Source organism: Leifsonia sp. AG29, assembly GCF_009765225.1.
In the GTDB taxonomy this organism is placed as follows: Bacteria; Actinomycetota; Actinomycetes; order Actinomycetales; family Microbacteriaceae; genus Leifsonia.
Genome location: NZ_VMSF01000001.1, coordinates 388,911 through 444,864 on the forward strand (window position 1 = coordinate 388,911; position 55,954 = coordinate 444,864).

Consider the following 55,954-nt stretch of genomic DNA (forward strand, 5'->3'; position numbering starts at 1 on the left):
AGCTGCTCGGCATTAAAGCGCTTTAATGAAACGATGCATTTGACGTCGGGCCGGGGGCGACGTGCCCTCGCAACTCAATGAGGAGGAACGCAAATGACGTTGTCGAACCGACGCAGGCTGGGCGGTGCGTTCGCGCTCAGCACGGTCGTCGCCCTGGCTTTGGCTGGTCTGTCCACCGTGCCGGCACAGGCGGCAGCCGCCGATCGCGGGGGGTCGATTCCGGCCGACTGCCCGTGGATGAACACCCATCAACCCCCCACGCAGCGCGCGAATGAACTGCTCGCGGCGAGCACGCTCGACCAGAAGATCCGCTGGCTGGATGAACAAGCGGCGAACAACCCGACACAGACGGTCTTCCCGGGTGGCTTCTTCGGAGGCGGGGCCACATACCCTGCGCAGGTTCCGTGCACGCCCAAGGTCGTGTACACGGACGGTCCGGACTATGTGCGCGGCAGCGCGGGCGTGACCGTCTTCCCCTCCCAGATCGCGTTGGGCGCGTCGTTCGACAGCACGCTCGCCTACGACAAGGGAAAGGCTGAAGCGGATGAGGCGTTCCGGTCGGGCAAGAATGTGGTGCTCGGCCCGGGCGTATCGAGTTCGCGCACCCCACTCGCCGGTCGCACCCCGGAGTACCTGGGTGAGGACAGCCTCCTGAGCGGCACCTTGGCCGGAGCGACGATCAACGGCATTCAGACCGGCAACCCGACTGAGCCGGTCGGCGCGGAGATCAAGCACTTCATCGCCAACGAGCAGGAACTCGATCGGACGACGAGCTCCTCCAACCTGGACGAGCGGACCCTGCGCGAGGTGTACAACCAGCCGTTCGCGATCGCGATCGACAAGGGCAACCCCTCGAGCGCGATGTGCTCCTTCAACCAGGTGAACGGGGTCTACGCGTGTGAGAACCCGATCCTGAACAACGTCCTGAAAGACAGCGATCAGCTCTCGGGCTATGTGGTCTCCGACTTCGGTGCCGTCCACTCGACGGTCGAATCGCTGAAAGCGGGTCTCGATCAGGAGCTCAACGCGCCGAACTACTACGCCCCGGCGAAGATCCACGCTGCGATCGACAACGGGTCCATCACTGTCGACCTGGTAAACCAGGCGGCTTTCCGAGTGGTCAAGTCGTACATCGAGCACGGACTGTTCGACCACCCGCTGCCGACGACGCCATCGACGTCAGCGTCCAACGACGAGAACAAGGCGGTATCCGAACGGATCGCGGAAGAGGGCTCCGTGCTCTTGAAGAACGATGGCAGTGTGCTGCCCCTCGGCAAGTCGACGACCTCGATCGCCGTGATCGGCCCGACAGTCTCGAACACGCCCACGAACGGGGTCAGCGCGAAGACCGTGTGCAATGAGGGTCGAGGTGGCGCCTGCCCCAACCCTGTTGCTCCGCTTGACGCGATCACGAGCCGCGCGGCTCAGGCCGGTGCGACGGTGACGTTCAACAACGGGGCCGACCTGACGGCTGCAGCCGCGGCCGCCGCGTCCGCGAAGGTCGCTGTCGTCTTCGGCTACGCCATGCAGGGTGAGTTCTCCGACCGCACGACGCTCGCGCTCGACAACAACGGAGATGCACTCATCTCGGCCGTGGCGGCGGCGAACCCGAACACGGTCGTCGTCCTGGAGACGGGTTCCGCGACCACGATGCCCTGGCTCAACCAGGTCAAGAGCGTCATCGAAGCGTGGTATCCGGGGGATCAGCAGGGCACTGCGCTCGCCAAGCTGATCTACGGCGACGTGAATTTCACCGGCAAGCTCCCGATGACGTTCCCGAAGTCGCTCGCGGACACGCCGACCAGCACGCCGGCGCAATACCCGGGTACTTTCGCGGACGGCTCCACCACCCGTGCGGCAGGAGACAAGTCGATTCGACAGGTTTCCTACAGCGAGGGCCTTGCAGTGGGTTACAAGTGGTACCAGGCGAAGGGGATCCAGCCGCTGTTCCCGTTCGGCTACGGCCTCTCGTACACCTCGTTCGCCTACAGCGACCTGGCGGTCACCCCCTCGGTCGACGTTCACTCGGCCAAGAAGCTCACCGTGAGCTTCACGATCACCAACACGGGAACAACCGCCGGTCAGGCCACACCGCAGGTCTACTTGACGCTTCCCGGCAGCACTGGTGAGCCCGGCAAGCGACTCGTCGCATTCGACAAGGTCTCGCTCAACCCGGGCCAGACCACGCGAGTGACAGAGACGATCAGGCGCACGGACGTGAGCCAGCCCCTGTCCTACTGGAGCGTCGACAGTCACAGCTGGGCAACCGACGCGGGTGTCTACGGAGTGCATGTCGGCAACGACAGCACGACTGCGTCGCTGTCCGGCAGCTTCACGGTGACCCCGGGAGACTAGGAGCACGCTCGACGATGGAGGGGTGAGCCGCGCGCTCACCCCTCCATCCGTCGCCTACCGACCGATGGTGCTCTCTCGGCGAACGAGTTCCGGCTCCAGGACGATCGTCCGGTGCTCATGCGCGCCGTTTCGATCACGCAGCTCCCTCACCATCAGTTCCACACCGGCCCGCCCCATCTCACGACCGCGCATCGCGACGGATGTCATCGGCATCGCCCCGCCCCACGCGACCGAGTTGTGGTCGCACCCCATAACCGCAACCTGCTGCGGAACCGTGATCCCACCAGTCATGAGCTCGCCGATGATCGCTGAGCCCAAGAGATCCGTGACCGCGAGGACGCCATCCGGCCGTTCTCGCGGGCTCATGGCGGCGAAGCGTGCGCCGACCGCGGCGCCACTGCCGCCGTTCAGATCCGCCGTGGGTACGTCAAGCAGTTCGACCGCGCCGTTCGTCTCGTTCAGTGCGCGCAGGACTCCCTTCCTGCGTTGTTGCACCGGTTGGACCGGCGTCTGGCCGCCGACGAACGCGATTCTGCGCCGTCCGAGCTCGATGAGATGTCGCGCCGCCATATAGCCGGCCTTCTCGTTGTCGATCAGCACCGTGCAACACGCGTCCGCTTCGGAGAAATGATTGACGAGGACGACAGGGACGTCGTGGGCGCGGAGAAACTCCACGCTCGCGTGCGTTTCGTGGACCGGAGCCAGAAGCACTCCCGCGACGCCGGCGCTCTCGAAGAACTGCAGATGAGATCCCTGCTGCGATTCGTCATTGTCGCTGTCCGCCAACTGCAGGTCGAATCCACTCATCCGAGCGGTCTCCTGGGCGCCGCGCGTGATGTCGACGAAGAGCGAGTTCATCAGGTCGATCACGACCAGTCCCAGGACGGTGCTCTTGCCCGATGCCAGCGTGCTCGCCGCGCTGTTGCGTCGGAACCCCAGCTCGCCGATCGCTGACTGGATTCGTTCCATCGTCTCCGGAGCGACCTTCTCCGGGTGGTTGAGCGCGTTCGAAACGGTGCCGGGGGACACCCCGGCCAGAGCGGCGACATCCTGCAGCTTGGGTCTGACCAGGCCGACCGCACCTGAGGCTCGTGGCACCGGTGTAGTTTAGGTGCAGCTCAGCAGCCTCCACAACGGCGAACGAGCCGTCCAGAGGCCAGTCCTGAGCGGCGGTTCGCTCACTCCCCGCAGCCGCTCACACCTGCCGCTCACCCCTCCAGCCGCCGCGGCAACCCCAGCCACGCGCCGGCACCCGGTTCGAAGTGAGTGACCTCGCTCACCCGCCCGTCGGCGACCCCGATCACCAGCACGCCGACCAGGTGGAGGTGCCCCGACACCCCGTCGCGGATGTACTCGCCCCACGCGGGCTGACCGTTGGCGCCCGTCGGCACCATCCGTTCGATCGTGCGCCGGTGCGCCGTCACCGTGCCGAAGAACGCGGTCGCGGCGGTGCGGCCGTGGTACTCGAACGGCAGCGGGGGCATGCGCACCCACACGTCGTCCGTCATCAGCGCGACCAGGTCGTCGACCGCGCCGGAGGTGAAGGCGGTGACGAAGCGGTCCAGGAGCTCCGGGTCCGGGTCGATCGGGTCGACGGAGCGCGGGGCGCGGGCGAGCGCGCCGCGGGCGCGTTTCAACGAGCTGTTCAGGGAGTCGACCGTCACGTCGAGCAGGCCGCTGGCCTCCACGGCCGTGTAGCCGAGCACGTCGCGCAGGATGAGGGCGGCTCGCTGCGAGGGTGGCAGCAGTTGCAGGGCGCGGGTGAACGCCAGCGTTATCGCCTCCCGCGACTCGTACTGCGCCTCGGGTCCCGGGGCGTCGTCCGCGAGGCCGTCGAGGAGCGAGTCGGGGTACGGCTCCAGCCACGACACCTCGCCGAGCGCGCTCGGGCGGGCGGGGGGAGGGTCGACCTCCTGGGGCCGGCGGCGACCGGCCCGAAGGAGGTTGAGGCAGCGGTTCGTCGCGATGCGGTAGAGCCAGGTCCGCAGGGAGGAGCGGCCCTCGAAGCCGGGGAGGCCCAGCCAGGCGCTCAGCAGGGTGTCCTGCACGGCGTCCTCGGCATCCTGCACGGATCCGAGCATCCGGTAGCAGTGCACGTGGAGCTCGTGGCGGTGAGGGTCGACGAGCGCGTCGAATGCGGCGCGATCGCCCCCGAGCGCCTCCTGAAGCAGATCGTGTTGCATCGTCCCTCGCTCTCCGGCGATCCGATTCTGGTCGTCCGCCTCACCTGTGTCGACACCGGAGGCGTCCAGAACCGGTCGCGCCCGGAGCGACCAGTTTCGGAGCCGCTCGGCGTCCATCCATGCGAATCGACAACCGCGCGGATCCCGGATCCGCGAAACGAACGGAGAGCATCATGACGACAGCCAAGGCACCCGACTACACGGCCACGATCGAACTCGGCCGCAGCCCCGACGATGTCTTCGCCGCCATCGCGGACGTCGGCGACTGGTGGCTGGGCGAGGTGACCGGCCAGGCGGACCGGGTCGGTGCCGAGTTCACGTACCGGTACCAGGACATCCACGCGAGTACGCAACGCGTCACCGAGTTCCTGCCGGGCCGCCGCATCGTGTGGGACGTGGTCGACAGCGACCTCAGCTTCGTCTCCGAGCCCGACCCCTGGACCGGCACCCGGATCGTTTTCGACCTCCAGCCGTCCGGCGGCGGGACCCGTCTGACCTTCACTCACCAAGGGTTGACGCCCGCGAAGGAGTGCTATGGCGCGTGCTCGGCCGGGTGGGACCACTTCGTGATCGGGAGCCTCCGGCAGTTCGTGGAGGCGGGGGTCGGGGTGCCGCTGTGAAGCGTATTTGGTCATTGCCTTAATTAAGCGTTTGCTGTAGCGTCAAGGGCGTGAGCACAAGCCCCGCCTCCGCGTTCGCCGCCCTGGCCGACCCGACCCGGGCGGCCATCGTCGACCTGCTCGCCCGGAGGGGCGAGCTGGCCGCCGGTGAGATCGGCGCAGAATTCACGTCCAGCGCGTCCGCCATCTCCCAGCACCTGAAGGTGCTCCGCGAGGCGGGTCTCGTGACCGTGGAGAAGCGGGCTCAGCAGCGTGTGTATCGACTGAACGTGACCGCGCTCGCCGCGGCCGAGGCGTGGCTCTCCGACCGTGCCCGGCAGTGGAACGCCCGGGTGGACGCACTGGCTGCCTACATCGAGAAGACACGAGACGAGGGAGGACTCCGATGACGAACGACGAGAGCACGAGAGGCGAGACCAGGGACGTCGTGGTGCGGCGCATCCTGAACGCACCGGTCGCGACGGTGTGGAGGCTATGGACCGAACCGGAGCTGGTCACGGAATGGTGGGGGCCGGAGGACTACACGTCGCCGTCCGCCCGCGTCGACCTGCGCGAGGGCGGCTCCTACCTCTTCAGCATGCGGGCGCCCGAGGACCAGGGTGGCGCCGAGAGCTTCACGGGCGGCGTCTACACGGCGGTCGTGCCGCTGGAGCGGCTCGAGTTCACACAGAGCATCACTGACGCGGACGGCGTGCCGTTGCCCGCCGGGCAGCTTCCGGAAGGGTTCACGCAGGGCATCCGCACGGTCGTCGAGTTCGCCGACGTCGGTGGCCTGACCGAGTTGACCATCACCGAGACCGGGTGGACGCGGAGCCTGATGTCCGTCTTCGCCTACGCCGGCATGCACCAGTCGCTCGACAAGCTCACGACGGACGTGCTCCGCGCGCTGTAGTCAGCCCGTGCGGCGCGGTCGCCTCCGCACGATCCCCACGACGATCAGGACCGCGCCCACCACCAGGAGGGTCGCCCCGACGATCCCCCAGAACGAGGACCCGCTCATCACGGAGCCGCCGAGGACACCGACGCCCTGGAGTGTCCACACCAGGCCCGCGGCGGCGAGGAGGACGCCGGGGACCACAAACGGCCAGCTGCGCTTCATGGCGCTAACCATACGTCCGATGCGACGGACCATGAATGCTGGGTGCTGCGGGTCCGTCCGTCACCCGGCCGTCACGCGTCCGCTGACGTTGGCGAGCGCACGCCGGCTCAGGAGGCGGGTCATCGTCGCGGTCAGCGCGTTGCGCGTGCCGGAGATCACGCTCGGGCCCGGGGCGCGCTTGTCCAGGGTCGACAGGGCGAGCTCCACGACCTCGGCAGGTGTCTTCATGCCGCCGACCTGGGCGTCGCGACCGACCACATCGAAGAACTCGGTCTCGGTGGCCCCCGGGGAGAGGGCGAGCACCGAGAGGCCGCTGCCCTTCGCCTCGTACCAGAGCGCCTCCGTGAAGCTCAGCACGAACGCCTTGGTCGCTCCGTAGACGGCCATGTGCGGCACGGGCTGATATGCCGCAGTGCTGGCGATGTTCACGAGGATGCCCCGGCCCTCGGCGAGCATCCGCGGGTAGAACTGGCGGGTGAGGGCGACCAGCGCGCCGACGTTGAGGTCCACCTCCTCGGCGATGCGCTCCGCGTCCTCGTCCTTGAATGCATTGCGGGTGGCGAATCCGGCGTTGTTGATGAGGCTGTCGATCTGCACGCCCATGTCGCCGAGTTCGCGTGCCAGCGCGGTGACGGCTCCCGGCTTCGCCAGGTCTGCCGCGACGACGGTGGCACCGATGCCGTGCTTTGCCATCAGCTCGGCCGCGAGGTCCTCGAGGCGGTCGCGGCGACGTGCGACGAGCACGAGGTTCGCGCCGCGGGACGCCAGTCGGCGCGCGAACTCGGCGCCCAATCCGGAGCTGGCGCCGGTGATGAGCACGGTCGTGCCTCGATAGTCCTTCATCCTGGATGATCCTCCTGGTTCGATTGGTGAACACCCGTTCATCGACTAGGTTTACACATGTACACCGACTTTGTAAAGCAGGACGATGAAGCGCGAACCGAATGCTCGAGGTGAGGGCGACGCCCTTCGTCATCAGCTGGTCTCGGCAGCGAGCGAAATGCTGCTCCGGCCGCAGGCGATCGCCCTGCCGTCGCTCCGCGCGGTCGCCCGGGCCTGCAACGTCTCGCCGGCCGCCGTGTACCTCCACTTCGATTCGCAGCTCGCGCTGATCCAGGCTGTCGTTGATGCGCAGATCGCGAGCCTGGGTGCGGCCACTTCTGCTGCGGTCGAAGGATCAGCGACCCCGGTGGCCGCCTTCGCTGAAGCGTATGCGGTGTGGGGTCTCGAGCATCCCGGCGCGTATCAGCTCTTGTTCGAGAGCGCCGAACGCACCGGCATCCCGAACCATCAGCCGGGCGATGAAGGGGAGGCGATCATCCAGGCCGCGGTGGAGCTGATCGAGCCGCATCGGCCGGGGGAGGCCGCCCGGCACACCGCGCTGACGCTCTGGATGGCGCTGCACGGCATCGTGTCGCTGCGGCTGCACAAACCCGACCTGGACTGGGGGGTGGATCTGAAGGATCAGGTCGCCGAGGTCACGACGGCGCTGCTCGGGCCGCGCGTGTAGTCGGCTGTTCCATAGGAACGATGACGCAGCATGTCTCGGTCACCCGAAGCACGAAAAGGAACCACCCCCATGAGCTCGCTCCGCGACCACATCGAGCGCACCCTCCGCGATGTCGAGAACAGCAGCCTCGGCGCCGAGGCCGTCCTCGCGAAGACCGGGTCGATCACTCTCCCTGAGGACCAGTAGCCTCGTCACCCGAGTTGTAGCGCTCCAGCATCCGCGCGAAGACGTCCAGGTCGGCTTCGCTCCATCGCTGGAGGCGATGCTCGACCGAGGCCTGTATCGACCGCGTAGACCGCTCGAGCGCGATGCTGCCCTCCGCCGTCAACCGCAGGCCGACGCCACGGCCGCCGACGGTGCCGCCGTCGGTCGTGGCGACGTAGCCGTGCTCGAACAGGGCGCCGAGCTGGCGCGAGACCGTCGAGCGGTTGAGCTGGAAGTGGGCGGCGATGTCGATCGCGCGGCACCCGGGGTTCTCGTCGATGAAGGACAGCAGGGAGCGGTCCACCACCGAGAGCGCCTCGTTCTCCCGCCTCACCCGCGCGGTGCCGCGGCGGCCGATCGTCAGCAGTTCCCGCTGGATGCGGCCGATGGTGTCGTCGCGATCGGGGAGGCCCATCCCGCCAGGGTAGCCGCGGCGAGTTGCATTGCGCAACATAGAAGGGCTAAGTTGTGCTTTGCAACTTACGAGAGGAAACCCCGCCCTGTCCATGTCAGCGCATCGCATCACGCCCGTCCCCGTCGCGGCACGCCGCCCTTCCCCTTGGCCGCCGGCGGCCTTCTGGAAGGCGCTCGGCTCGCACCTCCTGATCCCGCTGTTCCTCGCGGCCGGGATGGCGCTCGCCTACCTCGGCGCCTTCCACGCGCCGCAGCCGAGCAACATCCCCGTGGCGATCGTGGGGCAGGGACCGGCGGCGGACGTCTTCGCGCAGACGCTCAACGACAAGGCGCCGGACAAGCTGGACGTCACGACGGTCGCAACGCTGGATGCCGCACGCGCGGCGGTGAAGGACCAGCGCATCGCGGCCGCCTACGCGACGGACCAGACGCATGCCACGATCGTCGTCTCGACGGCGGCCTCGCCGGGTGAGGCCTCTGCGGCGGAGGAGCTGCTCCTCCCGATCGCGTACCAGCAGCACCTCCCGGTCACGATCGACGACGTGAAGCCCGTGCCCGCCGATGACGCCACCGGTCAGGGACTCTTCTTCCTGATGGTCGCGCTCAGCGTGGGCGGCTATTCGTCGGCCATCGCCATCGCCGCCGTGACCGCGAAGCTCGGAGTCGCGTGGCGGATCGCCGTCTCGGCGGGCACCGCGCTCGTGGTGGCTGCCATCGGCACCGTGGTCGCCGGGCCGCTCTTCCACGTGCTCGACGGCAACGAGTGGAGCATCTGGCTGCTGGCCGCGCTCTACGTGTTCGGCATCGTGACCATCGGGGTCGGGCTGCATCCGGTGCTCGGCCGCTGGACGACGCCGGTCCTCACCCTGCTGTTCGTCATGCTCAACGTGACGACGAGCGGAGGGATCTTCCCGCAGAACATGCAGCCGCCCTTCTTCGCCGGGCTGAGCACGTTCTGGACCGGGGCGGCCTGGCTCGACGCCGCGCGGGCGCTCACCTACTTCCCCGGCGAGCAGTTCGGATTCGACGGGCTGCGGCTGGCGCTCTGGGCGGTCGCCGGCCTCGGCTTCATCGGGATCAGCCACCTCCTGACCCTCCGGCGCCGGCGGGCCGCCGACGACACGGTCGCGGCGACCGCGCTGGAAGAGGAGACGGCGGTCGCCGCGGCGTAGGGCCGCACGCACGCGGTCGGCACCGAGGAGGAGCAGGATCGCTGCGGGCGCCCTCGCGTTCTCCGCCGGACGGTGGGATTCTTGAGGGAACATCCCGAGACCCCGGATGTCGGGCACCCTCCTCGAACGTCCTCGGTCCCGAAGAGGGAGGGGGATTGTCATGGGTACATTGCTGTACGGTGCGCAAGCCCGCGAGATCGAGATCGACGACCTCCTGCTCGCTCACCTCGAAGTCGCCATGCTCTCCAAGATGCGGCGGCGCGAGCCGTTCGCGCTCACCTGGCGCGAGCCGCTGGACGACGAGCAGGGCGTGCGGCGCACGGTCTGGGTGAGCGATGCCACGGAACTCGTCTTCCTGTACACCACCGCCCGGTCGCCCGAACTGAACCGGGCGTGGATCGAGGCGCTCGCCGTGGGGGCCGAGCGGGGCAACATCCACCTCCGGCCGGAGCCGCCCGGCGAGCGCGTGCCGCACGAGGACGACCTCGTCTCCGCCTCCTGATCCGGTCCGTGAACCCCGTCAGTGGGCCCGCGGGTCCTCCCCGGCCGAGACGAGGAGGAGCGCGGTCGTCGCCTCCTCGAGCGTCGTCGCATCGACATCCCGGAGCGCCGACTCCGGTTTCCAGAAGCACTCGACGCTGTACTGTGCCCCGCGCCGGGCGATGATCCCCACCAGCGCCGACTCGTCGCCGAACTCCTCGTAGAGGCTCCAGAGCGGGTCGTCGCCGAAGGCGTAGAGGGTGTAGCTCCGACCGTCGTCATAGAAGTGGCGAGGTGTCGCAGACATGGCCGACCTCCGTCCACCGAGCGAGGTCGCGAGGGATGCGAGGAGGCGGAAAAGCGGGGTCTGGGCGGCAACCGGGTCATCATTTCTGTCTCGCGCGGTCTATCAGGTGAAAGCTAACCCCGGGCGTCCCCGAATACAACTGCCTCGGCTAGGTAAATCCGCCGCACGACGGAGGCAGCGCGCCGGTTCGCCGTGCGCGATTTGCGCGTATCGTGAGAGCAAAGGGCGCCCCAGACCTCGACGCCGAGCGAGAACGGGAGTCGCCCATGTCCGAGGTCCCGGCCGGCCGGCCGCAATCACTGCCCGTCTCGTCGGCGGGAGGCGACTACACGGCTCTCGCTTCCATGATCCGGGCCTCCGGTCTCCTCCGGCGCCGCTACGGCTACTACTGGACGAAGATCGCGCTCGTACCCGTGCTGACGGGGGCACTCGTCTTCGTCTTCGTGCTGATCGGAAACTCCTGGTGGCAGGTGTTCACGTCGGTCGCCTTCGCCTTCCTGTTCACCCAGATCGCCTTCCTCGGTCACGACAGCGCGCACCGGCAGATCTTCCGCTCGGGCCGCTGGAACGACTGGGTCAGCCTGATCGTGGGCGACCTGTTCGTGGGGATGAGCTACGGCTGGTGGCAGCACAAGCACACGCGGCACCACGCGAACCCGAACCAGGAGGGCGCCGACCCGGACATCGAGTTGCCGGTGATCGCCTTCACCCCCCGGCAGGCGTCCGATCGAGCGACCGCACTGCGGTGGCTGATGAGCCACCAGGGCTGGTTCTTCTTCCCGATCCTGCTGCTGGAGGGGCTCTCCCTCCATGCCTCGAGCGTGCGGCGGGTGCTGGCCCGCGAGCCCGTCAAGCGCCGTCCTGTCGAGATCGCCTTCCTGACCACCCGCATCTTCGGGTACCTCGGGCTCGTGTTCTGGGTGCTGTCTCCCGACAAGGCGGCGGTCTTCCTGGCGGTCCAGCTGGGTCTCTTCGGGTTCTACATGGGAATGTCGTTTGCACCGAACCATAAGGGGATGCCGATCGTGCCGCGCGGGGTGAAGCTCGACTTCCTCCAGCGGCAGGTGCTCATGAGCCGGAACATCCGCGGCAGCCGGTTCCTCGACTTCGTGATGGGCGGCCTGAACTACCAGATCGAGCACCACCTCTTCCCGTCGATGCCGCGACCCCACCTGCGCCGGGCCGCCCCCGCCATCCGGGCGTACTGCGAGGAGCACGGCGTCCCCTACACTGAGACCGGGCTGCTGAACTCCTACGCGATCGTCACCCGGCACATCAACCGGGTGGGTCTCGGAGACAAGGATCCCTTCGCCTGCCCGCTGCTCGAGCTGCGTCAGACTCCGGCCATCTCCGTGCGACCCGACTCTCAGTAGCGCACCGGCCCGAGCGCGTCAGCCGCGGCGGAGCATCCGCAACCCGGCGGGCACGGAGAGCACGGCGATCGCGGTGACGAACACGACGAGCACGGGGACCAGCGGCCAGAGGACGAGCGCTCCTCCGACGAGCAGCACGGGCAGCGCGAGGCCGATGTAGGCGATCAGGAAGATCGCGGCCAGCACCTCCCCGCGGCGGTCGGGCGCAGCCAGAGAGGCGGCGACCGCGATCGCCGAGCGGAACTGCAGACCCACCCCGGCGCCGGCGAGCACGCCGCTCACGATGAACACCGGCAGGGAGGCGGCGAGCACGCTGAAGGCGAGGCCCGCGAGCCCGAGCAGCATCAGCACGAGCGCGAGGATCAGCTGTCGGCGCGCTGCGACCCGGACGAAGACGATCTGCGACAGAGCGGATGCGGCGAACACTGCGAACGGGACAGCACCGGCCAGGAGGTGCGACGTCTGGTGCAGGGTCCCGGCCAGCACGCTCGGGGCGAGCGAGGTGAAGAGGCCGAACACCGCGAACCCGGCAAAGGCGGCTACGGCGGCGGCCGAGAACGCTCCTCGCGCCTCCATCGGGAGGGAGATGCGCTGCGGGCGGTAAGGGGGACGCTCCTCCGCGCGCTCCACCGTCTCGGGCACGAGCGCGACGGCGACCGCTGCCACGGCGAGAAGGATGAGGAAGACGGCGTAGGGGAGGAGGAGCGGCTGCGGCAGGAACTGCGCGAACGCGCCGCCGATCAGCGGCCCCAGGGCGAGGCCGCCGGTGTTGACGACGGTCGAAACCGTACCGGCCAGCCGCGGACCCTCCTCCGGTCGTGCCACCGCCCGCAGCTCGCTGAGGTGCGCGGTCGCGCTGGCGGTCAGCGCGCCGACGCCGACGCCGGAGAGCGTCCGCGCGACGACCAGGCCGGCGACGTCGTTCCACACGAGGAACAGGGCGGCCGCGACGATCTCGATCAGCACGGCGATGAGCACCATGCGGCGACGGCCGGCGAGGTCGCTCAAGTGGCCGACGAGGAACAGGCTGGCGATCACGCCGATCGCGTACGCCGCGAAGATCACGGTGATCACCCAGGTGGGGAAGCCGTCGCGCGCCTGATACAGCGCGTACAGCGGGGTCGGGATCGTCGAGAACGCCATCACCGCGAGGAACGCCCCGGCGATGACCCAGAAGCCCGCGCCATGGCGCAGGCGGAACGGCCGGGTGACGGCCCCGGCGGCCGCTCTCGTGCTGTCGTTCTCGGTGGCGAGTGTGCTGCTCATGCTGCGATCATGCTCCCGCCGAAGAATCGAGTCCAACGGAAATCACCGATGCTGAGCATCGAGCAATACGATTGACCTGTGGACACGCGTCAACTCGAGTATTTCGTGGCCGTCGCCGACGAGGCGAGCTTCACGCGGGCCGCGGAACGCGTCTACGCTGCCCAGTCGACCGTGTCCGCCGGCATCCAGAGCCTGGAGCGGGAACTGGGGGCGGCGCTGTTCGAGCGGGACGCTCATGGAGTCCGCTTGACCGAGACCGGCGAGGCACTCCTCCCGGAGGCGCGCGCAGCGCTGCGCTCGGTCGAGCGGATGCGCGAGCTCGCGGATCACGACGGGCCGCTGCGAGGCACGGTCCGGGTGGGCATCTTCACCAACCTCACGACGATCGATCTGCCGGGCGTCATGGGAGAGTTCCACTGTCGCCACCCGGAGGTCGACCTGCGGCTCGGACCCTCCCCGAGCGGTTCGACCGGTCTCGTGGAGGATGTGCGCCTGGGACGGCTCGACATCGCCTTCCACGGTCTCCCCGACCCGGTGCCCGATCTGCTGACGATCCCGCTCGCCGACTCGTCCTTCCTCGCCGTGCTCCCGGAGACGCATCCCCGCGCGGCTCAGCGGACCGTCTCGCTCGCTGAGCTGGCGGACGAACCCTGGGTGGATGCGCGTGCCGGCTTCGGCAACCGCGTCGCGCTCGGCCGGGCGTTCGCCGTCCGGGGACTGACCCGGCGCATCCCCACCGAGCTCGCCGACCTGGGCGAGATCCCGCGGTTCGTTGCAACGGGACTCGGCGTCGCGGCCCTCCCGGAACTGACCATCATCCCGGCGGACGGGGTGGTCGTCCTCCCGCTGCGCGAACCGATCGAGTGGAGGCTGAGCGCGATCGCCCGGGGCCGCCCCGGCCGGGCTGCGGAGGCGCTCCTGTCCCTGCTCGCCGAGCGCATCGGGGGCGTTGGCGCGGTCGGCTGACGCGCTAGTCGGTGTCGCCCAGGTCGCGGCGCTTGAGGTGCGCCCGCTCAGCGACGCGCCGTCGCGCGTGCACCCGCGCCGTGCGGCAGCCCGACGGCCCCGAACAGCGGCACGAGCAAAAGTGCGGCCGCGAGCCCGAACGCCCAGTGGTAGCCGGGCAGAGGCGAGCCCGTGACATCCGCTGCGACGGTGGTGGAGGCGCGCACGAAGACGGCGACGACCGCCAGGCCGAGCGCGGTGGCCACCTGCTGCAGCGCCGAGGCGAGCGTGTTCGCGTTGCTCGTGTCCGGCGCCTCCACATCGGCGAACTGCAATGTGTTGTAGGCGCTGAAGCCGATCGAACGGAACACGCCGCTGGCGACCAGCAGCACGAGCAGGAGCGGCAGCGGCACAGACGGGCCGACGGCGACGAAGGCGGCGAGCACCAGCATGCCGAGGAGGTTCGACCAGATCAGCACCGTGCGGAACCCGAGACGGCGGATCAGCGGCGTGGTGAACGGCTTGATGCCGAGATTCCCGACGAAGATCGCGATCACGACGAGGCCTGCCGCCGTCGCGCTCCAGCCGTAGGCGAGCTGGAACAGGAGCGTGAAGAGGAACGGCGCCCCGATGATGATCATCCGGTAGACGCCGCCGCTGATGTTCCCCGCCCGGAACGAGTGGAGGCGCAGCAGCCCGAAGTCGAAGAGCGCGTGCTCGCGGCCGCGTGATGCGGCGATCGCCGCCCACCCCACGGCGACGCTGATCAGGATGGCCGCGCCTCCCGCCAGCTGGAGCCGGGCGTCCTCGGCACTGAGTCCCTCGGCACCCGCCGTCAGGAGGACGAGCGCGAGCGCGATGAAGGCGTACCCGCGCCGGTCGAACGGGAGGCCGCGTTCCGGCTCGGAGCGCGGGATCAGCGCGAGCCCGGCGAGGGCCGCGGCGACGCCGAGCGGGACGTTGATCAGGAAGATCCAGCGCCAGCCGACGGTGTCAGACAGGAGGCCGCCCAGAGCCGGGGCGACGACGGGGGCGATCAGAGCGGGCCAGGTGAGGTACGCGATGGCGTCGAGGAGGTCGGCCGGATCGGCCCGGCGAAGGACCGCGAGCCGCCCCACGGGAACCATCAGAGCACCGCCGAGACCCTGCAGCACCCGTGCAGCCGTCAGCAGAGCGAGCGTCGGCGCGACGGCGCAGAGGAGGGACGCGACCGTGAACACCGCGATGGCGGTCAGGAGGACCCAGCGGATCCCGAACCGCTGGGACAGCCACCCGGTCGCCGGGATGCCGACCGCCACGGCCAGCAGGTAGGCGACCATCGCGACGCTGATGTCGGCGGGGGCGGCTCCGAAGTCGCGGGCCATCGCCGGCGCGGCGGTCTGGATGATGGTGCCGTCGAGGTTCTCCATGAAGAACGTGGCCGCGACGAGGAGAGCCAGGCCGCGGCTGAACGAGACGCCGCGCCTCACGCTCTGGTCCGCGCGTGAGGTCGGGCAGCTGTGCTCATCGCTCCATTGTCGCAGCGGCCGGGGGCCGGCCACGGGAGCGGTCAGCCGGCGGGGCGATGGGCGCGGCCCACGCCGATCGTGCTCTCGCGGGCGATGAGGTTCGGCGCGAGCATCAGCGTGACCGGGTCGGTCGCGATCGTCTCGCCGCGGATCTGAGCGTCGAGCACCTCCACGGACTGAGCCGCGAAGGCGGGGATCGGGCGCGCCACCGAGGTCAGCGGCGTGATCGCCTCCGAGGCGAACTCGATGTCGTCGAAGCCGACGATGGCGAGGTCCTCCGGCACGGCGAGCCGCCCCCACACTCCGTTGAGGACGCCGACGGCGACCAGGTCGTTGACGGCGATGACGGCCGACGGCCGGATGGCCGGGTCCATCGCGGCCAGCTCGCCCCCCACGCGGCGGCCGTTCGCGATGCTCCGGACCTCGAAGTCGAACGTCGAGAGCCGGCCGCCGGCCGCGGCGATCTCCTCGCGGATCCCGGTCAGGCGGCGCTCGATGACGCCGATCTCCGGGTCGAAGCCGACGAACGCGATGTCGCGGTGGCCGAGCTCGAGCAGGTGGGTGGCGGCCAGCCGTCCACCCAGTTCGTCGTCGTACGAGACCGAGGGGGCGGACGGGTCGAGGCTGTCGGCGAGGACCAGGTGGATGCCGTGGCCGGTCAGGCGGCGGGCCGCATCGCTGAGCTCGTCGATCGGGCTGAGGAGCACGCCGTCGACCCGCTGCCGGGCGAAGGTGTCGAGCAGCTCGTCCTCCCAAGCGTGGTCGGCGTCGCTCGAGACGTTGAGCACCGTGTAGCCGCGAGCGCGCGCCTCCCGGTCGACCGCGTGGACGTAGCCCGCCGAGTACGGGTTGGCCACCTCGAACGCGATGTGGCCGATCGTCTTGCCCTGGCGGTGGCGTAGGGACCGCGCGGCGTCGTTGGGCACGTAGCCGAGCTCATCGATCGCGAGCCTGATGCGCTCGGCGGTCTCGGGAGCCACTCGAGCCGGGTTGTGGAAGTAGTTGGAGACCGTGCCCGGCGAGACGCGCGCGTGCGCTGCGACATCGGCGACCCGGACGAACCCCATGCCTCCATTCTGCGGCCTCCACGCTGCGTCTCGGCGCCGGCCGTCACGGGGAGGCTCAGTCCAGGTGGAAGTACTCCGTCAGCGGCTGCATGGTGCTGTCGGGGGCGGCCTCCTCGGCGAAGAACTCCGCCATGCCGGCCTGCCAGCGGGCGTTCACCTCGCGCTCGTTCATCGCGGCTTGCGCGGCCTCGAAGTCGTCGGTCTCGAGGTAGCCGACCACGAGGCCGGTCGCGCGGTCGACGAACAGGGAGTAGTCGCGCCACCCCGTCTCGCGGAGCGCGTCGAGCATCTCGGGCCAGACCGTCTCGTGGGCGGCGAGGTAGTCGTCGACCCGCTCGGGCTTGAGGTGCATGGTGAAGCAGACTCGGGGCATCGTGTTCTCCTAGGTGTCGTCCGCGCCGTCGCTGATGAGCATCTCGAGCGTACGGGTGACCGGCCGGTCGGCAGCGGCGACGAGCGGATGTTCCCACGCGAGCGACGAGCCCACCCCGGGGTAGTCGCCGACGCGGACGAACCAGGGGTCATCCGCTTCGGGAGGCGCGGAGAAGCGGATGGAGGCGCGGCCGCCGTCGAACTCGGCCGACCACTCGAGCCACCGAGCCCGGCTGCCGTTCACCGCCTCCTCGCCGTCGGCATCAGGGGTGCGGACGGTCACCGCCGAGCAGGGCGCGAACCGCCAGAAGAAGCCTCCGTAGCCGGCGCCCGCACGGCCGTGCGAACCGGGGCTGCCGAGCCGGACGGGTGCCCCGGCGGCCGTGAGGGTGAACCGGAGGACGAGCCGCCAGCTGCGGTCGTCCACCGGCGTGAAGGTCCATTCGCGCCGCTCGTGGAGGAGCGGCCGATCATCGGCGCCGTGCCAGGTCAGCGACTGCACCAGCGAGCCCGCCGTCACGACATCGTCGGTGGCCGGCCGGATCGTGCCGTGGGTCCGGCGCCAGCGGTAGCCGCCCAGCTCGGGCCGGTAGTCGGGGCCGCCCCACAGGTTCGAACCGTCGACATCCGGCATGGCGAGACCGGCGCCGAGGTGCCACGGGTGGTCGAGCGCGAAGTGATCGGTCAGCGCGACACCGGCAAGGGAGGTCACCGGGTGGAGGTAGGGGCGCGGCGCGAGCACGGCGGCAACGCCGCGACCGGTCCGGGAGGCGGCTACCGGCCGCCCGGCGACCCGGAGCACGCTGAGTTCTGGTCCCTCGGCCGCGTGCGACAGGTCGTCCACCGCCCAGGGCAGCCCGAGTTCGCTGAACGTCGCCCCCGCCGCGCACGCCCGAGCCAGCGCCTCGTCGATCCCGCGGATGACGAGCCGCTCCTCCGAGCCGGTGCCGAGGCGCTCGACGTACCGTTCGGGCACCGGGCGCGGGTCCGGGGCGATGCGCACCGCCTCCAGCACGGCCATGTACGACTCGGTGCCGTCGAGCGGGCTCAGCAGCTCCGCCGTTCCGGAGCGCGCGTCGAGGAGGTTCTCGAGGAGGTCTGTCCGGCCGAAGTGCTCCGTGCTGATGCCGGCGCGTCCCTCCACCCGGACATCGTCGAGCACGTAGAAGAAGGTGGCGGTCGCGTCCGAGCCGTGCACGGTCACGAACGGCTCCGACTCCTCCGGCCCGCACAGAGTCAGCGCGCACGTGATGTCGGGCGCGTCGCCGGGGCGCCGGACCCGCACGACACTCGTATCGTCGCTCTCGGTGGGGTTGGCGCGGTGCAGGTCGACCTCGACCTCGCCGATGTCGTCCGCGCGCACCGCGCCGGCGACGGCCAGAGCCGTGATCACGGCGTGGGAGAGCGCGTTGGTCGCGACCCCGTCGACGACGTCGACGCCGTCGAGCGTACGCCGGCCGGCCCAGCGCGACCGGGAGAAGTAGGCCCGGTCGCGGGTCCACGAGCCGGTCGCGGTGACGGCGCGCACCTCCCCGAACTCACCGCCCGTGATGGCGGTGCGGAGCCGGGGGATCGCGTGCGAGCCGAGGCTTTGGAAGCCGACCTGGACGAGCCTGCCGCTCTCGCGAGCGGCGGCGCGCAGGCGCGCGAACTGAGTGAGGGAGGTGACCGGCGGCTTCTCGAGGTAGAGGTCGGCCCTGGCCCGCAGCACCTGCAGCGCGAGGTCGAAGTGCGTGTGGAGGGGCGTCGAGACGATGACGACGTCGAGGTCGTGGCCCGCCTCCAGGAGCTCCGCGAGGCCGGCATGGACGGCGACGCCCTCGGGCAGTTCGCCGGGCTCGAGCGGAGAGGGCTCGGCCACGGCGACGAGCGTCGCGCGGCCGAGCCCTCCGAGGCGGGCGAGGTTGCGGCGGTGGATCAGGCCGAACCCGTGGGCGCCGACCAGGGCCACCCGGGCAGGATCCGTCACCATCGCCGACACCGCGTCCGTCCTCCGTTCACGCGTGCTGCGTACGGGTCTCGCGCCGGGCCGGACGGGCGGCCTTCGTCGGGACCGTGTCGAGCTCTTCGAGCGCGAGCTTGGCGGTCTCGCGCGAGCGCCAGGCGGCGAGGGCGGAGATGAGCGACAGCAGCAGGGTCAGGGCGCCGATCACCAGCGGCACCGAGGGGCTGCCGGGAGGGGCGATCGCGGTGAAGATCGCTGGCAGGAAGCCGGTGAGGAACAGCGCGAGGTTCTGCGAGACCGCGAAGCCGGTCACGCGGGTCCGGGTCGGGAAGAGCTCCTGGAAGAAGCTCGCGAAGGTCGCGTTCCACATCTGGTACAGGATGCCGAAGATCAGCACGGCGAGCACGACCGTCAGCGGCACGTTGTGCGACTGGACGACGAACAGATAGGCGAACGAGAGCACCCCCGCGCTCAGCGGACCCCAGATCATGAGCGGGCGGCGGCCGATCCGGTCCGAGAGCCGTCCGAAGAGCGGGATGAGGATGATCGCGACGATGTTCGCGACCACCGGGATCCAGAGGTAGACGGAGGGGCTCATCTTGACGCCGTAGGCGGGTTGCGTCGCGTAGGCGGTCCCGAAGACGACGACCGTCACGCCGATCACGTTGGCGAGGCCCATGCAGACCGCGCGGAACACCGTCCCGCCGTTCTCGCGGAAGAGCTGGGCGACCGGGACGCGCGGGACCCGCGCCTCCTTCTCCTCCCGGCGGAACGACGGCGTCTCGTCGACGCGCGCGCGGATGATGAGGCCCGCGGCGATCACGACGACGCTGAGGAGGAACGGCACCCGCCAGCCCCAGGTCTGGAAGGCGACGGGGGAGAGGAACGTCGACAGCGGGATGAAGCTCGCCGACGCCAGGATGCTGCCCGCCTGGGTGCCCTGGAGGCTGAAGCTCGTCAGGAAGCCCCGCTTGCCGTCGGGCGAGTGCTCCACGATCATGGCGCTCGCGCCTCCGAGCTCGCCCGCGACCGCGAAGCCCTGGATGAGCCGCAGGACGACGAGGAGGATCGGGGCCCAGACGCCGACCTGCGCATAGGTCGGCAGCAGTCCGACCAGGAGGGTCGCGAGGCCCATGACCATCATCGCGAACACGAGGACGCGCTTGCGGCCGTGCTTGTCGCCCGCGTTGCCGAGCACGAAGGCCCCGATCGGCCGGGCGACGTAGCCCACGCCGTAGGTGGCGAGGGAGGCGATGAGCGCGACCGCGGGGCTCTCGCTGGGGAAGAAGACCTGCGGGAACACCAGCGCGGCAGCCGCGGCGTAGATCGAGAAGTCGTAGTACTCGAGCGCACTGCCGACCCATCCGCTCATGGCCGCGCGCCTCGGCATGCGCCGGGCCTCGGCCGAAGTGACCTCTTCGGACATCCTTGTCTCCTGTCATCGTCGACGTGTGGGTAAGCGCTTTCCGCGCTGTGTACGTCGATGGTAGCCGTGAAGCGATTCAATCGTCAAGCGCCGGATCCGTCCAGCTCGCGTCGACCCTCCGCGCCCCTGCGCTACGGTTTTCGATGTGAAGCCCAACGCCGCCCCGACGCTGTCGGACGTCGCCGCGCACGCCGGGGTGTCGCTGGCCACCGCTTCCCGGGTGCTCAACGGCAGCACCCGCGTCGTGAAGGCCGAACTGAAGGAGGTCGTCCTGGCGTCGGCCCGGACCCTCGGCTATACGGTCAACCGGCAGGCGCAGGCCGTGGCCCGTGGGACGAGCGACACCGTCGCGCTGGTCGTGGGCGACATCGCCGACCCGTATTTCGCCTCCATCGCGTCGGGCGTCGTTCGTGTCGCGGACGAGCGGGGACTCATCGTCACCATCACGGCGACGGGACCGTATGCGGGCGAGGCGTCCGTCGAGCGGGAGCGCGCGGCCCTGGTGGCTCTGCGCGAGCAGCGCCCCCGGGCCATCGTCCTCGCCGGAAGCCGCGTCGCCGGAGCGGAGCCGCCGATGAGCGAGCGGGTCGCGGTGGTGGGCGCTGGTGCTGCGGGGCTGCGGACCGTGGTGGTCGACAACCGGGGAGGCGCCGCCCAGCTCGCCCGTGAGCTGCGCCGACTCGGATACACCGACTTCGCCGTGATCGCGGGCCCGGAAGAACTGATCACCGTGCGCGACCGCGTCGACGGGTTCCGCTCGGTCGTGGGGGATGTGCGTGTGGAACACGCGGAGTTCTCGCGGGACGGCGGCCACCGTGCCATGTCGGCCCTGCTCGACTCCGGCGCGCGGCCCGAGTGCGTCTTCGCGGTCAGCGACGTGATGGCCGTCGGGGCGATGGCCGCGCTGCGCGAGGCCGGCATCCGCCCGGGGGAGGACGTCGCCGTGGCGGGCTTCGATGACATCCCGCTGGTGGCCGATGTGACGCCGGCGCTGACGTCGGTGGCGCTGCCGCTCGCGGACATCGGCGCGCGTGCCCTCCGGCTCGCCCTCGCCGACGAAGCGGACGAGCGGGACAGCGCTCCGGTCGCGGCTCAGGTCCGGCTCCGGGCGTCCACGCCCGGGCGCTGAGCGGGGGCGCGCGGGCGCTGATGCTGCCGCCCGCCGGCGCTCCCAGCTCGAGGTGCTCGTAGGTGCGCCCGACACGCCGTGGCCGAGAGCAACTACGAGCACCTCGTGCCGCGCGCGTGCGCGTCGCGCGGCCGCGTCGCGCGGCCGCGTCGCGCGGCCGCGCCTCCTCGTCGAGGTGCTCGTAGGTGCGCCTGCGCGCGGCGTGTCGACAGCACTTGCGAGCACCTCGTTGACAGCGGGCGCGAGCCGCGGCTATCCTCTGGTAAGCGCTTTCCAACGCGCGAACACCACTACAAGGGAGTACACGTGTCGTCGATCGGCATCATCATGAACGGCGTCTCCGGGCGCATGGGCTACCGTCAGCACCTGGTGCGGTCGATCCTCGCGATTCGCGACCAGGGCGGCGTGGAACTGTCGGACGGGCGGCGCGTCCAGGTCGTCCCGCTGCTGGTGGGCCGCAACGAGGAGAAGCTTGCCGAGCTGGCGAAGCGGCATGACATCGCCGACTACACGACCGACCTGGATGCGGCGCTCGCGGACGACCGCTGGCCGGTCTACGCCGACTTCCTGGTGACGAAGGCGCGGTCCGCGGCGATCAAGAAGGCGATCTCGGCAGGCAAGGCGATCTACACCGAGAAGCCCACCGCCGAGTCGTTCGGGGAGGCGCTGGAGTTGGCGCGTCTGGCGGAGGAGGCCGGGATCAAGAACGGTGTCGTGCACGACAAGCTCTACCTCCCGGGGCTGCGGAAGCTCAAGCGGCTGATCGACTCGGGCTTCTTCGGCCGGGTCCTGTCGGTGCGCGGCGAGTTCGGGTACTGGGTGTTCGAGGGGGACTGGCAGAGGGCGCAGCGTCCCAGCTGGAACTACCGCGCGGAGGACGGCGGCGGCATCGTCGTGGACATGTTCCCGCACTGGTCGTACGTGTTGGAGAACCTCTTCGGCCGGGTCGAGTCCGTCTACGCCCAGGCCGCCACCGAGATCCCGCAGCGCATCGACGAGAACGGCGACCTTTACCGGGCGACGGCCGACGACGCGGCGTACGCGATCTTCCAGTTGGAGGGCGGGATCACCGCCCAGCTCAACTCGAGCTGGACCACCCGGGTCAACCGCGACGAACTGGTCGAGTTCCAGGTCGACGGAACGCACGGCAGCGCGGTGGCCGGCCTGTTCGGCTGCAAGATCCAGCCGCGCAACGCCACGCCCAAGCCGGTCTGGAACCCTGACCTCGCCGACGAGCACGACTACGCCGCCGACTGGATCGAGTCGCCCGCCAACGAGGTGTTCGAGAACGGCTTCAAGACGCAGTGGGAGGAGTTCCTCCGTCACGTCCTGGAGGATGCACCCCACCCGTACGACTTCCTCGCGGGGGCGCGCGGTGTGCAGCTGGCCGAGCAGGGCCTCCGCTCCTCCCGGGAGGGGCGGCGCATCGCGCTCCCCGAGGTCGTCCTGCCGCAGCAGCCCGTGCTGGCCGGAGCCTCCCGATGACGACCGCGACCCTGCAGGCCGTCCCGCTCCTGGCGGCCGATGGCACCACCTCCCCGCTCGACCTGGGGGAGACGCCCGCCTTCAGCAAGCCGAGCGGCCCGCTCCAGTCACGGGTGGCGTACGCCGCCGCTCACGTGATCCCGAAGCGCTGGGCCGAGAACGTGCCGGGTGCCCCGGCCGACATCGACTGGGAGGCGACGCTCGCCTTCCGCCGCCACCTCTACTCGTGGGGGCTCGGAGTCGCCGACGCCATGGACACCGCCCAGCGGAACATGGGGCTGGACGCCGCCGCGACACGCGAGCTGATCACGCGCTCGGCCGAGCTGGCCCGGGAGGCGGGCGGCCGCGTCGTCGCCGGGGTCAACACCGACCACGTCAACGATCCGGTCATCTCGCTCGACGCCGTCGTCGACGCCTACAAGCAGCAACTGCATTTCACCGAGGACGCGGGCGCGGGCGTCGTGCTCATGGCGAGCCGCCACCTGGCGCGCGCGGCACGCTCGGCGGCCGACTACGAGCGCCTGTACCGGGAGGTGATCGCCGCGGCCGGCGCACCCGTCATCCTCCACTGGCTCGGCGAGGCGTTCGACCCGGAACTCGCGGGCTACTTCGGCGGACCCGACACGGTCCTCCGCATCATCGAGGCCGGCGGCGACAGGATCGCGGGGATCAAGATGAGCCTGCTCGACGCGGACGCCGAGATCGCGCTCCGGTCGCGCCTCCCCGAGGGGGTACGGATGTTCACCGGAGACGACTTCAACTATGTCGGGCTCATCGAGGGCGACGGCCGCGAGCACTCCGACGCCCTGCTGGGAGCGTTCGCCGCGCTGGCCCCGAACGCGTCGGCGGCGATTCAGGCCCTGGACGCGGCGGACGGGGAGCGCTATCGCGCGATCCTCGGACCGACCGAGGCACTCGCCCGGCAGATCTTCGCCGCACCGACCTACTACTACAAGACCGGTGTCGCGTTCCTCTCCTGGCTCAACGGCCACCAGGAGGCGTTCAGCATGGTCGGCGGCCTCCACGCCGCCCGCAGCCTCCCGCACCTCTCCGAGATCGTTCGGCTCGCGGCGGCGTGCGGCTCACTCGAGAGGCCGGAGCTCGCGGCGCGACGCTGGAGCGACCTCCTCCGGCTGAACGGGGTGAACGCGTGACCGCCCATCCGCGCCTGTCGATCAACCAGGCGACCATCAAGCACGCGAGCCTCGCCGACGCGCTGCGCACCACCGCCGACGCGGGCGTCGGGGCGATCGGCCTGTGGCGCGAGCCGGTCGCCGAGGCGGGTCTCGACACCGCGGCCCGGATGCTCGCGGACTCCGGCCTCCGGATGTCCTCGCTCTGCCGGGGCGGCTTCTTCACGAGCAAGGAGGGGCCGGCCCGTCGCGCCGCGCTCGACGAGAACCGCCGAGCGATCGAGGAGACCGCAGCACTCGCGGCCGCCGGCGCGCCCGGCTCGGCCGCCGTCCTCGTGCTCGTGGCAGGCGGCCTGCCGGACGGCTCGGTCGACATCGCCGGCGCCCGTACCCGCGTCGCGGAGGCGCTCGCCGAGCTCGAGCCGGAGGCGCGCGCGGCAGGGGTGACCCTGGCGATCGAGCCCCTTCATCCCATGTACGCAGCCGACCGCGCGGTGGTCTCGACGCTGCGCCAGGCGCTCGACCTCGCCGAGCCGTTCGCTCCCTCCTCCGTCGGCGTCGTCGTCGACACCTTCCACATCTGGTGGGACCCGGACGTGCTCCCGCAGATCGCCCGTGCCGGCGCGGCCGGGCGCATCGCGAGCTACCAGGTCTGCGACTTCCTCACCCCGATCCCGGCCGACGCCCTCCTCGCGCGCGGCATGATGGGCGACGGCCACGTCGACTTCGGTAGCCTGACCGCGGCGGTCCAAGCGACCGGGTATGCGGGCGATGTCGAGGTCGAGATCTTCAACGCCGAGATCTGGGCAGCGGAACCGGCCGAGGTGGTCGCCCGGACCGTGGAGGCGTTCGAGCGCACGATCGCGATCGAACCGCTGAGCACGACGGTGTGAACGCCACCGTCGTCATCGCCCCTTGCGCCCCGGTAGTGCCCCTCCTATTGTTACGTTCTGTTACGGCACGGCCCATCCGAGGCTCCTGCCTCCCGTGCCGCCGGGAGGTAGGAGAGCGCGATGGACGAGACCATGCAGATGATGTCGATGATAAGCGAGTCGGCCCAGGGGCCGATGGCGGGTATGGACATGTCGGCGATGCAGAAGTGCATCGAGGCGTGCTCGGCGTGCGAACAGGCGTGCACGATGTGCGCGGGCTCCATGTCGATGGAGGGGATGGGCGGCTCGGCGATGTGCATGAGCTGCGCCGAGATGTGCAACACCATGATGCGGATGATGCTGCGCCCCATGCCGATGAACGAGAAGGACATGTCGGCGATGATGGCGATGCTGCAGGCGACCGCCATGATGTGCCGCGCCTGCGCGGACGACTGCATGGGCATGGGCGACTCGAGCGCCGCAGCCAAGATGTGCGCTCAGGTCTGCATGAACTGCGCCGACGCGTGCGACGCCATGATGGCGTCGATGAAGCCGATGATGGCGTCCTGAGGGGCGTCAGCTGCGCGCGAAGCCGATGTTGAGGAGCTCGCCGCCCGCGGCGAGCACCCCGTAGAGCGTGTGCACGGCGACCGGGGAGCCGGGCGTCAGCACGGTGCTGAGGTCGTCGAAGTGCCACACCCGCAGCGACCCGCCGTCGAGCCCGGCGACCTCGATCCAGCCGTCGGCTCCCGCGTTCACGACCACCGCGTCGAACCAGTGCGACGGGGTGGCGAGCGCCGCGCGGCGCGCGATCGGGTGGAGGGCGTACCCGTCGTCGAACATGTCCGCGCCCTGCCCGGAAGCGGCCCGGAGCAGGGCGTCCTTCGCGGCGGGGCTGGGCTGACGGGTCACGATGTCCTTCTTCACGGGTAGCGGAACGCGCCGTTCGCGCGTCGTGCACCGAGCATAAGAAGATCGCGCCGCGCAGTCACGCGCGCTGTCACACGGTGAAACATGGAGTGGAGGCGGCGACTGCCTCGCGCAAGGCACGCACTGCCCGATCCGCGGCAAGCGCGGGGCCGTCAGCCGTGCTGTCGTCGAACCTCAGGCCCGGCTCGTCGGCCCCCAGCGGTTCGAGTGTCGCGAGCTGGCTGTCGAGCAGCGCGGGCGACATGAACTCGTGAGTCCGCTGGGCGAGCCGGCGCTTGAGTTCGGCGCGGGGAACGACGAGCTCGACGAAGCAGGCGCCGGGGGCGTCGCTCAGGATCGCCTCCCGATAAGCCCGCTTCAGTGCGGAGCACGCCACGACCACTGGTGCTGCCTCGCGCGCTGCGGCGGACACCGCCGCGAGCCACGGAGCCCGATCCGCGTCGTCGAGGGGGATCCCCGCTGCCATCTTCGCCTTGTTCTCCGCCGGGTGCAGATCGTCCGCGTCGAGGAAGGCGCGCCCGAGCGACGCGGCGAGAGCCGCACCGAAGGTCGACTTCCCGGCGCCCGAGACCCCCATCACCACGATGACGGGAGGGACTCTCACAGCAACCCCTGCGCTTCCGTTCCAGCCGGGATCGGCTCCATGGTGGTGACCGTGGTCGGCTCTGCGATGTGCGGGCCGACGGCTGCATCCAGCGCCGCGACGGCGGCCCCCGCGGCATGAGCGGCCAGGAGCTCCGCCGACGTCCACTTCTCGATCATCGTGATCGTGCCGTCCGCGGCGTCGTGGATGGCGTAGAGCAGGCAGCCCTCCTCCTCGTGCACGGCGGGGATGGCGATGCGGAGCGCGTCGACGAGCTGGGGGCGGTGCCCCTCCAGCGGGTGGAAGACGGCGGTGACGACAACAGTCAAGGCAGGTCCTTTTCGGGTGGGGATGATTCGGGCGGTCAGTGAGACCGGGCGGTCTCAAGGGCTGCGGTGCTCGAGCGGCGCACGAAGTCGGCGTCGACGTCGACTCTGCGGCGCGGTTCGGTGAGGTGGCCGCGCGCGCGCCCGAGGGCGAGTTCGACGGAGTGCAGTGCCAGCATGTCGATGGGCTGCCGGACGACTGTGAGCGGGGGCGACACGAGCTCGGTCCACGGGTTGTCGTCGAAGACGATCACGCTCAGCGCGTCCGGGAGGTCGATCCCGCTCTGCTTGATCCGGCGGAGGGCGGACCTCACCTGGGCGGTGTTGCCGACGATGACGGCCGTCGGAGGCTCGGTGAGCGAGAGGAGGGTTCCGACCGCGTCGCTGCCCGCGTCTCCCCGGAACGGGATCGGGTGCACGAGCTCGTCGTCGACAACGAGCCCCGCGGCGCTCATCGTCTCGCGGAACCCTGCGAGGCGGTCGCGGCCCGTGGAGGTCGAGAGGGGCCCGGAGATGAACGCGATGCGCTCGTGGCCCAGATCGATGAGGTGCTGGGTGGCGACGGCTGACGACTCGCGGTTCGTGATGCTGACCACGTCGATGGCGGGGAGCTCCTCGATCTCGCGGTCGACGAACACGACGCTCACTTCGAGATCCAGGAGCCGCGACCACTTCTCGACGTTCCCCCCGGTCGGTGTGGCGATCACCGCCGACACCGAGCGTCCGATGAGCGTGTCGATGGACTCCGCCTCGAGGTGCGGGTCCTCCTGCGTGGTGAGGAGGACGACGTGGACGCCGCGGGCGCGCGCCTCCCACACGACACGGTCGGCGAGCCGGGCGAAGAACGGGTTAGTCAGGTCTGCGAGGACGAGCCCGATGGTCGAGGTCCCCCCATTCTGGAGCTCGCGGGCAGCATCGCGCGGGCGGTAGGCGAGCCGGTCGATAACCTCGACGACTTTGGCCCGGGTCGCGGGCGCGACCGGCCCGGTGTCGTTGAGTACGCGCGAGACGACGGCAACACTGACTCCGGCCTCTCGGGCAACATCGCGAATCGTCGCCGACTTGTGCACCGGAACCTCCTTCGGTCTTCCCCAGCCTAGTGATCCGCAACGTCGTGTTTGACGGCGGTGTTGTGCCGGTGGTACAAAAGTGTAACCGTTACCACTCGGGAACGCGAAATACACGGAAAGCGAACGACGAGGGCGTCGGGCCACCAGGCCGACACGATCCCGCCGCCGTCGCCACGGACTCAGAAAGGCGATCGTGAATCTTCACTCTCTCCTCCAGCAGCGGGAGGCCGAAGGCCGCCCCATCCGCGTCGGGCTGATCGGGGCCGGCCGCTTCGGCACCATGTACCTCTCCCAGGCGCGCAACATTCCCGGCATCCACGTCGTCGCGATCGCCGACATCAACGTGGCCCGAGCGCAGGGCGCCTTCGCGCTAGTCGACTGGCCCGCCGGCCAGATGGCCGACAGCATCGAAGAGGCGCTCGCCCACCGGACCACGACAATCGTGCCGAACGCGTCAGCGCTCTTCGATGCCGAGATCGACGTCGTCGTCGAAGCCACCGGCAACCCCATCGTGGGTATCGACCACGCGTTGCGCGCTATCGAGACCGGAAAGCACATCATCATGGTGACGGTCGAGGCCGACGCGCTCGCCGGACCCGCTCTCGCACGCCGCGCCGAGGAGGCAGGCGTCGTCTACTCGATGGCGTACGGCGACCAGCCGGCGCTCATCATGGAGCTCGTCGACTGGGCTCGCACCTCCGGCTTCGACGTGGTCTGCGCCGGCAAGGGCGCCAAGTACCTCTCGCACTATCACGAGATGAACCCCGACAACGTCTGGGAGAACTGGGAGTTCTCGAAGGAGCTCACCGACTCCGGGCAGCTGAACCCCTACATGCACACCTCCTTCCGCGACGGCACCAAAGCCGCCATCGAGATGGCCGCCGTCGCCAACGCCGCCGGTCTCACCCCGTCCGACGATGGACTGACCTTCACGCCGGGCAATGTGGAAGAAATCGCCACCATCTGTCGTCCGGCCTCGGTAGGCGGCGTCCTTGCGGGCGAAGGATCCGTCGACGTCATGTCCAGCGTGACGCGAGAGGGCGACTGGATCCCCTTCAACACCCAGGAGGGGGTCTTCGTCGTCGTCAAGGCGACCAACGAGTACGTTTCGGGCTGCTTCACCGAGTACCCGTGGCACCCGGACCCCAGCGGCCAGTACGCCGCGCTCTACCGCCCGTACCACTACGTCGGTCTGGAGCTGAACATCTCCATCGCCAACGCCGCGCTCCGCGGAATCGCGACCGGCGCCCCGACCGGGTTCCACGGCGACGTGGTCGCGACGGCCAAGAAGGACCTGAAGGCCGGCGAGTTTCTCGACGGTGAGGGAGGCTACACGGTCTGGGGCAAGCTCGTCTCGGCAGAGACCTCAGTGCGCAACCGCCTCCTCCCCGTCGCCCTCGCCCACCACGTCGAGCTCACCCACGACGTACCGAAGGGCCAGAGCGTCAGCTGGGACGACGTCGTCATCGACGAGTCCCTGGCCACCGCGCTCGAGCTGCGTCGGGAGACCGAGGCGCTCATCAGCGTCGCGGCCTAGCCGCGAATTCCCGGAGCCCGCGGCGGGGAGAATGAACCACGCAGCTGCGACCGCGGGCGCACCGAAACACATAAGGAATCACCTTCCAATGACGAAAGGAACCATCATGACGCGACGTGCCGGCAGGATCGCCGCCATCGCAACCGCCTCCGCGGCCCTCCTGCTCCTCAGTGCCTGCTCCGCTAACGCGGACGGCTCGAACGGGCCGGCGAAGCTCGTCACCCAGGTCGAGCAGAGCAAGAAGGTCGATGTGGCCTCGCTCGAGAAGTCGCTCGGCACCCCGCAGGCGAAGAACGGCGTCAAGCTCTGCTATGTGACCCGGACCCTGGCCAACGAGTTCTGGGGGTACGAGCGCGACGGCTTCGAGAAGGAGGCCAAGAAGCTCGGTGTGAAGTACCAGACCTTCGCGGTCAACGACGAGTCGTCGATCACAGAGCAGCTGGACAAGGCGCAGAGCGCTCTCAACCAGGGTTGCTCGGCGATCCTCGCCTCCCCGATCTCAGCCACCGGGCTCGACTCCGTGTTCAAGGCTGCGCTCGCCAAGGGCGTCCCCGCGATCGTCCTGAACGATGCGAAGGGCACCGTCCCCGGCGTGGTCTACGTCGGACCGGACGCGACGACGATCGGCCAGACAGCAGCCAGCTACATCGCCAAGCAGCTGCCCAGCGGCGGCAAGGTCGCAATGGTCGAGGGCGATCCGGGCTCGTCGAACGCGCTGAACCGGGGCAAGGGGTTCAAGGCCGGCGTCGCCGACCACACGGGCTTGCAGCTGGTCGCCTCGCAGACCGCGAAGTGGGACACCAACCAGGCACAGACGATCGCGAACGCGATGCTCACGGCCAATCCCGACATCAAGGCGATCTATTCCCAGAACGACGGGATGGGTCTCGGCGTGCAGGCCGCGATCGCTGCAAAGGGTCTGACCGGAAAGGTGCTGCTGGTCGGCACCGATGGTATCCCGCAGGCGAAGAAGGAGATCGCCGCCGGGAACTACACCGCCACCGTGAGCGAGCGGCCTACTACCGAGGGCGCTACCGGCGTCAAGGTCGCGCTTTGGCTGCTGGACGGCAAGACGGTCCCCGGCTGGGTGGACGTGCCCGCGTTCATCGTGGACAAGGCCAACGTGTCCGAATACCAGACGGGCATGCCCTGATCAGTGCCTCCGGCACGAGTTCCACGGACAGGAAACAAGAAAATGACTGACACCCTCCTCGAGATCAGGCACATCGGGAAATCCTTCCCAGGCGTGCGGGCCCTCGATGACGTGAGCTTCACGCTCGGACGCGGTGAAGTGCTCACCCTCGCGGGCGAGAACGGCGCCGGCAAGAGCACGCTGCTCGGCATCCTCGGAGGTGCTCTCGCTCCCGATCGCGGTTCGGTGACGGTCGACCGCGTCCGGCGCGGGGAGTACTCCCCGCGCCGGGCGCTGGCCGAGGGCGTCGTCATCGCCCACCAGGAGCCGGCGATCGTCCCGCAGCTGACGGTCGAGCAGAACCTCCTGCTCGGTAAGAACGCCCACGAACGGCGAGAGGCGCGGGCAGCGGTCGAGGGCGCTCTCGCGGACGTGGCGGCCATGGGCTTCCCGCTCGACCGGCGCGCGCAGATGGGACGGCTGAGCCCGGCCCAGCGCCACGCGCTCACCATTGCGAAGGCGTTCGCCTTCAACGTCAAGATCGTGGCACTCGACGAACCCACCACCTCCATGCTCGAACACAACGTGGAGGCCGTCCTCCACCGGGTGCGCGAGCTCGCCGCGGAGCGCGGCGTCGGGGTGATCTTCGTCTCCCACAAAATGCCCGAGGTGATGGCCGTCTCAGATCGCGTCGTCGTGCTTCGCGACGGCCGCGTCGGATTCGAGGCGCCGATCGACGCAACCAGCGTCGACGAGATCGTCCGGAACATGGTCGGCCGGGAACTCCTGAGCTTCCACCGGGAGCACCCGGTCGAGCCCGACGCGCCGGTCCTCTTCCGAGCCACCGGGATCTCGCGGCCCGACAGCGCCGCAACCAACGACATCGAAGTGCGGCGCGGGGAGGTCGTCGGCATCGCGGGCCTCGTCGGGTCGGGACGCACCGAGTTCCTCCGGGCGATCGTCCGGGCCGATCCGGGGTGCGGTGGCGAGGTGACGATAGACGGCAAGTCCATCCACCTTCACACGCCCAACGACAGCCGCGATGCGGGCATAGCCTTCATCCCTGAAGACCGCAAGAAGCAAGGCCTCGCCTTGCAGATGCCGGCCTACGCCAACATGGCGCTGACCGGCGCGCGAGACCTCGTCGGACGCGGGCCGTTCACGAGCCCGCGCACGCAGATCCGGGTCGCGACCGAGATGGGCGAGAGTCTCGCGCTCAAGCCGGCCAACGTCCGCCTCGCCGCCCGCCAGTTCTCGGGCGGGAACCAGCAGAAGATCGTGATCGCCAAGTGGCTGCGGCGCGATTCGAAGGTCTTCCTCTTCGACGAGCCCACCAAGGGTGTCGACGTCGGCGGCAAGGCCGAGATCTACGGGATGATCGACCGGCTCGCCGCGGCGGGCAACGCGGTCATCGTGGTCTCCTCTGACCTCCCCGAGATCATCTCTCTCAGCGACCGCGCCCTCGTCATGCGGGGCGGCCGCCTCATCTCCGAGCACGTCGGGGACGACATCAACGAACACAGCCTCGTGGCCAGCGCTATGGGCATCGCGAAGGGACAATCATGAGCAACGACACCGCCGTCGCACGCCGTACGCAGCGGACCCCGATCAACCTGCAGGCACTCGGCATCTTCGCCGCGGCCGCCGTGATCTTCATCGTGTTCGGGATCCTCAACCCGAACTTCCTCACCCTCGACAACCTCCGCGACGTGGCTGTCTCGGCCAGCGTCAACGCGCTGATCGGCATCGGTCTCACGTTCGTCATCATCACGGGAGGCATCGATCTCTCCGTCGGCTCGATCGCGAGTCTCGTCGGCATCGTCTCGGCCAACATGATGGTCGCGAGCGGCGTTCCCGCGGTCCCCGCGCTGCTCGCCGGGCTGGTGCTCGGCTTCATCGCCGGAGCAATCAACGGCATGCTGATCACCTTCCTGAAGCTGCCGCCGTTCATCGCAACGCTAGGTACGATGAGCGTCTACCAGGGCTTGGCCTACGTGGTCACCAACGGCAGCCCGGTATACAACGTGCCCCAGAGCTTCGTCCTGCTCCTCAACAGCTACATCGGCGGGATCCCTATGGTCGTGATCGTGGTCATCGTCGTCGCGGTCGTCGCCTGGCTGCTCCTCCGTCGCACGGTCTTCGGCCAGAACGTCATCGCGACGGGCGGCAGCGAGGAGACCGCGTGGCTGTCCGGCGTCCGCGTCACCCGGGTCAAGATCCTGGTCTACGGCATCTCGGGCATCCTCGCGGCCCTCGGCGGCCTGGTCGTGGTGGCCCGCATCTCGGCCGCGCAGCCCGAGGCCGGCAGCCCCTACCTGCTGACGGCGATCGCCGCGGCCGTCATCGGGGGTGCGAACCTCATGGGAGGAGAGGGCCGCATCGCCGGCACCCTCGTCGGCGCCCTTATCCTCGGCGCCCTGACGAACGGCCTGGTCCTGCTCAACGTGCCGAGCTTCTACGAGCAGATCGTCACCGGCCTCGTCGTGCTGATCGCTGTCGCTATCGACCAGGGAAGTAAGGGCTGGCCGATGCTGAAGCGTGGCGGCCGCGACAAGGCCGAACCGGCACCCCTGACTGCCTCGGTCCTCGCGGGGTCGCCGGAGGCCGCAGAGTCGACTCGGGCGGTCGCAGCCGAGAACACGACGGCCGAGCGACAGGAGGCCCGGTGAACGCCGAACGCATTCTCGTGACCGGCGGTGGCGGCCTCATCGGCCGCGCCGTCGTTCGCGTACTCAGGGAGCGCGGCGCCGACGTGATCGTCTTGGACGCAGGCGACCGCCCGGCAGGAGACGAGCTGGCCTCGGACTGGATCACCGGCTCTGTGACCGATCTCGCGACCGTCGAGCGAGCCGTCTCCACGGCCGACCGGGTGGTCCACCTCGCTGGGCGCGCCGGCCTCGACCAGGGGACGGGACCAGAGATCTACGAGACGAACACGCTCGGCACGTTCCTCGTGATCGACGCGGCCGCGCGAGCCGGCGTCCGCTCGATCGTCTACGCCTCCAGCATCAACGCCAACGGCCTCCCGCTGAACCCTCATGCGGTGCTCCCGCAGCGGTACCCCTGGGACGAGGACGAGCCTCCCGCCATCGCAGACCCGTACTCGCTCTCCAAGCACGCAAACGAGGCTGCCGCCCTGGCCATCCACCGCCGCTATGACGTCGCGGTCGTGGGCCTTCGGTACCCGCTGGTGCGCGACATCACCGTCGACGAGGGCACCGTGTTCGCACGCCACGTGCGGGCCGCGATGCGCGACGATCCTCGGCGACAGGCCTGCGAAGGCTGGACCTACCTGGACGTCCGGGATGCCGCGACCGCTACCGTCCTGGCGCTCACGTCGGACGCTCCTGCTTGGCCGGGAATCCTCGTCGCCAACCCCAACACCTACCTGCGCGAGCCGACCGAGACCGCGCTCGTCCGATTCGCGCCCGCCGTGCCGAGGGATGAAATCCGTGGACGCGCCGTTCCGGTATCGCTCGCGCGCGCCGAGCGCGACCTGGGCTTCCGCGCGACCGTCCATCTGGAGGACCTCGGCGAGGATCTCCTTGTCGGTTTGGAGGAGGTGGCCGCATGAACATGGTCGCCATTCTGGGTCTCGGCCGCATGGGCGAACCCATCGCCCGGCGCCTGCTCGACGAACTGGGGAGTCTGACCGTCTGGAACCGGACGGCGGCCAAGGCGACGGCGCTTGTGGAGCTCGGTGCCGACTGGGCGGCGACACCTAGCGAGGCGGCAGCGCCGATCACACTGACGGTGCTCACCGACCTCGGCGATGTGGAGGCGGTGCTCGATGGTGAGAACGGCCTCCTCGCGGGCTGGCGCCGAGCTGGCGTCCAGCACCCGGTTCTCGTCGTGCACGGCACGGTGTCGCCGACCGAACTCGTTCGCCTGGAGGCGCGCCTCCGTGATGAGGGAGTGCTGCTTGTCGATGCGCCCCTCAGCGGCGGCGTCGCGGGCGCCGAATCGGGCGGCCTCAGCGTCATGGTCGGGGGCAGCCCCGACGCTGTGGCGGCTGCAATGCCGGTGCTGCGCCTGGTCGGCTCGACGGTCGTCGTGCTGGGCGGCCCCGGAGCCGGGGAACTCGCCAAAGCCTGCAACCAGATCGTCGTCGCGACGACGATCGCCGCCATCTCGGAATCGCTGGCCCTTGCCGACGCGAATGGCATCGACCGGACGCAGCTGCTGGACGTGCTCGGTGGCGGGCTCGCCGCCTCGGAGGTACTCCGGCAGAAGCGCGAACGCTGGGTCACTAGCGACTACCAGGGCGGCGGCAGCGCGGACAACCAGCTGAAGGACCTCCGCTTCGTCGAGGCCGTGTCGGCGGACCACGACCTCGATCTCCCAGTCTCGCGAGCCGTGACGGAGCAATTCGAGCGGATGGTCGCCGCGGGCCTGGGTGAGCTTGACCACTCGGCCCTCGAGCTGACGCTCCGGAGAGCCGAAGCAGAGGAACTCCCCGCATGACGCTCGACGTGATCGACGCCCACCACCACCTGTGCCTGCTCAGCCAGGCCTCTTATCCCTGGCTGGAGGGGGCGCCCGTCCCGCGCTACCACGGAGACGACCTGCCGCTCCGACACGACTACCAGCTGGCCGACTACCTCACCGACGCCGAGGAACTCACCACGCTCGGAGCCCGATTGGTCGGCTCCGTCCACATCGAGAACGGGGCCGCGGACTCGCTCTGGGAGAGCGAATGGGTGGATGGCGTGATCAGGAGCAGCGCCATTCCCACTGTTCAGGTCGCCAAGGTCGACCTGACAGCTCCCGACGCGGCCGACCTCATCGCTCGACATGCCGCGAGGCCGTCGGTCCGGGGCGTCCGGGACATCCTCAACTGGCACCCGGACCCGCTGTACACGCATCGTGATCGCGCCGACCTCCTCATTGCGCCCGACTGGCGCCGTGGATTCACAGCACTGGCCGCCAGCGGACTGGCATTCGACCTGCAGGTCTTCCCGGACCAGTTGACGCACGCGGCAGCACTCGCCGCCGACTTCGGCGACGCGCGGATCGTCCTCGACCACGCGGGCATGCCGATCGACCGCTCCGACACCGGCCTCCGCAGCTGGCGCAAGGGAATGCAGGCGCTAGCCGCCCATCCCAACACGGCCGTCAAGGTCTCCGCACTGGGCACCAACGATCACGCCTGGACGACGGACAGCATTCGCCGCATCGTGCTCGAGACGATCGACGTGTTCGGACCGCATCGGACGATGTTCGGCAGCAACTTCCCCGTCGACGGGCTCTACTCGACATTCGGGCGGCTCTACGAGGCCTTCTTCGCGATCACCGCCGATTTCTCGGAACCCGAGCGGGACCTCCTGTTCGCGGGTGCGGCGCGAAGCTTCTACCGCATCTGACGGATCGCCGATCCCGGCGCGATGCCGACCTCACATCCCTCACAAGCTCACGAGAGCTCTTCGTTACCCCCGTTTCATCGGGCGCGACGGCGACGGAAACACGCCGTCCCTAGCGTGGACGGCACGTACCGTCCCCGAGTTCCCGATGCTGGAGGTCCCGATGACCGCTCCATCCGTCTCCACCGCGACCGGCGCCCCCGGTCACAAGACGCCGGCCGCCGAACTGTCGCCGGCACCCGGTGCGCAGCTCTCGTTCCGTCCCGGCCGCTGGATCGACGGCTGGGACGCGGAGGATCCGGCCCAATGGGGCTCGCAGGGGGCGGCGATCGCCCAGCGCAACCTGCGCTGGTCGATCTTCGCCGAATTCCTGGGTTTCGTCGTCTGGCAGTTGTGGTCCATCGTGGTCGTGTCGCTCCCGGCGGCCGGGTTCACGTTCGACACCGCGCAGACGTTCTGGCTGATCTCGATCCCGAGCCTCGTGGGAGCCACGCTGCGCTTCCCGTACACGTTCATGGTCTCGCGCTTCGGTGGGAGGAACTGGACGATCGTCTCGGCTGCGCTCCTGCTGCTCCCCACCGTGGGGCTCGCCCTGTGCGTCTCGAACCCGCACACGCCCTTCGCCGTCATGCTGCTCGTGGCGGCGCTCGCCGGGTTCGGCGGCGGCAACTTCGCGAGCTCGATGGCGAACATCACCTTCTTCTACCCGCAGCGGCGCAAGGGCTGGGCGCTCGGCCTGAACGCCGCCGGAGGCAACATCGGCGCGGCCGTCGCGCAGTTCGCCGTGCCGATCGCCGTGACGATCGGCGCCGGCGCGACCCTCCAGCTGCCGCTCGCCGGCTGGATCTGGGTCCCGCTCATCCTCGTCGCGATCGTCGGGGCGTGGAGGCGCATGGACAATCTCTCCAACGCCCGCGCCGATGTGAGGGCTTCGCTCTCGGCGCTGAAGGCCCCCGAGCTGTGGGTCATGGCGCTGCTCTACATCGGCACGTTCGGCTCGTTCATCGGCTTCTCGAGCGTCTTCCCGAAGCTGATCGCCGACCAGTTCCCGCAGTTCAGCGCGCTGCCGGTCGCCGGGGCCACGGTCTCGCTCGCCTTCCTCGGAGCCCTGATCGGATCGCTGGCGCGGCCGTTCGGCGGCCGCCTCGCCGACCGGTTCGGCGGCAGCGAGGTGACGATCGCGTCCTTCCTCGTCATGGCGGTGGGCGCGCTCGCCGTCATCCTGACTCTCCCCGTCGGCAACTTCGCCCTCTTCCTGGGCTGCTTCCTCCTACTGTTCGTCGCGAGCGGCGTCGGGAACGGAGCCACCTACCGGATGATCCCGACGCTCTTCGCGCTCCGGTCAGGAGCCTCCGACGGCCACAGCAGCGCGGGTGACATCTCGGCCCAGCGCACCGCGGCGGCGGCGCTCGGCATCGTCTCGGCCTTCGGCGCCTACGGCGGGTTCGTCATCCCCCAGGTGCTGGGCTTCTCGAAGACATCGACAGGCGGCTACGCGGCAGGGCTCACCTGGTTCGTGCTCGCCTACGCGGTGCTGCTCGCCGTCACGGTCGCGATCGCGCTCCGCGGCCGCCGCCGCGGGGTCCGGATCTGACAGGAGGCGGCAGGATGCCGACCGCGACCCACTGCCCGTACTGCGCCCTCCAGTGCGCCATGACCGTCACGCCCGTGGCGGGAGGAGCGGTGCCGGTCGAGGTGAGCGGCCGCCCGTTCCCCACGAACCGGGGCGGACTGTGCAAGAAGGGCTGGACGTCGGCGGAACTGCTCACCACGCCGGGCCGGCTGACCACGCCGCTGGTCCGCACCGATGGGAGCCTCCGATCCGCCACCTGGGACGAGGCGCTCGATCTCATCGCCCGGACGCTGACCGGGATCCGCGCGACGGACGGCCCGGACGCCGTCGCGGTCTTCGGAGGAGGCGGCCTGACGAACGAGAAGGCCTACCTGCTCGGCAAGTTCGCACGGGTCGCGCTCGGCACCTCCCGGATCGACTACAACGGCCGGTTCTGCATGTCGTCGGCGGCGGCCGCCGGCAACAGGGCGTTCGGCATCGACCGCGGCCTGCCCTTCCCGGTGGCCGACCTGGACGGGGCGGACACCATCCTCCTGCTCGGCTCGAACGTCGGGGCGACCATGCCTCCCTTCATCGGGCACCTCGCCGGCGCGCGGTCTGCCGGAGGCCTGATCGTCGTCGATCCGCGGCGCTCGCAGACGGCGCAGCTGACGGCGGAGGGAGGCGGTCTCCACGTCCAGCCCGCCCCGGGGACCGACCTGATCGTCCTGCTCGGGCTGACCCACATCGTGCTCGCCGAGGGGCTCGCTGATCTGGCCTATGTGGCTGAACGCACGACGGGGTTCGACGCCGTCCGCCGCAGCGTCGCCTCCTGGTGGCCCGAGCGAGTGCAGGAGCACACCGGGGTGCCGGCGGCCGAGCTCCGGGAGGTCGCCCGGCGGCTGGCCCGGGGGCGGGGAACGTACATCCTCACCGGTCGCGGCGTGGAGCAGCACGTCGATGGCACCGACACGGCGACGGCGGCGATCAATCTCGCGCTGGTGCTCGGCCTCGTCGGACGGCGAGGCTCCGGGTACGGGACCCTGACCGGCCAAGGGAACGGCCAGGGTGGCCGCGAGCACGGCCAGAAGTGCGACCAGCTCCCCGGGTACCGCAAGATCACCGACCCCGCGGCGCGTTCGCACGTCGCCTCGGTCTGGGGCGTCCCCCCGGAGAGCCTCCCGGGGCCGGGCGTCCCGGCCGTCGAGCTCCTGGGGATGCTCGGCCGGCCGGGCGGCGTCCGCGCGCTGCTCGTGCACGGGTCGAACATCGTCGTCTCCGGCCCGGACGCCGGCGCGATCCGTGAGCGGTTGCAGGCGCTCGACCTGCTCGTCGTGAGCGACTTCGTCCTCTCCGAGACGGCCGAGCTGGCCGACGTCGTCCTGCCGGTGACGCAGTGGGCCGAGGAGGAGGGCACCATGACGAGTCTCGAGGGGCGAGTGCTGCGGAGGCGTCGATCCTTGCGACCGCCGGGCGGTGTGCGGAGCGAGCTGAGCATCCTCTCCGAGCTGGCCGAACGCCTCGGGGCTCCGTCGGAGTGGCCGACCGAGCCGGCGGCCGTGTTCGACGAGCTCGCCCGCGCCTCCGCGGGCGGCCTCGCCGACTACTCGGGGCTCAGCCACGCCCTGCTCGATGCAGAGGCCGATGCCGCCGACGGGGAGGCGGAGGGCGCGCACTGGCCGTACCCCGCGGGATCCCGAGGCACGCCTCGCCTCTTCGCCGACCGGTTCTCCCACCCGGACGGCCGTGCCCGGCTCGTCGTCGTGCGTCCGCGGGAGCTCACCACCGCCAGCGGACCGGGAGAGCTCACCCTCATCACCGGCCGCCTTCTCGAGCACTACCAGTCGGGCGCGCAGACGCGTCGCGTGCCCGAGCTGATGGCGGCGCAACCCGAGGTGAAGGCAGAGCTGCACCCGGCGACGGCCGCCCGCCTGGGCATCGGGGAGGGACAGCCCGTCCGGGTGAGCAACGACCGCGGGGAGGTGCTCGCCACCGCCGCGCTGACCGGCGGGATCCGGATGGATACCGTCTTCCTGCCGTTCCACTTCGCCGGGCGCCAGTGCGCCAACCTGCTGACCGAGGCCGCCGTCGATCCGCTCTCCGCGATGCCGGAGTTCAAACGCACGCGCGTGACCGTCGAACCGGCCGGGGTCGCGGCATGACCGGCCGGGGTGGCGGCATGACCGGCCGGCCCTTGCGCATCGTGGTGGTGGGATACGGTCCCGTGGCCGCGCGATTCGTCGAAGAGCTGCTCCCGGCGGTGGAGGAGGGGACCGTCGCGCTCACGGTCGTCGGTGCCGAGACGGAGGACGCCTACAACCGCGTGCTCGTCGCCGAGTACGCGGTCGGTGCGGCCGATCGGGACCGCCTCGACGTCACAGACACCGAGGCTGCCCGGGCGGCGGGCGTCGACATCCGGCTCGGAGCCACCGCCGTCGGGCTCGACCGGCTGAAGCAGCGGATCGTGCTCGCCGGGGGAGAGGAGCTCCCGTACGACCGTCTCGTCCTGGCGACCGGCGCGCGTGCGCACGTCCCGACCCTCGGCGGCCTGGAGCGCTCGCGCCGTTCGCGCGGGGATGCCCCGACGCCGGAGCCGGACCGGGCCGAGCGACCCCTCCCTAGCGGCGTCGTCGCCCTGCGCGACCTCGCCGACGCCCGGGTTGTGACCCCGGTTGTCGAATCCGCCGGGACGGTGGTCGTCCTCGGCGCGGGCGTGCTCGGGATGGAGTTCGCCCTCCTCGCCGCCGAGCGCGGCGCCCAGGTCTTCGTCGTGCACCACGGGGCGGCGCCGATGGCGCGGAACCTCGACGCCGACGGCGGCCGCATGCTCACGCGCGCCGCCCGCGCGCGCGGGGTCGCCATGGTCGCGCACGCACGCGCCGAGAGCGTGAGCCTGCGGGCCGATGCCGACGGAGAGCCCGAGTTCGACGGTCTGATCTGCGCCGACGGCACGTACGTCCCGGGCGACCTCCTGGTGCTCTCCTGCGGCGTGGGGGCGCGCACCGAGCTGGCCCACGCCGCGGGACTGGCCTGTTCGGCCGGCATCCTCGTCGACGAGGAGCTCCGCAGCTGGACCGACCCCGATGTGTTCGCCATCGGTGACTGCGCGCAGGTCGCCCTTCGCGAGAGCGTCGACGCCGGCGGCCGGGTGCCCGGAGCACCGAGCGGCCTGATCGGGCCCGGCTGGAGGCAGGCAGCCGCTCTGGCCGCCCGTCTGAGCGCCGAGGCCCGCGGCGTGTCCTTCCTGGGAGGGACGACGGCCATCGCCGAGCGGCCCGCCGCTGTGATGCTGAAGGCCGAGGGCGTCGACGTGGTCGCTGGAGGCGACGCCTCCACCGACGCCTGGGATGCGGACGCCGAGGTCAGCACCTGGATCGACCGCGCCCGCGGCGCCTACCTCAAGACGGTCGTCCGCGACGGCGCGCTGGCCGGGTTCGTGACGGTCGGCCTTCCGCGCGCGGGGTCCGAGCTGACCCTGCTCTTCGAGCGAGCAGCTTCGCTGCCTGCCGAACCGGCGGCGCTCCTCAGACTCGACGCGCCGGACGCCGAGGCGGCCGCGCCGACCGACCCGGCCGGTCCGGAGGCGACGGTCTGCTGGTGCAACGGCGTGACCGCCGGCCGGATCACCGATGCCATCGCTGCGGGCAGCGACTCCGTCGAATGCGTCGGGAAGGACACCCGCGCGGGGACCGGCTGCGGCGGCTGCCGCGGGCGGATCGCCGCCCTCCTCGCGGCTGCCGGCTGACGAGGCGCCAGCCCGCTGACGCAGTGGCGGCCTCAGACGTCGAGCCGGTAGCCGCGCTTGACGACCGTGGCCACGAGGCCCGGCCGGCCGAGGCTCTGCCGGAGGCGGCTCAGCGACACCTCCATGGCGTGCTCGTCGCACTCCTCGCCGAGCGCGACCGAGAGCTGACGGCGCGAGACGACCGCGCCGTTGGCGCTCAGTAGGGCGCGGAAGAGCGAGACCGACGCCGGGGTCAGCCGCACGGGGGTTCCCGCAACGACCGCCAGGCTGCCGCGGAGCTCGATCTCGCCGTGGCGCGTCGTCACGCGGCGCGTGAGCCGCGCCTCCAGGTGCTCGCAGACAAGACGGATGAGCGCTCCCATCCGATATCGGTCGGGTTGCAGGGGCACGATGCCCGTCGCGATCAGCGGCGCCGAGGTGACCGGCCCGACCGTTGCGGCGACGACATCGTGGGAGAGCGCGTCGATCACCTCGTCGTAGCGCCCGCGGGCCAGTGCGGCGGTGAAGAGGCCGTCGACGGCGGGGGCGCTCGTGAAGGTGACGCAGTCCAGCTGGCGTGCGGCGATCGCCTCCACCAGCCGGGTCGCGCGCTCGTCGGTGTCGTCGGCGACGGTCCACGAGTAGGGCGCCACCGTCAGCACCCGGTGCCCCGCGGCGCGGAGGCGCTCCAACTGCGTCTCGTCGCTCTGCCCGTGCTGCTGCACGGCCACCGTGGTGGCCTCGGTGAAGGCGGCGAGCACCTTCGTGACGAGGGAGGAGGTGGTCTCCTCGTCGCTCATCCCCGCGTCGTCGAGCCCGGCCGCGCGCACGGCGCCGCGCGCCTTGGGGCCGCGCACGAGGATCGTCGACGCGGCGAGGGTGCGCTGCAGTTCCTCCCCGAGCCCGGCGGAGTCGGCCACCTCGAACCAGCGGCGCATGCCGTAGCTCGTGGTCGCGAGCAGGACGTCGGGCTTCTCGGCGATGATCCGCTGGGTGTCGGCGATGACCGGGGCGTCGTCCTCGGCGCGCTCCATCCGCACCGTGGGCGCGTGCAGCACGGAAGCGCCGCGCCGCTCGAACGCGTCGATCAGGTCCGCCGACCGGCGATCGCTCGTCACCCCGATCCGGAACCCCGCCAGCTGGTCGGGCCGGAAGGGGACGACCCCTGCCCGCTCGTCCGTCATGTCAGGTCCCCGGCGCCGCTGCGGCGTCCGCGAGGGTCGCGACCGCGCTCGCCTCGCCGTCGCGGGCCAGGCGCACCACCTCGCCGATGACGACCACGGCGGGCGACCCGACCCCCGCGCGGGCGGCCTCGGTGAGGATGGTGCGGAGGTCGCCGAACGTCGTCCGCTGCCGCGCCGAGAAGCCGCGCTCGATGATGGCGACCGGCATCTCCGGGTCCATTCCGAAGCGGGCGAGCCCCGCGGTGATCGAGGGGAGGTTGGTGACACCCATCAGGATCACGATGGTCGTGTCGAGCGCGGCCAGGTGCTCCAGCTCGCCGGGCGACAGCGGCGCGTGACCCGAGACGACCGTGAACATGCGCGTCGCCGAGCGGTGCGTCACCGGGATGCCCGCGGCACCCGGCACGGCGATGGCGCTGGTCACCCCGGGGATGACGCGGACCGGAACGCCCGCGCGGCGGCACGCCTCCGCCTCCTCGGCGCCGCGGCCGAACACGAACGGGTCCCCGCCCTTCAGCCTCACGACCGCGGCGCCGCCCAGCGCGTGGTCGACCAGGAGGCGCTCGATCTCCTGCTGCGGGACGGGGTGGTGCCCGGGCTGCTTGCCCACGTCGACGAGTCGCGCCTGCGGTGCCAGCTCGGCCAGCACCTCGTGGGGGGCCAGCCGGTCGTACAGCACGACGTCGGCCTCGGCGAGGGCGCGGGCGGCCGCGATGGTGAGCAGCTCGGGGTCGCCCGGGCCCCCTCCGACGAGCGTCACGGATCCGGTCATGGTCATCGTCCTTCCTCCCGGCCGCGCACGGGGAGGGTCGCCCCCGCCACCAGCACGGCCCCTTCCGCTCTCTCCCGCTCGGACGCGGGCCGCGGCTGTCCGCGCTCGACGACCCGCGCGATGGACGGGTCCGGCGTGCCCGGCGCGTTGACGAACGACCGGAACCGCCGCAGACGCTCGGGGTCGCGGAGCGTGGCCGCCCACTCGTCCTCGTACGAGTCGATGTGCTTCGCCATCGCCGCCTCGAGCTCGGCTCCGAGGCCGAGGGAGTCGTTCACGACCACATCGCGCACGTGGTCCAGGCCGCCGTCCAGCTCCTCCATCCAGCGCGCCGTGCGCTGGAGGCGGTCGGCGGTGCGGATGTAGTACATGAGGTAGCGGTCGATGTACCGCACCAGCGTCTCGTCGTCGAGCTCGGAGGCGAGCAGCTGCGCATGCGCCGGCTGGAACCCGCCGTTCCCCCCGACGTAGAGGTTCCACCCCTTCTCGGTGGCGATGACGCCGACGTCCTTGCTTCGCGCCTCCGCGCACTCGCGGGCGCAGCCGGAGACGCCGAACTTGAACTTGTGCGGTGCGCGGAGCCCGCGGTACCGCAGCTCGAGGTCGACGGCCATCGCGACGGAGTCCTGGGCGCCGTAGCGGCACCACGTGGAGCCGACGCAACTCTTCACGTTCCGGAGCGCCTTGCCGTACGCCTGGCCCGATTCGAAGCCGGCATCCACGAGCTGCCGCCAGATCTCCGGCAGCTGCTCCAGCCGCGCGCCGAACAGGTCGATGCGCTGGCCGCCCGTGATCTTCGTGTACAGCCCGTACTCCTCGGCGACCCGGGCGATGACCGCGAGCTTCTGCGGGGTGATCTCGCCGCCGGGGATGCGCGGCACGACGGAGTACGTCCCGTCCTTCTGCATGTTCGCGAGAGCGCGGTCGTTGGTGTCCTGGAGGGGGCCCCGCCCGCCGTCGAGCGGGTACTCGCCGTGCTGGCTGGCGAGGATGGAGCCCACGGCGGGCTTGCAGATGTCGCACCCGCGCCCGCGGCCGAGCCGGCCGACCGTCTCCTCCCAGCTCGTGAGCCCGAGCACCCGGACCGACTCGAACAGCTCCTGCCGCGAGAGGTCGAAGTGCTCGCAGAGCGCGCGCGAGACGGTCGCGCCCGCGCTGATGAGTTCGGTCTCGAGCAGCTTCTTGACGAGCGGCACGCACGAGCCGCACTGGGTGCCGGCGCGGGTGCACGCCTTGAGCTCACCGAGGTCGTGGCAGCCCTCGCCGACCGCCTCGCGGACCGACCCGGCCGTCACGTTGTTGCACGAGCAGATCAGCGCGTCGTCCGGGAGGGAGGCCCCGGCGGGCGGCTCGGCACCCGCCGCCGAGAGGTAAGTCGCCGGTTCGGAGTCGAGCTGACGGCCGAGCAGCGGCCGGAGCCCCGCGTACGGTGCCGCATCGCCGACGAACACGCCGCCCAGCAGCGTCTTCGCGTCGTCGCTGACGACGAGCTTCTGGTACAGGCCGCGTGCCGGGTCGGCGTAGACGATCTCGAGAGCACCCGGTTCGCGGGCGAAGGCGTCGCCGAAGCTCGCCACGTCGACGCCCGACAGCTTGAGCTTCGTGGCGTCGTCGATCGTCGTGAACGTGGCCGAACCGCCGAGCAGCCGGTCGGCCACGGTCTCCGCCATCGCGTTCGCCGGGGCGACCAGGCCGACCGTCCGGCCGTCGATCGCCGCGACCTCCCCGATGGCCCAGACGGCCGGGTCGGAGGTCCGGCACGCCTCGTCGACGATCACGCCGCCGCGCTCCGCGGTCGCCAGCCCGGCGTCGCGGGCGAGCTCGTCGCGCGCGCGGATGCCGATCGCGAAGACCACGACGTCGGCGGGCACGGTCCTGCCGTCCGCGCAGCGGACCGCGGTGACCTCGCCGGTATCGGCGAGCACCACCTCCCGCGGCCGCGTGCCCAGGTGGAGGTCGATCCCGCGCGCCGCGATCAGTCGGCCGAGCGCCTGGCCGGCGCCCTCGTCGAGCTGGGCGGACATGAGCCAGCCGCCCGAGTGGATGATGACCGCCTCGGCGCCGAGCGAGGCGACCCCGCCCGCCGCCTCGAGACCCAGCAGGCCGCCTCCCGCGACCGCGACCCGGGGCGCGCGCCCCAGCCGCGACGACAGCACGGCGATCTCGTCGACGAGGGCGTCGACGTCGGCGATCGTGCGATACACGCGGGCCGCGTGCGAGCCGGGGATGTCGGGCACCGGTGCCGAGGAACCGGTGGCGAGGACCAGATCGTCGTAGGCGACCACCGCGCCGGCCGAGGTCGTCACGGTCCGGGAGGCGCGATCGATCGCCAGCACGGCCTCGCCCGTGCGGAGCTCGACCGACTCGTGGTCCCAGTGCGACGCGGGCTCCAGGGTCAGGTCGACGGTCGTGTCGGCGAGCCGCTTGCTGAGCTGCACGCGGTCGTAGGGGCGGTGCGGCTCCTCGGCGATCAGCACGATCGCGTGCCGGCGCTGAGTGTCGCGCGCGACGAGCGCGTCCACCAGGCGATGGGCCGCGGGCCCTCCGCCCACGATGACGGTCGTTCGGTCGGCCATGGGGGCCCCTTCCGTTGGCGTGCGGCCGTCGCCGCGCCGGGCGTGATCCCTCCCGGTGCCTTCCGACACTATGCGGGGGCGGTTTCCCTCCCGTTTCGGCTGTGTAACCTCCGCTTAACACGGGTTGCACACGGCACGCCGGAGGGTGTGAGCGGGGATTCACGCGACGGTAACGGCTCGAGCGGCCCCCCGAAACACGCCCTCCGTAGCGTCGGAGCATGACCATCGCGCAGCCCGCCGAGCTCACCGTCCCGGCCTCCCCGGACTGGCTCCGAGCCTGCCGGGTCGACGATCTCGAACCGGCCTGGGGCGAGGCCGTCCTGCTCCGGGGCCGGCAGATCGCCGTGTTCCTGCTCTCGCCACAGGAGGTGTACGCCGTGTCGCACGAGGATCCGGCCATGGGCGGCGCGCCCGTCATGGCCCGAGGCATCGTCGGTTCGAAGGGGGACCGGCCGACCGTCGCGTCGCCCCTCCACAAGGAGGTCTACGACCTGGGCACAGGGGAGTGCTTCTCCGACCCGTCGCTGCTCCTGCAGACATTCCGGACCCGCATCGTCGGCGGATTCATCGAGATCGAGCTGGGCGCCTAGCCGGAACGGGGAGGCGCGTCGCTACTCCGCGTGCCGGTGCCGCTCGATCGCCGCGCGCGCTGTGGCGACGGCGTCTTCGGGCGGGATGCCGCGGGCGACGGCGAGTCCGACCAGATAGGTCGTGAGCGGCCCGGCGGGCCGCATCACGCCGTGCGCGGCGTCTCGCGTCAGGTCGAGCAGCAGACCCGTGGGGACGCCCGCCGGGTCGAGGCCGAGCGCGCTCGCCAGCTCCGCGACCCAGGCGTCGAGGTCTTCGGGGGTATCGGTCATCCTCCGATACTGACCGCTGGCGGCACCGGGGGCAAGGCCGCCCGCGGGCCGACGAGCATCACGCTCAGCGTGTCCCCGACGAAGACGTGCTCGACCTCTTCCGGGACGACCGCGAGGCCGTCGGCCGCGGCGAGCGAGTGCACGCGATGCGAGCCCGCGCCCGCGCCGAACACGCGTCGCGCCTCCCCGCCCTCGACCACGATCGGGACCAGCTGGAGGCGCCCCCTCCTGCTCTGCCACGACTCGGCTGAGCGCAGCTCGACCCTCGCCCGGTCGATCCCGGCGTGGCCGCCCAGCCGGCGGAGCGCGGGCCGCACGAACAGCTCGAACGAGACCGCGACGCCGACCGGGTTGCCGGGGAGGCAGAGCAGCAGTGCGCCGGACGGGTCGACGCCGAACCCCTGCGGTTTGCCGGGCTGCATCGCCACCTCGTCGAACCGGACGGAGGAGCGTCCGAGCACGGCCCGGACCACATCGAGGGCTCCGACGCTCGCCCCTCCCGAGAGGACGATCACGTCGGCCTGAGCGCGCCCCAGCGCTGCCCGGAGGAGGTCGGGGTCATCCGGGACGACCTCGCTGCTCACGACGTCGGCGCCCGCCTCGAGGATCGCGGCGCCGAGCAGGACGGAGTTCGATTCGGGGATCTGGCCGCGGCGCAGCGCGGAGGCGGGAGGGACCAACTCCGATCCCGTGGAGATGACGGCGACACGGGGCCGGCGGTGCACGCGGACGCTCTCACGTCCGGCCGAGGCGATGGCGGACAGCTGCCAGGGTCCGAGTTCCGTGCCGGTATCGGCGACGAGTGCGCCCGCCGGGGCGTCGTCTCCCGCCCGACGGATGTGAGCGCCCGGCGCGGGGGCCCGGGTGACGACGATCCATTGCGGCGGCTCGGGCGTCGCGGGGGCGCCGAGGTCGGTGTGCTCCAGCGGGACGACCGCGTCGGCGTCGCTGGGCAGGGGTGCGCCGGTCATGATGCGGGCGGCCTCGCCCGGCCCGAGCCGGGGATCGCGGGCGGAGCCCGCCGGGACGTCGGCGACGACTCGCAGCCGGACGCCCTCGCGGGCATCGGCGGCGACCACGGCATAGCCGTCCATCCCGGAGTTGTCGAAGACCGGGACCGGCCAGCGGGTGTGCACGCGCTCGCCCACGACCCGGCCGGCCGCCAGGGCCAGCGGGACGGTCTCGGGCGGCAGCGGCCGCGCCTCGTCCAGGATGCGGGCGCGGTGCTCGTCGACCGGGATCATGTCGCCACCGTACCTGCCGCCGTTCCCTCCCGCTTCCGGGTCGGGAGGTATAGCCTCGCGACATGGGCCGCATCACGGCGAGGAAGCCGATCACGAAGATCACCCTCGGCATGGGCGTCCGGCACCGCGCGGACACCCTGGCGGTCGAGGAACCCCTCGAGCTCCGGGTCGGCGGACGTCCGCTCGCCGTCACGATGCGGACACCCGGCCACGACGTCGAGCTGGCCGCCGGGTTCCTGGTCTCGGAGGGGATCATCTCGCGGGCGGACGAGTTCCGCTCGGCGATCCACTGCGGCGGACCGGGCACAGGAGGCGCGGAGAACACGTACAACGTGCTCGACGTCACGCTGGCGGCGGGTGTCGCCCCTCCCGACCCGGACATCGCGCGGGCCTTCTACACGACGAGCTCGTGCGGCGTGTGCGGCAAGGCCAGCATCGAGGCGGTGGAGACGGTCTCGTCGTACGACGTGCGACACGATGACCTCGCGGTCGACGCCGAGTTGCTGGCCGGCCTCCCCGACCGGCTGCGCGAGAAGCAGGAGGTCTTCGAGAAGACCGGCGGCCTCCACGCGGCCGCACTGTTCGACGGCGCCTCGGGAGAGCTGCTCGTGCTCAGGGAGGATGTTGGCCGCCACAACGCCGTCGACAAGGTCGTCGGCTGGGCCGTGCTGAACGACCGCCTCCCGCTGACCGGGACGATCCTCCAGGTGTCCGGACGCGCGAGCTTCGAACTGGTCCAGAAGGCGACCATGGCCGGGATCCCGCTGCTCGCGGCGGTCTCCGCCCCCTCCTCGCTCGCCGTGGAGCTCGCCGAGGCCGCCGGTCTCACCCTCGTCGGCTTCCTGCGGGGCGCCTCCATGAACGTGTACTCCGAGCCCCGGCGCGTCCTCGTGCCCGCGGGCGCGATCGCCGACCCCGAACTGATGGGAGCAGCCCGTGGTTAGTCTCGATGCCCAGCCCGGAGGGGGCGCGGCCCCGCATGGAGGCTCCGCCTTCGGCCTGCTGCCCGACGAACCGCGACAGGGCGGCTTCGGCCCGCGCGTCGACGGCAAATGGTCGAGCAAGCGCTACCATCACTCGGCCGCCGGCTGGGGTGCCGCGAAAGCAGTGGGAGGCGTGCTCGCCAAGGAGCGCGAGCCGATCGCCGGGACGCGCTCGATGTTCACGATGAACCACCCCGTCCGCGGTTTCGACTGCCCGGGCTGCGCGTGGCCCGACGACAAGGGCGTCACCCTCGACATCTGTGAGAACGGCATCAAGCACGTCACCTGGGAGATGACACGCAAGCGGGTCGGCGCGGACTTCTTCGCCGAGCACACCGTGTCCGAGCTCTCCAGCTGGACCGACTTCGACCTCGAGGACCAGGGCCGCCTCACCGAGCCGCTCGTCTACGACGCCGACACGGACCGCTACATCCCGATCGAGTGGCAGGACGCGTTCGACCTGATCGGGAGGGAGCTCCGCGCGCTCGAGAGCCCCGATCAGGCGAGCTTCTACACCTCCGGCCGGCTGAGCAACGAGGCGTCGTTCCTGTACCAGCTCATGGTGCGCGAGTTCGGGACGAACAACCTGCCCGACTGCTCGAACATGTGCCACGAGGCGTCCGGGCGCGCGCTGACCGCCTCCCTCGCCACCGGGAAGGGCACGGCCGATCTCGAGGACTGGGACGCGTGCGACGCGCTGTTCGTGCTCGGCGTGAACGCCGCCTCCAACGCGCCCCGCATGCTGACCACGCTCGCACAGGCGATCGACCGCGGCGCGCAGGTGGTGCACGTCAACCCGCTGATCGAGGCGGGCGCGACGCGGACCATCGTTCCGCACGAGTTCGTCGACATGGCCCTGAACAAGTCGACGCCGACGAGCACCCTCAACCTGCAGGTGCGACCCGGGGGAGACCTCGCCCTCGTGCGCGGCATGGCGAAGGCGCTCTTCGAGGCGGCGGAGAGCAACCCGTCGCTGCTCGACACGGCCTTCCTCGAGAAGTACACGACGGGCGTGGACGAGTACCGCGAGATCGCGCAGCGCACCTCCTGGGAGGAGCTGGTCGAGCAGTCGGGTCTGAGCGAGGCCGACATCCGCGGCGCATCGAAGATCTACCAGGAGGCCGAGCGCACGGTCTTCAGCTGGTGCCTCGGCGTCAGCCAGCACGAGCACGGCGTCGACACCGTGCGCGAGATCGTCAACCTGCTCCTCCTGCGGGGGAACGTCGGCAAGAAGGGCGCCGGGCCGTCGCCGGTCCGCGGCCACAGCAACGTGCAGGGCAACCGGACGTGCGGCATCGACCACAACCCGAAGGAGCCGTTCCTCCAGAAGCTGGACGCCGAGTTCGGCATCACGTCGCCGCGCGGGCGCGGCCTCGACACGGTGCACACCGTCGCGGCGATGCACGCCGGGAAGGTGAAGGCGTTCATCGGCATGGGAGGCAACTTCGTGCGCGCCGCGCCGGACACCCCGTTCACCGCGGCCGGCCTCCGGCAGTGCAACCTCACCGTGCACGTCAGCACGAAGCTCAACCGCAGCCACCTCGTGCACGGCCGGGTCGCACTGATCCTCCCGTGCATCGGGCGGACCGAGCGCGACGAGCAGGCGTCGGGGCTGCAGGGCACCTCCACCGAGGACGCCATGAGCTCCGTGCAGTTCACGATGGGCGTGCGCCGGCCGGCCTCGCCGCTGCTGCGCTCGGAGCCGGCGATCATCGCGGGCATCGCGCGGGCGCTCCTCCCCGAGAGCAAGACCCCGTGGGAGGAGCTGGTCGCCGACTACGACCGCATCCGCGACATCATGGCGCGCGTCCTCCCCGGGTTCGAGGGGTACAACGAGCTCGTCCGGCAGCCGTACGGGTTCCGGATCCCGCAGCCCGCGCGTGAGCGCGATTTCAAGACGCCGTCCGGCAACGCCGAGTTCTCGCACGCGCCCCTGCCGAACGTGATCCCCGAGGACGCCGACGTGCTCGTCCTGCAGACAATGCGGTCGCACGACCAGTGGAACACCACGATCTACTCGGCCGACGACCGGTACCGCGGGCTCAAGCGGATCCGCGAGATGGTGCTCATGAACAAGCGCGACATGCGCGACCGCGGACTCCGCGAGGGCGACCTCGTCGACATCGTCGCCACCTCGCGCGACGGGTCCGAGCGGTCGGTGCGGCAGTTCCGGGCGCTGGAGTACAACCTCCCGCGGGGGAGCGCGGCCGGGTACATGCCCGAGCTGAACGTGCTCATCGGCGCGAACGACTACAGCAGTCAGAGCGACCAGCCGCTGATGAAGGACATCCGCGTGCGCGTGACCCGGTCGGCGGGGGCTGGGGCATAGCGGGCGGTCTCGCGCGGCGGCCTCGTTGGTACCTCCCTCGAGGTGCTCGTAGATGCTGTCGCGCCCGGCGTGTCGGCAGCATCTACGAGCACCTCGAGGGCCCGGAGGAGGGACCACCAGCGCGCCCGGGCGACTCAGCCCTCCCAGCCGAGGCGCGCCGCGTCCTCCCACGTGTCGACGTCGTCGCAGCTGCCCGCCGGCACGAGCACCGGCTCCCACCGGAGCTGCGCCAGCACGGAACGCATGCTGCGGCCGGCGGCGGAACCATCGGCGAGGACCGCCTCCAGTGCCTCCCGCCGGTAGAGCGCGGCCAGGGGCTGCGGCTGGTCGCCGTCCGGGTGCGCGATGAGCGCATCAGCGGTCGTTGGGCCTGTCTCCGCGGCCAGGAGGAGCGGCCCGGCCGCCTCCCCGACACCCGGCATGTCGCAACCGAGCACCAGCACGCGGTCGGCGCCTCCGGACAGCGCCGCCAGCCCCGCGGCGATGCCCGCGACCGGGCCGCCGAAAGCGGGGAACTCCCGGCACAAGACGGCGTCGGCGGGGAGCGCCTCCCGGCCGGTCTCGCCCACGATCGCGAGCCGTCGGGCACCCGCTGCCGCAACGAGCGCCCGCGTCAGAAGGGTCTGCCCCTCCCGGGTGAGCTCCGCCTTCGGGGTGCCCCCGAGCCGGCTCGAGCGGCCGCCGGCGAGGACGATCGCGTCGAAGGCGATGGGCGTCATGCCCTCAGCGAAGCGGCTCCGCGCCTTAACCGCAAGGGCCTGCCGGGCGTTCGCATTGGACACGTTGTACATTCCGGCACGTGACCATCCGTCGTAGCGCACGTAGTGTCTGTAGCGAGGACCTGTCCGGTCGTCTGAGAAAGAGGAGAGACATGAGCTACGCCGTCATCAACCCCGCCACCGGCGAGACGGTCAAGACCTATGACACCATCAGCGACGCCGACCTCGACGCGGCTATCGCGGCAGCCGACGACGCCTACCGCACCTGGTCGAAGACGACCACGGTGGAGGAGCGCGGTGCACTGGTGCGCCGCGTGGGCGAGCTCCACATCGAGCGGCGCCAGGAGCTGGCCGAGATCATCGTGCGCGAGATGGGCAAGCCCGTCGAGCAGGCGCTCGGTGAGGTCGACTTCGCGGGCGCCATCTACGAGTACTACGCCGACAACGCGGCCGAGTTCCTGAAGGACGAGCCGATCACGCTGCTCGACGGAGAGGGCTCCGCGGTCGTGCGGCGCTCCGCGCTCGGCGTCCTGCTCGGCGTCATGCCCTGGAACTTCCCGTATTACCAGGTCGCCCGGTTCGCCGGACCGAACCTCGTCATCGGCAACACGATCCTCCTGAAGCACGCGGAGCAGTGCCCGGAGTCGGCCGCCGCGATCGAGCGGATGTTCCTTGACGCCGGCTTCCCGAAGGGCGCCTACGTCAACATCTACGCGTCGCACGACCAGATCGAGAAGGTCATCGCCGACCCGCGCGTGCAGGGCGTCTCGCTCACCGGCTCGGAGCGGGCGGGCGCGAAGGTCGCCGAGATCGCCGGACGCAACCTCAAGAAGGTCGTGCTCGAGCTGGGCGGGTCCGACCCGTTCATCCTGCTGTCCACCGACGACCTCGACGCGGCGGTGCAGAACGCGGTCGATGCCCGTCTCGACAACAGCGGCCAGTCCTGCAACGCGGCCAAGCGCTTCGTCGTCATCGACGACCTGTACGACTCGTTCCTCTCGAAGTTCACCGAGAAGCTCGCCGCCGTCGAGGCCAGCGACCCGAGCAGCGCCGACTCCGCGCTCGGACCGCTGTCGTCGCTGAAGGCCGCCGAGAACCTCGACGAGCAGGTCAAGCGCGCGGTCGAGCACGGCGCCACGCTGGTCCGCGGCGGCGGCCGGAACGGCGCCTTCTTCGAGACGACCGTGCTGACCGACGTGACCCCGGACAACCCCGCCTCCAAGGAGGAGTTCTTCGGCCCGGTGGCGCAGGTGTTCCGCGCGAAGGACGAGGCCGACGCGGTCCGCATCGCCAACGACACGCCCTTCGGCCTCGGCTCGTACCTGTACACGACCGACCCGGAGCAGGCCAGCCGCGTCGCCGACCAGATCGAGGCGGGCATGGTGTTCGTCAACGTCGTCCTGGCCGACGGCGCCGAACTGCCGTTCGGTGGCGTGAAGCGCTCCGGCTCCGGGCGCGAGCTCGGCCGTTTCGGCGCCGACGAGTTCGTCAACAAGAAGCTCATCCGCATCGGCGGCTGACGCCCCCGCCTCCCGCCTCCCGCGGGCTGCGCCCCTCGCGGCGCGCCGCCCCGCCATCGAGTCCCCTGAGAATGCGCCCGACACGCCGTCGAACGCGCACTCTTGGGGGACTCGATGGTGGGAGGGGGGGCGACGGGAGGCAGGTCGGACGGCAGCCGAGCGCGGGGCGATGGGGGTCTGTCGGCGCTGGCCCAGCAGGGCGTAGGGTTCTCGCACGCCATCGCGTCGGAGCGACGGCCGCGACTAGGGAGCACCATGAAACGCAGAACGCTCGTCTCTTCCACCATCGCCCTCGCCGGCGCCGCCGCGCTCGCGCTGGCCGCCTCCATGCCGGCGACCGCGGCGACACCCAGCGCCGCCACGCCCGACACCAGCGGGGTGTACACCGTCCACCCGATCGTCGAGAAGGCGAAGCTGTCGGTCGCCGCACTGACCCCCGCCTTCACGCCCGCCGACTGCCTGGCGCAGACCGGAGGCGCCGTCGCCTGCCAGACGCCGCAGAGCATTCGGGCGGCGTACGACATCCCGTCGACAATCAACGGTGCGCCGGCCGGGACGGGCCAGACGATCGTCATCGTCGACGCTTTCGGGAGCCCGACGGTCGCCTCCGACCTGGCGACATTCTCGCAGTCGTTCGGGCTGCCCGCGCCGCACCTCACCGTCTACTACCCGGGCGGCAAGCCGACCTGGAACGGCCGCGGCACGCAGACCGGCTGGGCCGAGGAGACATCGCTCGACGTGCAGTGGGCCCACGCGGTCGCGCCCGGGGCGAACATCGCGCTCGTCGTGGCGGCGAACGATCACGGCGCCTCCCTCGACAACGCCGTGAAGTACGCGGTCGACAACCACCTCGGCAACGTCCTGTCGATGAGCTACGGGGAGGCGGACAACCTGATCGCCTCGCCGAACGCCAACAACGGCCAGACGACGCAGGCGCAGAAGGCGTTCGCCAAGGGAGCGGCGCAGAACATGTCGCTCTTCGCCTCCTCGGGCGACGCCGGTTCGGACAACGGCGCCGGGTACGCGAACTTCGGCTTCCCAGCCTCGGACGCGAACGTGACGGCCGTCGGCGGCACGAACCTCTGGGCCGGGAGCGGGCTGGCCCAGCCGCACGACACCGTGTGGGGGGACTACGCGAACTGCCCCCTCACCTGCGCGTTCGGCGTGATCGGTGAGACGGGGGGCGCGCCCAGCCAGTTCCTCCCGAAGGGCGGCTCCGACGTCGCCTACAACGCCAGCGTCTACACGGGTGTCCTGACCTACCTCGGGTTCCTCGGCGGCGCCGACAACGGCTTCTACTACTTCGGCGGAACCTCCGCCGGGTCGCCGCAGTGGGCCGCGCTCACCGCCGACGTCATCCAGGCCGTCGGACACCCGGTCGGGAACGTCAGCGGATACGCCTCCGGGTGGGCCTCGAAGGGGTTGCTCTTCGACGTCACGCAGGGCAGCAACACGACGCCGACGTTCGGCGGCGGCTACTCGGCGGCGGCGGGCTGGGACCGGCCCACCGGCTGGGGGACGCCCGACGTGGCAGGGATCATCGCCGCGCTGAAGTGACGCGGGAGGCGGGCCGCCTCGGGCGCGCCCGCCTCCTCCCTGCCGCTTCGCCCCCGTCTGCGTCCCTCCGTCGAGTCCCCGAAGAGTGCAGGCGACACGCCGTGCGCTGCGTACTCTCGGGGGACTCGATGGTGGGGGCGCTCCGTTCCTCCGTCGAGTCCCCGAAGAGTGCAGGCGACACGCCGTGTGCTGCGTACTCTTCGGGGACTTGGTGGGCGCGAGGCACGACCGACAGGAGGCGCGGCATGGCCACCACGGCGCGGCACCGCCACCCCGGGTACCGTGGGCGCGTGCAGACCTTCCTGCCCTACCCCGACTTCGGGCGCAGCGTGCGCGTGCTCGACCGCGCGCGCCTCGGCAAGCAACGCGTGGAGGCGCTGCAGGTGCTCCGCGCGATCACGGTGCCCGGCTACGGCTGGCGCAACCACCCGGTGGCGAAAATGTGGCGCGGATACCTCCCGGCGCTGACGAAATACGCGCTCGAATCCGCCGACGCCTGGATCGAGCTCGGCCACGCCGACACGGTCCGGCCCCAGGTCCTGGCATTCGCACCCGAGGTCGTGCACGTCGCCCAGGAGGAGCTGGAGCTTCCGCCGTGGATCGGCGACCCCGAGTTCCACCGCAGCCACCAGTCCAACCTCGTGCGCAAGGACCCGGAGTTCTACGGGCCGCTGTTCCCGGGCGTTCCCGACGACCTGCCGTATGTGTGGCCGGGTGCGACGCGGGAGGCGGACGGCCCCGCCCGCTAAGCCCGGGCCGCCCGCTGAGGCCGGCCCGCCCTCAGTGCGCGACCGCAGGCTCCGGCTCGGCCGCCGCGCCCGTGTCCCCGGGCCCCGCCACGACAGCCGCCGTCGCCACCCGCCGCCGGTACAGCAGCCCGGTCAGCACCGCACCGAAGGCGAAGAACCCGGCTCCCCACCAATAGGCGGTCGCGTAGCTGTGCACCGCCGCCTCCGCGAGCACCTGCGGGCTCGGGGGAAGGTGGGAGGCGACGTAGTCGGTGGCAGCGGTGGCCGCGAGCGTGTTCAGGAGGGCCGTGCCGATCGAGCCTCCGACCTGCTGGCTCGTGTTGACCATGGCGGAGGCGACGCCCGCATACTGCCGGTCCACGCCGAGGGTCGCGGTCTGGAT

52 protein-coding genes and 2 pseudogenes (1 of these 54 running past the window's edge) are annotated in these 55,954 nt (G+C 70.7%); 31 read left to right on the forward strand and 23 right to left on the reverse strand.

The window, feature by feature from the left end:
• Positions 1–93: 93 nt before the first annotated feature.
• Entirely contained in the window at positions 94–2,355 is a 2,262-nt protein-coding gene (locus FPT20_RS01995) for a glycoside hydrolase family 3 protein (protein WP_158862069.1), read from the forward strand.
• Positions 2,356–2,409: 54 nt separating this feature from the next.
• On the opposite strand, the gene FPT20_RS02000 is transcribed toward FPT20_RS01995, so the two are convergent.
• Together FPT20_RS02000 and FPT20_RS02005 are read right to left on the reverse strand one after the other, a co-directional pair.
• A complete protein-coding gene (locus tag FPT20_RS02000; RefSeq protein ID WP_158862070.1) occupies positions 2,410–3,453 on the reverse strand; it encodes a LacI family DNA-binding transcriptional regulator in 1,044 nt (347 codons plus the stop codon).
• 110 nt (positions 3,454–3,563) lie between these two features.
• Positions 3,564–4,538 carry an RNA polymerase subunit sigma-70 gene (locus tag FPT20_RS02005; protein ID WP_158862071.1) on the reverse strand — a complete coding sequence of 325 codons (975 nt, stop codon included), beginning with the start codon at positions 4,536–4,538 and terminating at the stop codon, positions 3,564–3,566.
• Between the two features lie 173 nt (positions 4,539–4,711).
• Here FPT20_RS02005 and FPT20_RS02010 point away from each other — a divergent pair, with 173 nt between their 5' ends.
• The 3 genes from FPT20_RS02010 to FPT20_RS02020 are packed head-to-tail and all read left to right on the forward strand — an operon-like array spanning position 4,712 to position 6,050.
• Positions 4,712–5,158: an SRPBCC family protein gene (locus tag FPT20_RS02010; protein WP_158862072.1), complete on the forward strand. Its 447-nt coding sequence runs from the start codon at positions 4,712–4,714 to the stop codon at positions 5,156–5,158.
• A 50-nt stretch (positions 5,159–5,208) separates the two neighbouring features.
• Positions 5,209–5,547: a metalloregulator ArsR/SmtB family transcription factor gene (locus tag FPT20_RS02015; protein WP_158862073.1), complete on the forward strand. Its 339-nt coding sequence runs from the start codon at positions 5,209–5,211 to the stop codon at positions 5,545–5,547.
• The gene (locus tag FPT20_RS02020; RefSeq protein WP_158862074.1) at positions 5,544–6,050 is read left to right on the forward strand and encodes an SRPBCC family protein; all 507 of its coding nucleotides are present in this window, start codon (positions 5,544–5,546) and stop codon (positions 6,048–6,050) included. Before FPT20_RS02015 ends, FPT20_RS02020 begins: the two co-directional genes overlap by 4 nt.
• On the opposite strand, the gene FPT20_RS02025 is transcribed toward FPT20_RS02020, so the two are convergent.
• The gene (locus FPT20_RS02025) at positions 6,051–6,257 is read right to left on the reverse strand and encodes a hypothetical protein (RefSeq protein ID WP_158862075.1); all 207 of its coding nucleotides are present in this window, start codon (positions 6,255–6,257) and stop codon (positions 6,051–6,053) included.
• Positions 6,258–6,317: 60 nt separating this feature from the next.
• Positions 6,318–7,100 carry an SDR family NAD(P)-dependent oxidoreductase gene (locus tag FPT20_RS02030; RefSeq protein ID WP_158862076.1) on the reverse strand — a complete coding sequence of 261 codons (783 nt, stop codon included), beginning with the start codon at positions 7,098–7,100 and terminating at the stop codon, positions 6,318–6,320.
• An 85-nt stretch (positions 7,101–7,185) separates the two neighbouring features.
• On the opposite strand from FPT20_RS02030, the gene FPT20_RS02035 reads away from it, so the two are divergent.
• The gene (locus FPT20_RS02035; RefSeq protein WP_158862077.1) at positions 7,186–7,767 is read left to right on the forward strand and encodes a TetR/AcrR family transcriptional regulator; all 582 of its coding nucleotides are present in this window, start codon (positions 7,186–7,188) and stop codon (positions 7,765–7,767) included.
• Positions 7,768–7,930: 163 nt separating this feature from the next.
• Here the strand turns inward: FPT20_RS02035 and FPT20_RS02040 are convergent, their stop codons facing one another.
• The gene (locus tag FPT20_RS02040) at positions 7,931–8,386 is read right to left on the reverse strand and encodes a MarR family winged helix-turn-helix transcriptional regulator (protein ID WP_158862078.1); all 456 of its coding nucleotides are present in this window, start codon (positions 8,384–8,386) and stop codon (positions 7,931–7,933) included.
• Positions 8,387–8,477: 91 nt separating this feature from the next.
• Between FPT20_RS02040 and FPT20_RS02045 the strand changes: the two genes are divergently transcribed.
• Both FPT20_RS02045 and FPT20_RS02050 read left to right on the forward strand, forming a co-directional pair.
• The gene (locus tag FPT20_RS02045; protein ID WP_158862079.1) at positions 8,478–9,557 is read left to right on the forward strand and encodes a hypothetical protein; all 1,080 of its coding nucleotides are present in this window, start codon (positions 8,478–8,480) and stop codon (positions 9,555–9,557) included.
• A 160-nt stretch (positions 9,558–9,717) separates the two neighbouring features.
• A complete protein-coding gene (locus tag FPT20_RS02050) occupies positions 9,718–10,059 on the forward strand; it encodes a DUF7882 family protein (RefSeq protein ID WP_158862080.1) in 342 nt (113 codons plus the stop codon).
• 18 nt (positions 10,060–10,077) lie between these two features.
• Here FPT20_RS02050 and FPT20_RS02055 read toward each other — a convergent pair whose 3' ends face one another.
• A complete protein-coding gene (locus FPT20_RS02055) occupies positions 10,078–10,344 on the reverse strand; it encodes a hypothetical protein (protein WP_158862081.1) in 267 nt (88 codons plus the stop codon).
• Positions 10,345–10,610: 266 nt separating this feature from the next.
• On the opposite strand from FPT20_RS02055, the gene FPT20_RS02060 reads away from it, so the two are divergent.
• Complete coding sequence (locus tag FPT20_RS02060) at positions 10,611–11,717, forward strand: fatty acid desaturase family protein (protein WP_158862082.1); 1,107 nt, start codon at positions 10,611–10,613, stop codon at positions 11,715–11,717.
• 18 nt (positions 11,718–11,735) lie between these two features.
• Here FPT20_RS02060 and FPT20_RS02065 read toward each other — a convergent pair whose 3' ends face one another.
• A complete protein-coding gene (locus tag FPT20_RS02065; protein ID WP_158862083.1) occupies positions 11,736–12,983 on the reverse strand; it encodes an MFS transporter in 1,248 nt (415 codons plus the stop codon).
• 78 nt (positions 12,984–13,061) lie between these two features.
• Here FPT20_RS02065 and FPT20_RS02070 point away from each other — a divergent pair, with 78 nt between their 5' ends.
• Positions 13,062–13,949 (forward strand): LysR family transcriptional regulator, encoded by an 888-nt coding sequence (locus tag FPT20_RS02070; protein WP_158862084.1) that lies wholly within the window; start codon positions 13,062–13,064, stop codon positions 13,947–13,949.
• 47 nt (positions 13,950–13,996) lie between these two features.
• Here FPT20_RS02070 and FPT20_RS02075 read toward each other — a convergent pair whose 3' ends face one another.
• From FPT20_RS02075 to FPT20_RS02095, 5 genes are all read right to left on the reverse strand, one after another.
• On the reverse strand, positions 13,997–15,397 hold the full coding sequence (locus FPT20_RS02075) for an MFS transporter (RefSeq protein ID WP_233265351.1): 1,401 nt from the start codon (positions 15,395–15,397) through the stop codon (positions 13,997–13,999).
• An 80-nt stretch (positions 15,398–15,477) separates the two neighbouring features.
• Positions 15,478–16,503, reverse strand: a complete 1,026-nt coding sequence (locus FPT20_RS02080; protein ID WP_158862086.1) for a LacI family DNA-binding transcriptional regulator — start codon at positions 16,501–16,503, stop codon at positions 15,478–15,480.
• Between the two features lie 55 nt (positions 16,504–16,558).
• Positions 16,559–16,876 carry an L-rhamnose mutarotase gene (locus FPT20_RS02085; RefSeq protein WP_158862088.1) on the reverse strand — a complete coding sequence of 106 codons (318 nt, stop codon included), beginning with the start codon at positions 16,874–16,876 and terminating at the stop codon, positions 16,559–16,561.
• Between the two features lie 9 nt (positions 16,877–16,885).
• Positions 16,886–18,847, reverse strand: coding sequence for a DUF6807 family protein (locus FPT20_RS02090; RefSeq protein WP_158862090.1), 1,962 nt, complete (start codon positions 18,845–18,847; stop codon positions 16,886–16,888).
• A gap of 25 nt (positions 18,848–18,872) precedes the next feature.
• The gene (locus FPT20_RS02095; protein WP_158862092.1) at positions 18,873–20,246 is read right to left on the reverse strand and encodes an MFS transporter; all 1,374 of its coding nucleotides are present in this window, start codon (positions 20,244–20,246) and stop codon (positions 18,873–18,875) included.
• Between the two features lie 145 nt (positions 20,247–20,391).
• On the opposite strand from FPT20_RS02095, the gene FPT20_RS02100 reads away from it, so the two are divergent.
• From FPT20_RS02100 to FPT20_RS02120, 5 genes are all read left to right on the forward strand, one after another.
• The gene (locus FPT20_RS02100; protein ID WP_158862093.1) at positions 20,392–21,375 is read left to right on the forward strand and encodes a LacI family DNA-binding transcriptional regulator; all 984 of its coding nucleotides are present in this window, start codon (positions 20,392–20,394) and stop codon (positions 21,373–21,375) included.
• 306 nt (positions 21,376–21,681) lie between these two features.
• A complete protein-coding gene (locus tag FPT20_RS02105; RefSeq protein ID WP_158862094.1) occupies positions 21,682–22,860 on the forward strand; it encodes a Gfo/Idh/MocA family protein in 1,179 nt (392 codons plus the stop codon).
• Positions 22,857–24,014, forward strand: a complete 1,158-nt coding sequence (locus tag FPT20_RS02110; protein ID WP_158862097.1) for a DUF993 family protein — start codon at positions 22,857–22,859, stop codon at positions 24,012–24,014. Before FPT20_RS02105 ends, FPT20_RS02110 begins: the two co-directional genes overlap by 4 nt.
• Positions 24,011–24,886, forward strand: coding sequence for a sugar phosphate isomerase/epimerase family protein (locus FPT20_RS02115; protein WP_158862099.1), 876 nt, complete (start codon positions 24,011–24,013; stop codon positions 24,884–24,886). The genes FPT20_RS02110 and FPT20_RS02115 overlap by 4 nt, the downstream gene beginning before the upstream one ends.
• 120 nt (positions 24,887–25,006) lie before the next feature.
• Positions 25,007–25,435 carry a hypothetical protein gene (locus FPT20_RS02120; protein ID WP_158862101.1) on the forward strand — a complete coding sequence of 143 codons (429 nt, stop codon included), beginning with the start codon at positions 25,007–25,009 and terminating at the stop codon, positions 25,433–25,435.
• 6 nt (positions 25,436–25,441) lie between these two features.
• Here FPT20_RS02120 and FPT20_RS02125 read toward each other — a convergent pair whose 3' ends face one another.
• From FPT20_RS02125 to FPT20_RS02140, 4 genes are all read right to left on the reverse strand, one after another.
• Entirely contained in the window at positions 25,442–25,777 is a 336-nt protein-coding gene (locus FPT20_RS02125) for a hypothetical protein (RefSeq protein WP_158862103.1), read from the reverse strand.
• A gap of 88 nt (positions 25,778–25,865) precedes the next feature.
• Entirely contained in the window at positions 25,866–26,399 is a 534-nt protein-coding gene (locus FPT20_RS02130) for a gluconokinase (protein ID WP_158862104.1), read from the reverse strand.
• On the reverse strand, positions 26,396–26,707 hold the full coding sequence (locus FPT20_RS02135; protein ID WP_158862106.1) for a putative quinol monooxygenase: 312 nt from the start codon (positions 26,705–26,707) through the stop codon (positions 26,396–26,398). The genes FPT20_RS02130 and FPT20_RS02135 overlap by 4 nt, the downstream gene beginning before the upstream one ends.
• A gap of 35 nt (positions 26,708–26,742) precedes the next feature.
• Positions 26,743–27,774 carry a LacI family DNA-binding transcriptional regulator gene (locus FPT20_RS02140; RefSeq protein WP_158862108.1) on the reverse strand — a complete coding sequence of 344 codons (1,032 nt, stop codon included), beginning with the start codon at positions 27,772–27,774 and terminating at the stop codon, positions 26,743–26,745.
• Positions 27,775–27,967: 193 nt separating this feature from the next.
• Between FPT20_RS02140 and FPT20_RS02145 the strand changes: the two genes are divergently transcribed.
• From FPT20_RS02145 to FPT20_RS02190, 11 genes and pseudogenes are all read left to right on the forward strand, one after another.
• A complete protein-coding gene (locus FPT20_RS02145; RefSeq protein ID WP_158862110.1) occupies positions 27,968–29,311 on the forward strand; it encodes an NAD(P)H-dependent oxidoreductase in 1,344 nt (447 codons plus the stop codon).
• A gap of 106 nt (positions 29,312–29,417) precedes the next feature.
• Positions 29,418–30,464: a sugar ABC transporter substrate-binding protein gene (locus FPT20_RS02150; RefSeq protein ID WP_158862112.1), complete on the forward strand. Its 1,047-nt coding sequence runs from the start codon at positions 29,418–29,420 to the stop codon at positions 30,462–30,464.
• Positions 30,465–30,578: 114 nt separating this feature from the next.
• A pseudogene (locus tag FPT20_RS18220) lies at positions 30,579–30,998 on the forward strand (ATP-binding cassette domain-containing protein); the annotation flags it as partial.
• Positions 30,999–31,337: 339 nt separating this feature from the next.
• Positions 31,338–32,009: pseudogene (locus FPT20_RS18225) on the forward strand (ATP-binding cassette domain-containing protein); the annotation flags it as partial.
• Entirely contained in the window at positions 32,006–33,112 is a 1,107-nt protein-coding gene (locus FPT20_RS02160) for an ABC transporter permease (RefSeq protein ID WP_158862116.1), read from the forward strand. The pseudogene FPT20_RS18225 and the gene FPT20_RS02160, both read left to right, overlap by 4 nt.
• A complete protein-coding gene (locus tag FPT20_RS02165; protein ID WP_158862118.1) occupies positions 33,109–34,017 on the forward strand; it encodes an NAD-dependent epimerase/dehydratase family protein in 909 nt (302 codons plus the stop codon). Before FPT20_RS02160 ends, FPT20_RS02165 begins: the two co-directional genes overlap by 4 nt.
• Positions 34,014–34,907 carry an NAD(P)-dependent oxidoreductase gene (locus tag FPT20_RS02170; RefSeq protein ID WP_158862120.1) on the forward strand — a complete coding sequence of 298 codons (894 nt, stop codon included), beginning with the start codon at positions 34,014–34,016 and terminating at the stop codon, positions 34,905–34,907. The genes FPT20_RS02165 and FPT20_RS02170 overlap by 4 nt, the downstream gene beginning before the upstream one ends.
• A complete protein-coding gene (locus FPT20_RS02175) occupies positions 34,904–35,806 on the forward strand; it encodes an amidohydrolase family protein (RefSeq protein ID WP_158862122.1) in 903 nt (300 codons plus the stop codon). Before FPT20_RS02170 ends, FPT20_RS02175 begins: the two co-directional genes overlap by 4 nt.
• Positions 35,807–35,966: 160 nt before the next feature.
• Entirely contained in the window at positions 35,967–37,397 is a 1,431-nt protein-coding gene (locus FPT20_RS02180; RefSeq protein ID WP_158862124.1) for an MFS transporter, read from the forward strand.
• Between the two features lie 14 nt (positions 37,398–37,411).
• Positions 37,412–39,517, forward strand: a complete 2,106-nt coding sequence (locus FPT20_RS02185; protein ID WP_158862126.1) for a molybdopterin oxidoreductase family protein — start codon at positions 37,412–37,414, stop codon at positions 39,515–39,517.
• The gene (locus tag FPT20_RS02190) at positions 39,514–41,100 is read left to right on the forward strand and encodes an FAD-dependent oxidoreductase (protein ID WP_233265352.1); all 1,587 of its coding nucleotides are present in this window, start codon (positions 39,514–39,516) and stop codon (positions 41,098–41,100) included. The genes FPT20_RS02185 and FPT20_RS02190 overlap by 4 nt, the downstream gene beginning before the upstream one ends.
• A gap of 32 nt (positions 41,101–41,132) precedes the next feature.
• Here the strand turns inward: FPT20_RS02190 and FPT20_RS02195 are convergent, their stop codons facing one another.
• The 3 genes from FPT20_RS02195 to nirB are packed head-to-tail and all read right to left on the reverse strand — an operon-like array spanning position 41,133 to position 45,611.
• Positions 41,133–42,263, reverse strand: a complete 1,131-nt coding sequence (locus tag FPT20_RS02195) for a uroporphyrinogen-III synthase (protein WP_158862128.1) — start codon at positions 42,261–42,263, stop codon at positions 41,133–41,135.
• Between the two features lies 1 nt (position 42,264).
• Positions 42,265–43,041, reverse strand: coding sequence for a uroporphyrinogen-III C-methyltransferase (gene cobA / locus FPT20_RS02200; protein ID WP_158862130.1), 777 nt, complete (start codon positions 43,039–43,041; stop codon positions 42,265–42,267).
• Entirely contained in the window at positions 43,038–45,611 is a 2,574-nt protein-coding gene (gene nirB / locus FPT20_RS02205; RefSeq protein ID WP_158862132.1) for a nitrite reductase large subunit NirB, read from the reverse strand. Before nirB ends, cobA begins: the two co-directional genes overlap by 4 nt.
• 218 nt (positions 45,612–45,829) lie before the next feature.
• Here nirB and nirD point away from each other — a divergent pair, with 218 nt between their 5' ends.
• Positions 45,830–46,201, forward strand: coding sequence for a nitrite reductase small subunit NirD (nirD, locus tag FPT20_RS02210; protein WP_158862134.1), 372 nt, complete (start codon positions 45,830–45,832; stop codon positions 46,199–46,201).
• Positions 46,202–46,222: 21 nt separating this feature from the next.
• On the opposite strand, the gene FPT20_RS02215 is transcribed toward nirD, so the two are convergent.
• Both FPT20_RS02215 and FPT20_RS02220 read right to left on the reverse strand, forming a co-directional pair.
• Positions 46,223–46,471, reverse strand: a complete 249-nt coding sequence (locus FPT20_RS02215) for a DUF6457 domain-containing protein (protein ID WP_158862136.1) — start codon at positions 46,469–46,471, stop codon at positions 46,223–46,225.
• On the reverse strand, positions 46,468–47,715 hold the full coding sequence (locus tag FPT20_RS02220; protein WP_158862138.1) for a molybdopterin molybdotransferase MoeA: 1,248 nt from the start codon (positions 47,713–47,715) through the stop codon (positions 46,468–46,470). Before FPT20_RS02220 ends, FPT20_RS02215 begins: the two co-directional genes overlap by 4 nt.
• A gap of 62 nt (positions 47,716–47,777) precedes the next feature.
• On the opposite strand from FPT20_RS02220, the gene fdhD reads away from it, so the two are divergent.
• Positions 47,778–48,659 carry a formate dehydrogenase accessory sulfurtransferase FdhD gene (gene fdhD / locus FPT20_RS02225; protein WP_158862140.1) on the forward strand — a complete coding sequence of 294 codons (882 nt, stop codon included), beginning with the start codon at positions 47,778–47,780 and terminating at the stop codon, positions 48,657–48,659.
• Positions 48,652–51,027 carry an FdhF/YdeP family oxidoreductase gene (locus FPT20_RS02230; protein WP_199245643.1) on the forward strand — a complete coding sequence of 792 codons (2,376 nt, stop codon included), beginning with the start codon at positions 48,652–48,654 and terminating at the stop codon, positions 51,025–51,027. Before fdhD ends, FPT20_RS02230 begins: the two co-directional genes overlap by 8 nt.
• 134 nt (positions 51,028–51,161) lie before the next feature.
• Here FPT20_RS02230 and mobA read toward each other — a convergent pair whose 3' ends face one another.
• Positions 51,162–51,746: a molybdenum cofactor guanylyltransferase gene (mobA, locus tag FPT20_RS02235; RefSeq protein WP_233265353.1), complete on the reverse strand. Its 585-nt coding sequence runs from the start codon at positions 51,744–51,746 to the stop codon at positions 51,162–51,164.
• Between the two features lie 152 nt (positions 51,747–51,898).
• Between mobA and FPT20_RS02240 the strand changes: the two genes are divergently transcribed.
• The 3 genes from FPT20_RS02240 to FPT20_RS02250 all read left to right on the forward strand — a co-directional run bounded on the left by FPT20_RS02240 (position 51,899) and on the right by FPT20_RS02250 (position 55,572).
• The gene (locus FPT20_RS02240; RefSeq protein ID WP_158862142.1) at positions 51,899–53,266 is read left to right on the forward strand and encodes an NAD-dependent succinate-semialdehyde dehydrogenase; all 1,368 of its coding nucleotides are present in this window, start codon (positions 51,899–51,901) and stop codon (positions 53,264–53,266) included.
• Between the two features lie 255 nt (positions 53,267–53,521).
• Positions 53,522–54,823 carry a S53 family peptidase gene (locus FPT20_RS02245; RefSeq protein WP_158862144.1) on the forward strand — a complete coding sequence of 434 codons (1,302 nt, stop codon included), beginning with the start codon at positions 53,522–53,524 and terminating at the stop codon, positions 54,821–54,823.
• 245 nt (positions 54,824–55,068) lie between these two features.
• Positions 55,069–55,572, forward strand: coding sequence for an MSMEG_6728 family protein (locus FPT20_RS02250; RefSeq protein WP_158862146.1), 504 nt, complete (start codon positions 55,069–55,071; stop codon positions 55,570–55,572).
• A gap of 31 nt (positions 55,573–55,603) precedes the next feature.
• Here the strand turns inward: FPT20_RS02250 and FPT20_RS02255 are convergent, their stop codons facing one another.
• A protein-coding gene (locus FPT20_RS02255; protein WP_158862148.1) for an MFS transporter crosses the window boundary here: on the reverse strand, positions 55,604–55,954 show its final stretch. It continues 1,179 nt past the right edge of the window; 351 of the gene's 1,530 nt are visible here — the last part of the coding sequence; its start codon lies off the right edge, out of view — the gene reads right to left on this strand; the stop codon is at positions 55,604–55,606.

Excerpts from the sequence above, each read along its gene's own strand:
- FPT20_RS01995 (WP_158862069.1), top strand. The coding sequence starts at position 94 with ATGACGTTGTCGAACCGACGCAGGCTGGGCGGTGCGTTCGCGCTCAGC.
- FPT20_RS02005 (WP_158862071.1), bottom strand. The coding sequence starts at position 4,538 with ATGCAACACGATCTGCTTCAGGAGGCGCTCGGGGGCGATCGCGCCGCA.
- FPT20_RS02010 (WP_158862072.1), top strand. The coding sequence starts at position 4,712 with ATGACGACAGCCAAGGCACCCGACTACACGGCCACGATCGAACTCGGC.
- FPT20_RS02020 (WP_158862074.1), top strand. The coding sequence starts at position 5,544 with ATGACGAACGACGAGAGCACGAGAGGCGAGACCAGGGACGTCGTGGTG.
- FPT20_RS02025 (WP_158862075.1), bottom strand. The coding sequence starts at position 6,257 with ATGAAGCGCAGCTGGCCGTTTGTGGTCCCCGGCGTCCTCCTCGCCGCC.
- FPT20_RS02030 (WP_158862076.1), bottom strand. The coding sequence starts at position 7,100 with ATGAAGGACTATCGAGGCACGACCGTGCTCATCACCGGCGCCAGCTCC.
- FPT20_RS02035 (WP_158862077.1), top strand. The coding sequence starts at position 7,186 with ATGAAGCGCGAACCGAATGCTCGAGGTGAGGGCGACGCCCTTCGTCAT.
- FPT20_RS02040 (WP_158862078.1), bottom strand. The coding sequence starts at position 8,386 with ATGGGCCTCCCCGATCGCGACGACACCATCGGCCGCATCCAGCGGGAA.
- FPT20_RS02045 (WP_158862079.1), top strand. The coding sequence starts at position 8,478 with ATGTCAGCGCATCGCATCACGCCCGTCCCCGTCGCGGCACGCCGCCCT.
- FPT20_RS02050 (WP_158862080.1), top strand. The coding sequence starts at position 9,718 with ATGGGTACATTGCTGTACGGTGCGCAAGCCCGCGAGATCGAGATCGAC.
- FPT20_RS02055 (WP_158862081.1), bottom strand. The coding sequence starts at position 10,344 with ATGTCTGCGACACCTCGCCACTTCTATGACGACGGTCGGAGCTACACC.
- FPT20_RS02060 (WP_158862082.1), top strand. The coding sequence starts at position 10,611 with ATGTCCGAGGTCCCGGCCGGCCGGCCGCAATCACTGCCCGTCTCGTCG.
- FPT20_RS02065 (WP_158862083.1), bottom strand. The coding sequence starts at position 12,983 with ATGAGCAGCACACTCGCCACCGAGAACGACAGCACGAGAGCGGCCGCC.
- FPT20_RS02080 (WP_158862086.1), bottom strand. The coding sequence starts at position 16,503 with ATGGGGTTCGTCCGGGTCGCCGATGTCGCAGCGCACGCGCGCGTCTCG.
- FPT20_RS02085 (WP_158862088.1), bottom strand. The coding sequence starts at position 16,876 with ATGCCCCGAGTCTGCTTCACCATGCACCTCAAGCCCGAGCGGGTCGAC.
- FPT20_RS02090 (WP_158862090.1), bottom strand. The coding sequence starts at position 18,847 with ATGGTGACGGATCCTGCCCGGGTGGCCCTGGTCGGCGCCCACGGGTTC.
- FPT20_RS02095 (WP_158862092.1), bottom strand. The coding sequence starts at position 20,246 with ATGTCCGAAGAGGTCACTTCGGCCGAGGCCCGGCGCATGCCGAGGCGC.
- FPT20_RS02110 (WP_158862097.1), top strand. The coding sequence starts at position 22,857 with ATGACGACCGCGACCCTGCAGGCCGTCCCGCTCCTGGCGGCCGATGGC.
- FPT20_RS02120 (WP_158862101.1), top strand. The coding sequence starts at position 25,007 with ATGGACGAGACCATGCAGATGATGTCGATGATAAGCGAGTCGGCCCAG.
- FPT20_RS02150 (WP_158862112.1), top strand. The coding sequence starts at position 29,418 with ATGACGCGACGTGCCGGCAGGATCGCCGCCATCGCAACCGCCTCCGCG.
- FPT20_RS02160 (WP_158862116.1), top strand. The coding sequence starts at position 32,006 with ATGAGCAACGACACCGCCGTCGCACGCCGTACGCAGCGGACCCCGATC.
- FPT20_RS02170 (WP_158862120.1), top strand. The coding sequence starts at position 34,014 with ATGAACATGGTCGCCATTCTGGGTCTCGGCCGCATGGGCGAACCCATC.
- FPT20_RS02175 (WP_158862122.1), top strand. The coding sequence starts at position 34,904 with ATGACGCTCGACGTGATCGACGCCCACCACCACCTGTGCCTGCTCAGC.
- FPT20_RS02180 (WP_158862124.1), top strand. The coding sequence starts at position 35,967 with ATGACCGCTCCATCCGTCTCCACCGCGACCGGCGCCCCCGGTCACAAG.
- FPT20_RS02185 (WP_158862126.1), top strand. The coding sequence starts at position 37,412 with ATGCCGACCGCGACCCACTGCCCGTACTGCGCCCTCCAGTGCGCCATG.
- FPT20_RS02190 (WP_233265352.1), top strand. The coding sequence starts at position 39,514 with ATGACCGGCCGGGGTGGCGGCATGACCGGCCGGCCCTTGCGCATCGTG.
- FPT20_RS02195 (WP_158862128.1), bottom strand. The coding sequence starts at position 42,263 with ATGACGGACGAGCGGGCAGGGGTCGTCCCCTTCCGGCCCGACCAGCTG.
- cobA (WP_158862130.1), bottom strand. The coding sequence starts at position 43,041 with ATGACCATGACCGGATCCGTGACGCTCGTCGGAGGGGGCCCGGGCGAC.
- nirB (WP_158862132.1), bottom strand. The coding sequence starts at position 45,611 with ATGGCCGACCGAACGACCGTCATCGTGGGCGGAGGGCCCGCGGCCCAT.
- nirD (WP_158862134.1), top strand. The coding sequence starts at position 45,830 with ATGACCATCGCGCAGCCCGCCGAGCTCACCGTCCCGGCCTCCCCGGAC.
- FPT20_RS02215 (WP_158862136.1), bottom strand. The coding sequence starts at position 46,471 with ATGACCGATACCCCCGAAGACCTCGACGCCTGGGTCGCGGAGCTGGCG.
- FPT20_RS02220 (WP_158862138.1), bottom strand. The coding sequence starts at position 47,715 with ATGATCCCGGTCGACGAGCACCGCGCCCGCATCCTGGACGAGGCGCGG.
- fdhD (WP_158862140.1), top strand. The coding sequence starts at position 47,778 with ATGGGCCGCATCACGGCGAGGAAGCCGATCACGAAGATCACCCTCGGC.
- mobA (WP_233265353.1), bottom strand. The coding sequence starts at position 51,746 with ATGACGCCCATCGCCTTCGACGCGATCGTCCTCGCCGGCGGCCGCTCG.
- FPT20_RS02240 (WP_158862142.1), top strand. The coding sequence starts at position 51,899 with ATGAGCTACGCCGTCATCAACCCCGCCACCGGCGAGACGGTCAAGACC.
- FPT20_RS02245 (WP_158862144.1), top strand. The coding sequence starts at position 53,522 with ATGAAACGCAGAACGCTCGTCTCTTCCACCATCGCCCTCGCCGGCGCC.
- FPT20_RS02250 (WP_158862146.1), top strand. The coding sequence starts at position 55,069 with ATGGCCACCACGGCGCGGCACCGCCACCCCGGGTACCGTGGGCGCGTG.